This is a genomic window from Afipia dichlorophenoxyacetatis (assembly GCF_055386385.1).
Window position 1 is genome coordinate 1,823,103 of sequence record NZ_AP029250.1, and the last position, 56,283, is coordinate 1,879,385.

Genomic DNA, 56,283 nt, shown 5'->3' on the forward strand with positions numbered 1-56,283 from the left:
GGCGTTGATCGTAAGCATTCGCCTCTCCAACGATACACGCGAGAGTGCAGGTTCGATTGTCGCGCGCACTCGATCCCTGGAGATCCGCTTCCACGCCCCACACGATGTTGCCGGCCTGCCAGTTGTATCCCAGTTGTCCGCCGCCGATCACGCCGGCGCCACCCACGACTGAGGACGGATTGTCAGAGCCAATCGGGACGTTGATCGCAGTGGCACTTGGATTTCGGCTCACGCCGATCCCGGCGTTGGCGCCGATGTAGAAGCCGGTCCAGTCATAGACCTGCGCGGCGACGGGAGCCTTGGTGTAGACCCGTGCCGGGAGATCTGCGGCGGCAGCGATGGTCGTCGAAGCGACGGTGAGGCCAACGGCGGCAACAATCCGTTTCATTTTAAAAAATCCTTTTTGACGCGCAGACTCGCCGCGCAAACACTGCGTCTGGTCACGCTATCAATCGGGGAGACTCAGGGTTTTGTCTTGGACTCTCGCGCCATGCGAGTTGTCGCTTGCGACATGATGTGTCATTTCCGCGCAGGCTGATGCAAAGCCGCAACGGGCGTAATGCGACGAGGAATAGTTCCTAAAACGCCGTGGCTTGGGGCAGGCGGAGCTGCTGGTGCAGTGTTTTGAAGTGATCGAGCCGCGTGATGGTGCGGTTGAGTTCGTCGCCGACCGGCATGTCTTTCAGGCTGTCTTCCATCTCGTCGATCTGCATGCGGAAGCTCGCGATGTCGAACTCGTCGAGCAGTTCGCAGATGTCCGCCAGTACGGTGAGCTGCTCTTGCGTGACTTCCGCGATACCGCCCAGCACGACAAATCTTTCAACGCCCTTGCCGGTCGCGACTGTGATAATGCCGGGGCGCAGCGATGCGATGGTCGGGCTATGTCCAGCAAGAACACCGAAATCGCCCTCGCGTCCGGGCAGATCGACCTGTTCGACAGGGCCGGAAAAGACAAGTTTCTCGGGAGAGGCGAGTTCGAAGTTGAAAGCGGTCATGGAGCGCTCCTGTCACAAGAACGGGACTGTGTCGTCTTTCACTTCATACGACGGGCGAAACCGCCCGCGCGCTCACATCGATGTGCATCGATAGTAGGTCAGCTCCATGCCGGGAATATCGGGAAAGAAGCGGGTGAGGCTGTTGTTGTCGATGAACTTCATGCTGAACTGCACATTGGACAGCATGATATCCGACGAACATGACGCCAAGATGTGCAGCGCTTCCGGCGTCTCGCGCCGTGACTTCACGCTGCAGCGTGCGGCCTTGCCGCGTAAGCTGTCGCTATCCACGATGAAGCCGCTACCGTAGAGGTCTGCCATCTGTGTGAACAAAATCTTCTTCCCGCTCTTCTTGAAGATCTTGTCGCATCGATCGGCATCAGACGCCCACACGCCGGTGAGGTCGTAGGCGTAAGCCGAGGTTGCGAGGAGTACGGCGCCAGAGAGAAGAGCGCCTGCGAAAGTAAAACGACAATGCTTCGACATCATCCTGCTCCTGACATGGTGTCGTTAAGTTGCGCGCGCTTTCAGGGCAGTGGCGCGCCGGCTGCTCCTTTGGGTTTTGGGTGAAAATTTTGTCGCGACGATTTTTCTTCGTTGTCGTGCTGGAGAGGAGAAGCTGCACGCCGATAACCGATGCGTCTCAGAGCGCACATTGAGCCCCTCCGGATATCCCTTCGATAGAAAGCTGCCGCTTTCTGCATTGGAGATTAAAGGGAAACCCAAAATCTGTCCTAGCGATTTTGACTGATCTTGGTTGTCGCGCGGCGCTTCGCACGATTAGGTCAGCACAACTGTCGTTTTCTATTTGTCCCGGATATGCGTCATCCTGAAGCGGGTGTCGCGCTTTCATTCGCATTGGCTTTGTTTCAGATCAAAGCGTCAGATCAAAATCGATAGAATTTACATCGCTTGAAAGAGCAGATGGCGCGCGTAAGATGTTGAACTGGCGCGGTCGGCATTCGTCTGGTGGCGCGGTTCGCAATCAGCACTCCAAGTCCGATCCGTAACGACTCTTTCGTGGATGCACGAGCGAGAGCGCGTGGATGCGTTTCATTCGGTGGAGAGGGCGCGGTCATGAGCAGACATACTGAAGAGATCAAGAATCCCGGCGACCTGGAAAGCATGATTCCAACAGCAAAGGACGTCATGAAGCGTCTTGCGGATATTGAGGGCGAGAAGGCCGCGCGCGCCGCCAGCCTCGGCAAGGATGCTGATGCCGCCAAGAACGAACTCATCGAGCGCCTGCGTAAGCCGTCGGGTCTCACGCGCGAGGAGCGCATTGCTCTGGCGGCGCGTGTGATCGAGCGTGCGGTCAATCGCGGCGTCACCGAAATGGAGGTCTATCGCTTCCCGCACGAGTTGTGCACCGACAATGGACGCGCGATCAATCAGGCTGAGCCCGGGTGGGAAACCACGCTCACCGGAATCCCACAGGAGATTTACGAGCTGTGGCGCGAGCATCTGCAGCCGCGCGGCTACAAGATTCGCTATCAGATCGTCGATTATCCGGGCGGCATGCCCGGAGAAGTCGGCATCACCCTGAGCTGGCACTGACACTGCAACACGGTGGAGGCCGACATGGAGCTCCAAACGCTTGAACGGACGACCGAACGCGCTCGCGGCAACGGCAAGGCCGCCGAGAAGATGAGTCGAAAGGAATATGAGAAGGAGCTGAAGAAGCTGCAGGTGCGTCTCTGCCACCTGCAGGCGTGGATCAAGTACAAGGGTCTGCGCGTCGTCATCGTGTTCGAAGGGCGAGATGCCGCTGGCAAGGGCGGCACCATCAAGGCAATCACGGAGCGGCTCAGTCCGCGTGTCTTCAGGGTGGTTGCGCTACCTGCGCCGACCGAGCGGCAGAAGGCACAGATGTTCATGCAGCGCTATATCGAGCAATTCCCTGCCAAAGGCGAGGTCGTGATCTTCGACCGAAGCTGGTACAACCGTGCTGGCGTGGACCGCGTGATGGGCTTTGCCACCGAGGAGCAGACCGAGCGGTTTCTCGAACTTTGTCCCGAAATCGAGAAATACATTACGGACGGCGGCACCATTCTGATCAAGCTGTGGCTTGAAGTCGGCATGAAGGAGCAGGAGAGGCGGTTCGCGGCGCGCATCGAGGATCCCCTGCGGCAGTGGAAGCTCAGTCCCATGGATGTCGAGTCCTACCGGCGCTGGTACGACTATTCGCGCGCCCGCGATGACATGCTGCGTGCAACCCACAGCAAGAATGCGCCGTGGCATATCGTGCGAACCGACAACAAGCGGCAAGGCCGTCTGAACTGCATCGCTCACATCCTCGACGCCATTCCATTCAAGAAAGCGCCGCAGGAGCGTGTGAAGTTGCCGCGGCGGTCGAAGAGCGGGGCGTATGACGACGCGGACAGCTTCGGCAAAATCCCGTTCGTCGAGCAGAGATATTAGAGTCGTTTGGCTGCCGGGCGGCATTCCCGTAGGAGGTCGCGCCGTGTCGTTCCAATTGCCGATCGTTGAGGGGCTCAAGGGCTACAAGAAGGAGTGGCTTGGCCGCGACATGATGGCAGGCCTCGCCATTGCCGCCGTCGCCATTCCGAGTGCCATCGCTTATCCCGCCATTGCTGGGTTGCCGCCGGAAGTCGGCATCTATTCCAGCATTCTTCCTCTCGTGGGATACGCGCTGTTCGGCCCGTCACGGCTGCTTGTCGTCGGACCCGATGCCGCGACCATGACTGTGCTCGCGGCGGCACTGGCAAGCATGTCGCCTGCCAATCCCGTCGTCGCCGCGTCAGCACTCGCGATGACGGTGGGGGTGATGTGCCTTATCGGCAGCAGGCTGCATCTCGGCGTGATAGCCGCGTTTCTGTCGAAGCCGATCTTGATCGGTTTCATCAGCGGCATTTCGATCTCAATCGCGGTTAGTCAGATCGGGCGTTTTACGGGGTTGAAGATCGAAGCCGATGGCCTGATCCCGCCGTTCGTTGAGCTGATGAAGAAGGCGGGCGGAATTCATTGGCTGTCGGTGGCACTGGGCGTCACGATGTTTGCGATCCTGCGGGTCGCCTCATGGAAACGCTGGCCGATTCCGGGGCCGGTGGTCGTCGTTGTGTTGGCCACCATCGCATCCTGGTTGTTCGATTTCCCCGGGATGGGGATCAAGGTCGTCGGCGCGCTGCCGGAAAGTCTGCCGTCGCTTTCATTGCCGTTTTCCACGGATCTGCCGTTGAAGGAATTACTGCTCGGTGCAGGCGCGGTGTGGCTGGTGAGTTTCGGCTCGGGCATTGTCGCGGCCCGCAGCTTTGCTGCGCGCGAAGGTTTTGAGGTGAACGCCGATCGTGAATTGACCGGCTTTGGCGCCGCGAACGTTGCCTCCGCCCTGTTCAGTGGTTTTCCTGTCACCGTGTCGGACTCCCGCACGGCGGTGAATCTCTCCGTTGGCGGGCGCACCCAAGTGGCAGGCCTCACGGCGGCTCTCGTGCTGACGGTATCGCTGCTTTATCTCGGCGAGGCGCTCAAGCTGTTGCCGGCGCCGGCGCTTGGTGCGATTCTCGTCGCCGCCGCACTCAGCCTGTTCGATCTTCACGGCCTGCGCGAGATCTGGCGCATCAACCGCACGGAGTTCGTGTTCGCGTTGATCGGCATGTGGGGTGCGGTGAGCCTCGGCGTGCTGGCCGGCATCGTCATCGCGGTTGCTGCGACGCTGCTCTATGTGTTGCTGAAGGAGATGATGCCGCGCGACGCAATGCTCGGCCAAATCCCGGGACAGCATGGATTCTACAAGCTGCATCGCTCGAAGGACGCGCGGCCCATTCCCGGTCTCGCGGTCTTCCTCATTCAGGGGAGCCTGCTGTTCTTCAATGTCGATCACGTGAAGGCGCGCATCAAGGCCGTCGCCGAAGGGCTTCCCGCTGACACGCAATGGTTTGTGCTGGATGCCAGCGCCATTGCGCAGATCGATTCAACGGCCGCTGAAATGCTGGAGGAGGCGCGCAAGATCCTGGCGGAGCGCGGTGTGGCGCTCGGCATCGCCGAATTGCATATCGAGCCGAAGGAAATTTTGCAGCGGACCGGGCTGCTGCAGCGGATCGGTGAGGCGATGGTGTTCGAGGATCTCGAAGACGCCGTCACTGCATTTCATAACCGCATGCCTCCCTTCCGTCCGCACCTTGTGAAGGAGCAGGGCGAGGCGCGGTGAAGGCGGCTGTCGCGGGGGCGAAGTGTGTCAGAACCATGTCAAGTCGGCAACTCGTAGCGCGAAACGGCTGTGAATGGCGGCTACCTACAATTTTATCTCAATTGTCGTTGCCATAAGACGGTCCAATTTCTCGATGCATCATCACTCTTCAGTTTGGGACTCTTGCTACGAGAGAAAGGGGAGCGAATGAACGAGATTGTGGAGCGCTGCCTGAACACCTTGGGCATGATGCAGGGCGTATCGAGGCAATATCTCGACGAGCATCGTGATGAACTCACCGGCTATCTTGCGAAATTGCAGGCCGATGGTGAAGCCGATGCCAATCGGCTCGCGGTCAACGGCCTCACATATCTGCGCAGAAATATGAAGCACGAGACCTCGCGGGCTGCCTAAGCAGGTCGTGATGTCCATGTATTTCGCGGCCAGGGTCTGCGCCATCGCGGGCCCTTTGCATTGGTCTGTGCAGATAGATCCAAGCATGTTCAAGCCGTCGGCACAGCGGCGTCTCCGATGGGCTGCATGTGGCTGAATAGGGACAGTAGCCTGAAATCGGAAAAAACATCGTTTTGTCCTATCGGAATCGCCGATTTGCCCAAGCCGCGCCGGAGCGTCGTCATTAGGAATCATCCTATTCGAAACTAGGATTCCGACATGAAAGCCGTGATGCGCGCTGCGCTGCTTCTTCTCTCAGTTTTGCCCATAGAGTCGACCTACGCCGCCGATCTCGGCCAACGTGCTTACACCAAAGCTCCGGTTGTGGACTCTGTATTTGATTGGTCCGGATTCTATCTCGGCGGCCAGATTGGGTACGCGTGGCGCTCGGATGACAACACCGAGAGACGTACAACGAATGGTCTTCCTGATGGCTACCATGCATCAAGCAAGCCAGCCGGGGCCGTTGGCGGTTTGCATGCTGGTTATAATTGGCAGGCTGGACATTACCTTGTCGGTCTTGAGGGCGATATCGAAGGAGCCAACATCAAGGGCAGTGGCAACTATGTCGCCGGCGACGGTACTGTAATTGACGACCGCATCGATACCAAAACGGATTGGCAGGCCTCGCTGCGCGGTCGCCTGGGCTTTACCGCGAACAATTGGCTTGTTTACGCGACGGGCGGTGCGGCGTGGGCCAACATCAGGCATGATTATTTCACTAGCGGTGAACCGATCGAGACATTGTCCTCGACCCGGCTAGGCTGGACAGCCGGCGCAGGCGTTGAATACGGCTTTGCATCGAATTGGTCGGCGCGGCTGGAGTATCGCTATACGGACTATGGGACGCTGACGAACAATTCGACTCTGTTCGGCTTTCAAGACCATAAGATCACCGAGAATACGGTTCGCGGCGGCATCAGCTATCATTTCAACAGCGGTCCGGCTGTTGCCAGATACTGATTGCGAATCTCGCTCCCAACACGCAGCATATCAAGGCTCGCTTTGCCGCGATATGCGCCACGCCGCATCGTTACGCATAACGATCCACGCGTGATGTTGCGCTGGGATCCGACGATGATGTCGGCGCTGCCGCCGATCCGTCCCATGGGACAGCGGCGCCGCGCGGGTCTGCCAGCGTTCCGCCGAGGATCACGGCGTGCGTATCGAACGTGACTTTGTTCTGGTCCTGATCGGAGTGCTGTTCGGATGCGGGCTTGGCCGGCCCGTCGTGCGGATGGGCGGGATTGATAAATTTGTGGGCGTTGTCGACGTCAGTGCAGTTCAAGCAGCTGAAGCCGTTCACGATGACAGGTGATGAATAGTTGCCGCTGATGGTCATGGGCGATCCCCCAAATTGTCTCTTCAGGCAATTTCGTAAGGGGCACGCGACTTGTTACAGCGCAGATCTTTGCGCTGTGAGGATGGTTAAGCGACGGTAAATTTTACCGTGCGATGCGGATGGTGCGTGCGGCAATCGGCACGAGCCATCCGCGCAGCAGGCGTCAGCCGACGCTCTTCGTCACCGACAGAATGATTTCCGCCAGTTTGTCCGGCGCGGAGAGGAACGGCGAGTGATCGCCGTCCAACGTGAACACCTGATCGCAAGGGGTGTTTTTCAACATGGCGTCCTGATACAGCGGCGACACACCGTGATCCTTCGAACCTTTCACATAGAAACGCTTGACCTTGCCGTAGCGCTCCGGCGTCAGCTGCAACTTGTCGCCGTACACCTTCGTGCGTTGCGGGGTGAGTTGCGATTTCGCCCAGTCGGCATCGGCGGGTGTGCAGGTGTTATAAAACACCTCGGCCGCTTTCTCCGGCGGAAAGGTCGCTATCTGGCCGTCCGCAGAGACTTTCATATTCTTCAGCACGAGGTCATCCACGTTCAGCGCCTTGTTCGCGTCCAGGAAACTGCCAAGGCTTTCATCGTTCCGCAGCAGCAGCCCGTTGATGTAAATGGCGGCGGCGAGCCTGTCGGAGCGTTGTTCTGAAACCTGCGACGTGACGATGCCGCCCATGCTGTGGCCCACAAGAATGACCGGGCCCGCGATGCCGTCGATCACGCTTGCCACCCGCGTCGCATAGCTCGCAAGATCTGCATTCTCGATCGGGGCCGGATCGCCGCCGCTGGCCGGTAGATTGGGCGCGAACACTTTGTATCCTTCGCGCTCCAGCAGCGGGATCAGTCTGCTCCAGCACCAATTGCCGTGAAACGAGCCGTGCACGAGAACGAACGTCGCCTTCATTTTATTGTCCTTTTTGTCATCTGCGAATGCGGGGGCAGGAAGGGCGGAGGCGGCGAGCACGGCGGTTGCGAGACCTGCGGCGCTCGATAGAAGCATGCGGCGGCTAAGCGATGGAACTGGAGGAATGGTCATCCGAAAATCTCCGATCATTCGTCGCGCGAAGGTATCGGTCACGCCTCACGCGCCGGATCATGCCGTTAGCGGCGGATGAAAATCTAGATCAATGGTTCTATGATTAGCAAGATAGATAGTTGAATTGATCTGCTGCTTTATGCGGCGCGGCGCGAGGCATTTGCTCACTCAAGCGGCGGCGTTTCCTCGCAACAGTCGCGTGACCGCGACGCAAACGATTTCGCGCCTGCAGCATTCATCGACGCGTAGATCAATCGCAACGCGATACACCAAGCGGAAAGTCGCGCAATTTCAGTTATAGGACCGCGCGCACTGCAGCGCGACGCCACGCCGACCGCCCAAGCCATCGCGCGCTTTGTGCTCCCGCGGCGCGCGAACTCTCCCTCGGGGCGAGCGCGCCGGACATTCATCCATTCTGCGCTGATACGATTTGCTGAACGAGTACACTTCCAGCCGCCGCTCGGTTTGCGGGCTGTGGCGAAATAGAGACTCGGACTTCAAATCGTCGAAAGTATCGTTTTGTCCTAATTTCTCAGCGTCCAGCCCAAGCCACGCGTGCCGGCGAACTGTATCGATTTGAGGAAAGACTCAAGCCGGTGCTTTGCTATGACATTCTTACTGCGAACTTCTTCCGCGCTCACGGCCCTGGCCATCGTGACATCGGCCCACGCCGCTGATCTTGGTGCGCGCGTCTATACCAAGGCGCCTGTCGCGCCGGCTTTTAGCTGGACGGGTTTCTACCTGTCGGGTGGCGCCGGTTACGGCATGTGGACAGCGGATCAACTCTATGTGCTGGGAGCACCGTCCGCGGATGTCCAGCGCAACGGCGGCCGGGGCTATTTCGGCACCGTTGGCGGCGGCTACGACTGGCAGTTCAACAGCTCCTGGGTCGCGGGAATTTTCGCCGATGCGCAATTCGGCGACATGAGCGGGACCATTAATGCCGTTGTTCCAAACACCATGGGCACCACCAAGAACAATCTCAATTATGCGGCCGGCGCGCGCCTTGGCTACCTGATCGCGCCAAACGTTTTGTCCTACGTCAATGCCGGCTATAGCCACGCCGAATTCACCAGCTCAAACCTTGGTAACGTCCTCGGGCATAGCACGTCTTTTACGACTCCCGGATTCAGCCGTGATGGCTGGTTCGTCGGCGGCGGTTTCGAAAACTCGCTGAACATCTTCGGCATCGCGGCTCCAGGGTGGTTCATGAAGAGCGAATACCGCCTCGCTGGGTACGGCAGTATAGACGTTCCGATGTCCGGCGGGCCCGTGACCGTTGGGGATTCGGTTGGCTTCAAGTCCACCGTTCAGACCGTCAGCACCTCGCTGGTTTATCGCTTCAACGCGGACGGCGTTCCGGCCGCTGCGAGCGCGCCGCCTTACACCAAGGCTCCCGCAACGCCGGTCTCCAACTGGACAGGTTTCTATGTCGGTGCTGGTGGCGGCTACGGCATGTCGACCGCGGATAATATCTTGCAGGTCGCTGGGGCTCCGGTTGGGGCTTCGGTGCGGTCCGGCGGCAACGGTGCGTTCGGCACCGTGAGCGGCGGCTACGACCTGCAATTTAACCGTTCGTGGGTCGCAGGCGTTTTTGCCGATGCGCAGTTCGGCAACATCCAGGGAATGATCTCACCGCCGGCTCTTGCTGCGGTTATCGGCACGACCAGGAACGATCTCAACTATGCAGCGGGCCTTCGCGTGGGCTATCTTGTTGCGCCAAATGTGCTGTCTTACGTCAATGGTGGCTACAGCCGTGCAGAGTTTAAAGGCGCGGATCTGGCCATTTCCTACAGCGGAGTGGTTGCGGCGACGACCGCGAAAGCTCATTTCGATGGCTGGTTTCTCGGCGGCGGTGTCGAAAACTCGCTCAACATTTTCGGCGTGACGGCGCCCGGCTGGTTCATGAAAACCGAGTACCGTGTGGCTGAATACAACCGGAAGAATGTCGACGTCTTCGATGTACACGGACTCTCAACCCCGTATGCGGTTGCGTTCAAGCCCTACGTGCAGACCATCAGCAGCTCGCTGGTCTACCGCTTCAACTGAGGTGGACTGCCTCGCGGCGAATAGTCATTCGCCGAGCCTACTCTTTGGAGAGTGAATCGAAGCCCGGCCTCTGCGCCGGGCTTCCTTGAATCAGCACATCGAAATCGAATCTGAAACCTGTCCAGTTTGTAACCGTCTGCTCGTGAACCAATCTATTCGCCGTGTGACGAATCCAGCAGGGAGACAGCCAATGAAACGCATTTCAATGATCTTGTTGCTGATCGGCCTCTCGGTGACGCACGCTCGAGCTGATCACATGGAGTACACATATCGCGACACCATTCGCCCGCACGGCCACAAGCGACCCGACGCTGTAGGCGAGGCGAGTACCCAGTTGTGCAACGAAAGATTAGGCGTTCAATACCTTGAGGCTTCTGCGGCTTACAAGAGATGCATGCGTGAACAGGGGTACCGTTACGTCTCACGCCGCCTCGTCAGAACGCCTGAACCGTTGCAACAATCGCCGGATGATGGTTCTTCGCCGGTGTCGGTGGACGTCGATATTCCATCGTCATCCCCGCCGCCGCCGATCGACATGACGCCGCCGCCGCAGGTCGATCCAGGGCCATCGCCGGACATTCATCCGTTTTGTGCCGATACGATTTGCTGAATCAGTTCGCTTGCAGCCGTCGCGCGATTTGCTGTCTGTGGCTAAATCGACACACTGGCCTCAAATCGTTGAAATCATCGTCCTGTCCTAGTCTATCGTCGTCCAGCCCAAGCCACGCGTGCCAGCGAACTGTATCGATTTGAGGAGAGACTCAAGCCGGTGCTTTGCAATGACATTCTTACTGCGAACTGTTTCCACGCTCACGGCCCTGGCCATCGTGACATCGGCCCACGCCGCTGACCTTGGTGCGCGCGTCTATACCAAAGCGCCTGTCGCGCCGGCTTTTAGCTGGACCGGTTTCTACCTCTCGGGCGGCGCAGGTTACGGCATGTGGGATGGGCGCCAAAAGCTCGTTCTCAACGGCACGCCGGCCGGGCTTGACGAGCACACCGGTGGACGAGGCTACTTCGGGACTGTCGGCGGCGGATACGACTGGCAATTCAACAGCCGTTGGGTCGGCGGTATCTTCGCCGACGCGCAATTCGGCGACATCAGTGGCACCATTGCTGGCCCCGCTATAGGCTTTCTCGGCAACACCAGGAATAACCTCAACTACGCGGCCGGCGCACGCCTTGGATATCTGGTCGCGCCGAATGTCCTGTCCTACGTCAACGCCGGTTACAGCCACGCCGAATTCAGCGGCGCGAACATTATCTCAATTGGGGTGCCAATCCCTCCTGCCACGACGACTCCCAAATTCGGCCGCGACGGCTGGTTTGTCGGTGGCGGTTTTGAGAATTCACTCAACATCTTCGGCATCACGGCTCCGGGATGGTTCATGAAGAGCGAGTACCGTGTCGCTGAATACGACATCAGAGATGTTGCTCTTGTATTCCCTGCTGGCGCGTCCGGGACGGGTGCCATTCGCTTTCAGCCCGTCATTCAAACAGCCAGCACTTCACTAGTCTACCGTTTCAATGCGGACGGCGTTCCGGCTCCTGTCAGTGCGCCGCTCATCACCAAGGCTTCCGCGATGCCGGTCTCCAATTGGACTGGTTTCTACGTCGGTGGAGGTGGCGGCTACGGCATGTCGACAGCAGACAATACGACACTGCTCTTCGGCGATCCGATCGGTGCTTCCGTGCGCACCGGTGGCAGCGGTGTATTCGGCACTGTGAGCGGCGGCTATGATCAGCAGTTCAACAGTTCATGGGTTGCCGGCATTTTCGCCGATGCCCAGTTCGGCGACATCAAGGCAACGATCACACCGGGCGCCCTTGGCAATGCCGCCCCGACAAAGAACGACCTGAATTATGCAGTCGGCCTTCGCCTCGGTTATCTTGTCGCGCCGAACGTGCTCTCTTACCTTAACGGCGGCTATAGCCATGCCGACTTCAAGGGTGCCGATTTGTCGAGACTTGATAACGGCGGGATCGACGCCACGCTCGGAAAGACTCATTTCGACGGCTGGTTTATAGGCGGCGGCGTGGAAAATTCGCTCAATATCCTCGGCGTGACGGCTCCCGGCTGGTTCATGAAAACCGAGTACCGTGTCGCCGAGTACAACCGAAAGAACATCGATATGCCTGAACCAGCCGGGCCAAGCGTCTTCGCAATCGCGTTCAAGCCCTATGTGCAGACCGTCAGCAGCTCGCTGGTCTATCGTTTCAACTGAGGCGGACCGCTTCGCAGCGAATAGTCATACGTCGAAACGTTCTGCAGGAATTGAATCGAAGCCCGGCCTTGTGCCGGGCTTTTTTGCATCAGCACATCAAAATCGAATCCGAAACCTGTCCAGTTTGTAACCGTCTAGTCGTGAACCGATGCGTTCGCCGTGTGACGAATCCAGCAGGGAGAAAGTCAATGAAACGCACTTTAGTCGTCTTGTCGTTGCTCTGCATATCGGCGCCATACGCCCAAGCCGATCACATCGTCTACACCTATCACGACACCATTCGCCCGCACGGTCACAAGCGTCCTGACGCCGTGGGTGAAGCAAACATCCGGTTGTGTGACGAAAGAACTGGAGTCTACCATGGTGCTACTGCTGCCTATAAGAGATGTATGCGGGAACTGGGATACCGTTACGTCTCACGCCGTCTCGTCAGGACACCTGAACCCTTGCAAGAATCGCCTGATGACGATTCACCCACACCGCCGCCCGATATCGATATGCCATCGCCCCCACCGCTGGTAGACGTGACGCCGGCGCCGCCGATTGTTCTTGAGCAGGTGCCATCGCCGGACATTCATCCGTTCAATCCGAATCTATAGAGCCTGCCTCACGTTTCACTCCGGACGAACGCCCATTGGTATGCAGGTCTCGTTCCGTTTTGTCCCAATCCAATTTGTTGAATGGGCTTGCTTCCAGCCACAGCGCGGTTTGCTGTCTGTGGCTAAATCGACACTCCGGCCTCAAATCGTTGAAAACATCGTTCTTTCCTAATCTATTGCCGTACAGCCCAAGCTTTGCGCGGCAGTGAACTGTATCGGTTAACGACGGAATCGAACCGGTATGGTGCCAATGAAATTTGCAGTGCGGCTTTCCCCAATGGTGGCGATCCTCGCCGCCGTCACGACCGCAAACGCCGCTGACCTTGGTGCGCGCGTCTACACCAAAGCGCCTGTCGCGCCGGCTTTTAGCTGGACGGGTTTCTACCTTTCGGGCGGGGGCGGTTACGGCATGTGGGATGCCGACCAGCAGTTTATTGTCCGGGGGGCGCCGATCGGGAGCGGCGAGCACACCGGCGGCCGGGGCTATTTCGGGACCGTCGGCGGCGGCTACGACTGGCAGTTCAACAGCCGCTGGGTTGGCGGCGTGTTCGCCGACGCGCAATTTGGCGACATCAGCGGGTCTATTTCTGTTCCCTTTGCAGATGTTTTCGGCTCGACCAGGAACAATCTCAACTACGCTGCCGGCGCACGGCTCGGGTATCTGGTCGCGCCGAACGTCCTGTCTTATGTCAATGCGGGTTACAGTCACGCTGAATTCAGCGGCGCAAATTTTTACTCACATGAAGGTGACAGCCTTACTTCGGGGACTGCCAAGTTCGGCCGCGACGGCTGGTTTGTCGGCGGTGGTTTTGAAAACTCGCTCAACATTCTCGGCATCACGGCGCCGGGATGGTTCATGAAAAGCGAGTACCGTGTTGCTGACTACGGCGGCAAGGATGTTGCTGTTGTGGGGGCTCCTCCCGGAGCTGACATTCGCTTCAAGCCCATCATTCAGACCGCGAGCACCTCGCTGGTTTATCGTTTCAATGCGGATGGCATTCCGGTCGCCGCTGACACGCCGCTCTATACCAAGGCTCCCGCGATGCCGGCTTCTAACTGGACCGGCTTTTACATCGGCGGCGGTGGTGGGTACGGCATGTCGACCGCGGACAGCACGACGCTGGACGCTAGCGGTCCGCTGGATGTGTCCGTGCGCAGTGGAGGCAGCGGTGCATTCGGCACCGTGAGTGTGGGCTATGACCAGCAGCTCAATGGGTCATGGGTTGCCGGTGTTTTCGCTGATGCGCAATTCGGTAACATCACGCAGACGATGTCATCGCCACGGCTTTTCGACATTACCGGCACGGCCAAGAACGATCTCAATTATGCGGCAGGCCTTCGCGTCGGTTATCTTGTCGCGCCGAACGTGCTGTCCTATGTCAACGGCGGCTATAGCCGTGCTGAATTCAAGGGCGCCTATCTGTCGAATATCGACGATCCCAGCATTGAAGCATATGGCGATCGCACTCATTTCGATGGCTGGTTTATCGGCGGCGGCATCGAAAATTCGCTCAATATCTTTGGTGTGACGGCTCCCGGCTGGTTCTTGAAAACCGAATATCGCCTCGCCGAGTATAACGAAAAGAGTGTCGGTCTCTCAGATCCACCCGGCACGCCCACCGGTTTCGCTCTTGCATTCAAGCCTTACGTGCAGACCATCAGCAGCTCGCTGGTCTACCGCTTCAACTGAGGCGGACCGTCGGTCGCGAAATACTGATTTCCGAAACGCGGTCTTTGGCGAGATTGAATTGAAGCCCGGCCTCGCGCCGGGCTTCGCTTTGTCTGCAGTTCAGCGGATGTTGGTCCAGAACGAGCCGTGAACCAGGCTCTATAAGTTCGGATTGAACGGATGGAGGTCCGGCGGGGGCGGCATGTCCAGAATAATCGGGGGCTCCGGGGTTACGTCCGGTAGTATTGGCGGTGCCGGGGTCTCGGCTTCTACGGGCTCCGACCCCCAATCATCGGGCGGTTGTTGTGGGTGTCGCAGACGCTCAACGTGACTAAGCTTCCAATGATGCCGCGCCATGCATTTTCGATAAGCGGGGGATACTCTGCCCCATAGTTGTACCCCGACCTCTTGGTCGCAAACCTGACCGTCGGCTTGCAGCTCCGCGTCCATCTCTGAATTCAGCCGCCATGGCTTTTGGACATCCTCCCAGGTTTCCCTGTAGTCTTGTGCCTGGGCGACGGCAGTGCCCGCGAGCAATAGTGCAATGACGAAAAAGCGTTTCATGTCTGGTCTCCTCGGACATTGGTCGCTCCGGAGAGAAGGCGGGTTCGTTGCCGCCGATCACGAACAGGGGATTGACGCGAGCTGCCGGTGCAAGCGGAAGGGATCATCCCATCATCGATCAAACGAAAAGGCCCGGCGGATACCGGGCCTTTCGATGTCTGGTATTCGAGGACAGATCAGGACGCTTGCTGCTTCATCACCGCTGCATTGCCTTCCTCGCCCTTGAGTTCTTCAAGACTTCGGTGCCTCGGCTCGATGCCGAGCGCCCAAACGACAATGATCTGCAACGCCAGCAGGCCGATCATCAGGGACATCACGCCGGCAACGCCACGGGCTTCAAAGAGCGTGACAACCAGGAACGGTGTAACGATCGTGGCACCGCGACCCAGTGTGTTGACGATGCCGGATGCCCGGAGCCGCACCTCTGTCGGGAACAGCTCGGGAATGTAAATTCCGAACAGCAGCGCCACCAGGACGTAGATCGGAATGGTCAGCGCAAACCCGACCGCAGGCAGCAGCACCGGGTCCGAAATCATCGGATAGATGATTCCGAGGATCACGGAGATAACGGACGCGCCGATAATGATCGGCTTGCGTCCCCAGCGATCAGCGGTTAGCGCGCCGATGGCAGATCCGACCGGCGCGCCCAGCGCCATCAGCAATGAATAGCCGAACGACGTCGCAACGCTCAGTCCCTGCTTGATGAAGAAAACCGGCAGCCAGGTGACGAAGCCGTAGAGCAGCGTGTTGATCGTGATCAGGCAGACCGAGCCTACGATCATCCGTGACAGCAGGGGTGCAGTAAAAAGCGTCGCCAGATCAGGCGAGGCAGCAACGGTCACCGTCGTGGCTGGTGGTGGAAGCGGCTGTCCCTGGGCTGCTTCACGCTCGATCTCCTGCATTAACTTCTCAGCCTCGTCCTTGCGGCCGACGGCTTCGAGCCAACGTGGGGACTCGGGCAGGTTCTTGCGCAGATACCACACGATGAGCGCACCAATACCGCCGATGATGAACATGGCGCGCCAGCCCAACATCGGCACGACGATGGATGCAATGAGAAGGGAGATCGGAAGGCCTGTGACAACGCAGACGGTCATCAGGCCGAGCCACTTGCCGCGCGAACGTGCCGGCACGAACTCCGTCATGGTCGAATAGCCGACGACGTTCTCAGCGCCGAGCCCGACACCCATGATGAAGCGGCAGATGATCAAGATCGTCATGTTCGGCGCAAACGCTGCGGCCAGCGACGCAAGGCCAAACACCAGCAGGTTGAACTGATAGGAGAAGCGCCGGCCGTACCGGTCACCCACGAAGCCGGTGCCAAACGAGCCGGCCATCATCCCCACAAACGTCGCCGAAATAAAAATGGCATTCTGGGCAAGTGTGGAGAAGCCGGTTTTCAGCGTCACGCCGAGCACCGTGCCGGCGAGATAAATATCGAAACCGTCGAAGAACATTCCGATCCCGATCAGCGTCATGATGCGGTAGTGGAATGGACCAATCGGCAGCCGATCCAGCCGGCCGCCGGCATTCACTGTTGTAGAAGACATACGCGTTACTCCCCGTGTGCATTGTCATTGATGTCGGTTCGGTAGCCAGTCCGTTCTCTGCGGAACGTTTCGTGGCTGCCGGTTATTGATGCGTCAGTTCAGTCGTTTCTGATCCGCCGTGTCGCGATACCAGTCGAACGGCTTGTCCGCCGTAGCGACCATGACGCTCTTGGTGTTGAAGTGATCATCGAAGCTCTCTGTGCCGCATTCACGGCCGATGCCGCTGTCGTCCACGCCGCCCCACGGAGAGGCCGGATCGAGACGGTGGTGATCGTTGATCCAGACAATGCCCGCCTTGACACTCGAGGCCACGCGGTGGGCGCGGCCAATGTCACGGGTGCGAATGGCCGCCGCCAGTCCGAACGGCGAGTCGTTGGCGAGTCGCAGCGCATCCGCTTCATCCTTGAAGGGGGTGACGGATGTGAACGGTCCGAAAACTTCTTCCTGGAAGATCCGCATGTCGGAGCGCACGTCGGCGAAGACGGTCGGCTCGACAAAGAATCCGCCATCGTGGCCCGGCACTTTCGCCGCGATACCGCCCGTCACCAGACGCGCGCCGTCATCGCGGCCGAACTGCGAATAGGACAACACACGGTCGCGCTGGCGCGCCGAGATCACGGGGCCGAGCTGCGTGCTCGGGTCGAACGGATCGCCGATGCGGATTGACCGCGTCTTGGCTTTCAGTTTCTCGACGAATTCGTCATAGATCGAAGCCTGAACGATATGACGTGATGCGCAAACGCAAGTTTGTCCGGCGCCGATGAACGCGCCGAAGGCGGCGTAGTTGACGGCCTGATCGACATCGAAATCGTCGAACACCATCACCGGCGTTTTGCCGCCAAGCTCCATGGTCTGGTGCGCAAAGACCTTCGCCGCGGCGCTGCCGGCGATGCGCCCGGCCTCAGTTCCGCCGGTCAGCACCAGCTTGTTGATGTCCTGATGTTCTGCCAGCATCTTGCCCGCGCTCTGGCCAAGGCCAAGAACGATATTGAAGACGCCAGGCGGCAATCCCGCTTCGGAGAATATCTGTGCGAGCTTCAGCGTGGTCAGCGGAGTATATTCGGAAGGCTTGACCACCGTCGTGCAGCCGGTTGCGAGGACGGTCGCCAGCGACTTGCACAAGATCATCAAGGGGTGATTGAACGGCGTGCAGTTTGCGACAACACCGATCGGCGTGCGCAAGGTGTAGTTCAAATACGAACCTTCGACCGGAATGACCGCGTCGCGCCGCGACAGCGCAAGGCCCGCAGCATAGCGGAAGAAGTCGGGGAGGCGAGCGAGCTGGGCGCGGGTTTCGTTCACCGGGCGTCCGTTGTTCAGCGTCTCGAGGCGGTACAGTGCTTCGAGATTGGCCTCGAAGGCGTCAGCCAGCCGATTGACGAGACGTGCGCGCGCTCGAACGTCCATGCCGCCCCATTCGCGCCCTTCGAAGGCTGCACGTGCGCTCTTCATTGCGCGGTCGATATCAGCTGACGTCGAATTCGGGATGCGTGCGATGACATCGCCGGTCGCCGGATTGCGAACATCCAGCAATTCGCCGTTGCCGGCTTCGATCTCGCGGCCATCGATGAAGTTGCCGTGAACCTGGACCTCAATGGTGGCTGATTTGCTTGGGATATTCATGTGTGTCTTCCTTCGATAATCACTGCGTTGCGCGCCAGGGCCGGCAGCACGCGCTTCTCGGTTTTTTGAATGTGAGCCTTGATGATGCGCGCAGCGCCGCGCGTATCCCGGCGCTGCATCGCGTCGATGAGGTCGACGTGCTCCGCGACAAGTTGCATGTGGTCGCGCCCGCCCTTGACGTTGGCGATGCTGACACGCACCAGCCGGTCTGCCTGTTCGATCAGGTCACGCGCCGCGGCCGCCATGCGGCGGTTTCCGGAAGCCTCCGCGAGCGCGGAATGGAAGGCGCGGTTGTATTCAATGAAGGCCTCTCCAGGCCCATCGAACCGGCGGAATTCATCGAGCGACCGCAACACGCTGTCGGACGCGTGCTCGATGGCTTCAGACACGCATGCGGGTTCGACCGCGAGGCGGAAGCGAAGCAGGTCCCGGGCATCAGAGAGCGAAATCGGATTGACCCGGTAGCCCTGGCGCGGCTGGACGGTGACCAGATGCTCGCGCTCAAGCCTCGCCAGCGCCTCCCGCACGGGTTGCCGGCTAACGGAATAGCGCTCCGCCAACTCGTGTTCGCGGATATCATCACCTGGAGCTATCCTGCACATCAGGATATCAGATCGCAGGCTATCATATACGTTTTCGCGTAGCAGCATCAAAACTGCCTCCAAAATTCCAGCTTATCTTGCACTCGTGATATATCACGTCAACTCAATTTGAGCTTTGAAAAGATCCTCAGGTGATCTATCAATCGGTTGGCAATGCGGCGCTTTGCGACGTTGAGGCGCGGCGCAACCATTTGTTTGAAAGAGAGAAATTCATGGACCGGCGTCTCGCAAAGGGCACTGTCAACGCAGCGGAGTTCGGCAAGGGGCCGTTGCTCTTCCTGTTTCATTCACTGCTTTCTGATCGCGCGAGCTTCGACCGGATCGTTCCGTCCCTTTCAACGTCGTTCCGGGTTGTGGTTCCGGAACTTCCCGGTTTCGGTCTTTCGCAGGCCGTCGATGGCGGACTCAGCGCGGTTGCCGATCGGATGGCTGAAGCGGTGACGGATCGCGCCGCCGGTGAAGACGCTATCGTGCTCGGAAACGGTTACGGCGGCTTCGTCGCACTGCAGATGGCCATTCGCCACCCAGCGCTCGCAAGCAGGCTCGTTCTTGCTGATTGCGGCGCAGCCTTCTCCGAACCGGGCCGGCAGGCTTTCCGCAACATGGCTGGTGCAGCCGTGTCGAAAGGCTTGGCCGCGATCACCGATGTCGCCATGCGGCGACTGTTCGCGCCCGAGTTTCAAGAGAAGAACCCAGAACTGATGCAGGACCGCCGCGAGGCATTCCTTCGCACGGACACCGGCGTCTTCCGCGCGGCCTGTGAATCGCTGGCGGCGCTGGATCTACGGCCACAACTCGAGAAGGTGAGTGCGCCCGTGCTGGTGCTCGTCGGCGAGCACGATGAGGCGACGCCGCCACCGATGTCCCACGAGCTTGCCGCCGGTTTGCCCGATGCGAAACTCGTCATTCTCCCGGGCTGCGCTCACGTTCCGCAATTGCAATCGCCCGAGCTTTTCCTCGATGCCGTTTCCGGATTTCTGTCCGGCGGCAATGTTGCTTCCAAAAGAGAAGCATTGCGCGGATAGGAAGGGATGGCCGCCCAAACCTTCACACCTGCGGCCCCATCAGCCGCTGGGCGCGTTCGGCGCAAAGCACGTGATGGTGAAGGTTTGCGATCCACTGTCGGCCGCAGGTTGTCATGTTCAGGTACTTGATGCCGTCGTCGAGATGGATCGAGACGCTGTCCCAGAAGAACGATGGATACTTCTCGATGATGTCGGCAGGTGAGGAATAGCCGAGCTGCTTGTTGGTGCCGGTTTCCTCGAATTCATAGAACAGCGCGTTGGCCTTGCGCAGATACAGCGGATCGCCAAGCTGGCCGATGAAGTCAGCGGCTTGCACCAGTTTCGGTTCAAGGCCGCACTCCCTCTGCCTGTCTTTTGGCACAGGAAAACGCGTCATTTCGATCGCTTCGGCAATGCGTGCAGCGTCGATGGTCGGATTCTTCTCGAGCCGCTCGAAGGCGAATATTTTCGAGCGGTCTACGTGATACGGCGCCAGCGATGCGTCCGACGCGCCGCGCGGTAGGGTGATCTTGCGACCGGTGGCGTCTGCGACGAATTCGGTTTCGGTGTCGCCGCTGAGCACACCGCGCACATAGCCGATGTCGTGGAGCAGGCAGGCGACGATCAAGTGGCTGTAGTCGGATGGCTCGATGCGCCGCGACACCATCATGCCCTGCAGGATATCGCGCCCCACCATGGTCACCTGCAATGTATGCTCGTAAGTGTGATAGAGCGCGTCACTGCCGGCGAGGCATTCGATGGTGGCGCGGGCGGCGGAGCCGAGACGTTCCGCCTCGTCAGCGTGAGCCGAGCCGAATACCCGGCGGAAATCCTTGGTGAGAAACTTGCCCAGCCTGTGGGCCGCAACGGCCGTGATCGATCTCATTCACGCGCTCCGAGTGATCAAGGATCGTCTGCAATACTCCCTGCAACAGGGCGCACGACACGCGTGGTTCATTCCGCATCTGCGCAGCACGTTAAAGTCAGCGCACCTGTTCGAGGGCAGCCGAGTGTCCCGAAAGCAGCGGTCATATGTTAGATCAACGCGGCGGTGGGTCGATGGTTATTATGCCGCGCGGCATCGCCAACACCGGCGTGTACGTGTTGCTTGCCTGCTTCGCCGGGCATGGGCGAATTTCGTGATCCCTGATGGTGGTTCTCCGGCAAATGCAAAGATTTAAGTGCCGGAACCACCACATTATTTTCGCAAAGTAATGCAACCAAAAGGCCGGGCGGGGCGTCATGTGGCTGACACATGGGGGAGAACGCCTGATGATCAGGGAACTTTTTTTGCGGTGGTTCCACCTCCAGCCTCTCAAAACTGATCGGTCAGAGGTGCCGGAAGGGGACAGATCCTCGCTCGCGCACCTTGTGAAGTTGTTGCGCGAGGACGAAGCACCCAAGGCCTCCAATAAGCCGCGCTAAGTCGTCTTTCCGACCCTAATATCCTCGCCGCATGAGAGCGTTCGTCGGGCTCTTGGAGGTGCGGTGGTAATGGCTACGTGGCCGATTTAATGGTGTATGCTCCATTTTAGGAAATGCGCCGTGCGGCGCGTTCGGGAAACTCTCGTGTCAGTTATGAAGCGCAATAACGTCGAAACCCGCGGAAGCGGGCGGCGCGCCATCGTCTTCGCTCACGGTTTTGGGTGTGATCAGAATATGTGGCGCTTCGTGGCGCCAGCCTTTGAGCAGGATTTTAAAACCGTGCTGTTCGATCATGTCGGGTCCGGCTGCTCCGATCTCTCGGCCTACGACCCAGTCAAATACGCGACGCTTACCGGATACGCTGACGACGTGATCGAGATCGGTCGCGAATTGCAGTTGAAGAATGCGGTCTTCGTCGGCCATTCGGTCAGCGCGATGATCGGTATTCTGGCGTCGCTCAAAGCGCCTGATCTGTTCGGAAGCCTGGTGCTCATCGGACCATCTCCCCGCTATATCGACGACGAGGACTATTTCGGCGGTTTCAATGCCCAGCAGATCGAGGAGCTGCTGTCGTTTCTTGAAGAGAACCACATGGGCTGGTCGAGGCAGATGGCTCCCGTCATCATGGGGAATCCGGATCGCCCCGAACTGGGCGAGGAGTTGACCAATAGCTTCTGCCGCACCGATCCTGAAATCGCCAAGGCGTTCGCGCGCGTTACCTTCACCTCAGACAACCGAGATGATCTGCCAAAAGTTTCAGCGCGTACGCTGATCCTTCAGTGCAGCGAGGATATCATCGCCGGTGAACAGGTCGGCGCGTATGTCCAAAGCCGTATTCCCGGTAGCGAACTGGTTTTGCTGAAGGCGACGGGACATTGTCCGAATTTGAGCGCGCCGGACGAAGTCACCGCGGCGATCCGCTCTTTTGTCTGACGTGAAAGGCGATATCGACCCGATGCCGGTCGAAGATCTGGAAGATCTCTACGAAAACGCGCCTTGCGGCTATATCTCGCTGCAATCCAATGGCCGTATCTTCAAGGCCAACCGAACGTTCGCAACATGGTTGGGTTACGAGGCCGCGGAGCTTGTAGGCAAGCGCCTTAGCGATCTGCTCAATATCGCAGGCCGCATTTTCTTCGAAACGCATGCGGCGCCGCTACTGCGCATGCAGGGATTTTTCAACGAGTTTGCGATCGACATGGTGACCAAGGCAGGCGCTCGCCTACCTGTCATCGCCAATGCCATCGAGCGCCGGGATGAAGCCGGGGGATTGCTGTTCACGCGCCTGACCATCTTCAAGGCCGTGGACCGGCGCAGATATGAGCGTGAGCTGCTTGATGCACGCGATGCGTCGGAGGCTGCGCGGCATCAAAGCGAAACGAAGCACGCCACCACCCAGGCTAGCCTGACCGCGGAGCGCGAGACGGCCGAACTGCGTGAACAGTTCATCGCGGTGCTCGGCCATGACCTGCGAAATCCGCTTGCGTCCCTGTCCTCCGGAGCCCGGCTGATGCTGAAGGCCAAGACACCGGCAGACGCGGTCAAGATCGAAGCGATGATGCAAAACAGCGTCACGCGCATGGCGCGGCTGATCGAGAGCGTCATGGATTTCGCGCGAGGGCGGCTGGGCGGTGGCCTGACGATGCACGCTGCGATCTGCGCAGTGGAGCCGGTGTTGGATCAAGTGGTGGCGGAATTGGCTTCGGCCCATCCGGAGCGCTCGATCGATACGCAGTTTGAGCTTGAGACGCCGGTGTTCTGCGACGCCGAGCGGATCGCGCAATTGTTGTCCAACCTGCTTGGAAATGCGCTCACCCATGGCGCACACGATGCACCCATCCGCGTGCATGCGGTAACCGTAGACGGCGTGTTCGAACTCTCCGTCGCGAATGGCGGTAAGCCAATCTCCGAAGAAGCCATGAAGAATTTGTTCCAGCCATTCTATCGCGGAGCGGTGCGTCCGTCGATGCAGGGGCTGGGCCTAGGTCTTTATATCGCCTCGGAGATTGCCAAGGCGCATGGCGGCACGCTGGAGGTGGCGTCTTCAATGGTTGAAACGCGGTTCACTTTCAGGATGCCGTTGATAGATCCGAGGCTATAGTTTCACGGCCGCGGCGCAGTGACCATCATCACTATTTCGCCTGATCCCGCCAGCTCATTCCACGGTTTTTCCCTACGTGTTGATGTCCAGCTCTCTCGCGGCTGGCTTCTTTGCAAACCGCTGAAACGCCAGCATGAGGATGGATGCCGCGATCACGGCGGCGTTGGCGAGATAGGTCGGCTTGACGCTGATCTTGAGGGGTGGTCCGGCTGAATACATCCACGTCCCCTCGGGATCATGGCCGGTGAGGATCGCCACAAGGATCATGATGCTGGTCAAAGCGATAAGGATGAAAAGGGCGCGCCAACCCTGAACCGCCTCACGGGCGATCAGGTAAGTGACGATCATTAAAACCATGGGTATCCAGTCCATGCCGGGGCGCTCCTCGTCCCCCTTTGTCGCACGGGAGGTGAGTATCGTTCATCGCGCGGCTCCGGCGGACATATTGGCAGGGCAAGCGCCTTTCACTGCATGCAGTGGTCGATCAAGTCGCGGGCTGCGAATTTTGCGGCGCGCTCCCAGGCTTCCGAATTATCGCCGCGATAGGAGAGCAGCCGATCGCAGACCTTGCCGTTCGGGCCGAGATCGACGACCACGACCTTGGCCCAGCCCACCAGCGTGCTCATCTTGTGCAGCCCGCCTGCGACGAGGTAGCGCGCATCGGCCTTCTTCGCCATGTCCGCTAGCGCTTCCATGCCGGGGTCGCCGATGGAGCATTTGTCCGGAGCGCAGGGCAGCGGCGCCACATCGAGCTTCAGCTTATCGGATAATGTCTTGCTCACGATCGACTGGAAGTCCTTCAGCAGGGCGTCGTGCTGCGCTGTGTCCGTCTTGGCTTCACCGGAGGTGTCTTCGAAAGTGAAGCTCGCTACCGCGAGTTTCGCTGACTGCGCGGGCTGGCTGAATACCGCCGGTGCGAAACTGCACACCAGCAGAGCGCACATGGCGGCGATGGACAATCGGCGCAGCCTGGGTTGCATGTTGGTCTCCTGCGATCGGGGCGGGGAGCAAAAGGCAGACATTGGGGATTTCCGTGAGACGACGCCCGTCATTGTGATGCGCGACAGTGCGCATGTCGAGCGGCGCGCAACGGTCCAGAAGCCGCTACGTGCGCCAAACCGGTATCCGCTTGATCTATGAATCAGGATACGTGACGTGAAGTATCAGCGAGGCGGCTCGCTCTCCTTGAGGAGCCGGGCAAGGTCGGCCAGCGAGGAACGATCTTCGCTTTGGTCAGATGGCACGTTGGCTTCAAGCTTCGGCCTGAGCCATTCGCGCAACCGCGTAAAAAGTTCCGTCAGCATACGCAACAAATCCTCAGATGACGCATTCATGACTCTGGAAGGCCTCAATAGGTTGCAGGAACTTGAAAATTTAATTCTCGTTTCAATCGACTGGGCCAAAAGTCCTATTCGGAGCCGGAGCTTTCGGGATTAGACTTCAGAAATCGCTTCATCCCCGGACGCAATGCGGAAGAAGCAGTAGTGCTCGCGGCGCTTTCGAAAAGGCCCGCTGGAGCTTTCCTCAGGTGGCACAAAGTTCCCCTGAGGCAGGGCGTTATGGACGCCATCGCAGACACATTCTTGCAGACGCCCCAGACGCCGCGCGCAGGCAGTGCCGCGAGACAATCAGCACTGAAACAGGGAGGCGCTTCTTGACGTAAAGAGGAGGCCAACATGGCTATTGAAGTCCCCAGGGATTTCCGCCGCGTGATCGTCGCCGCGTCGGTCGGAAACGTCATCGAGTGGTATGACTTCTACATCTTCGGGAGCCTGGCCGCGGTGCTCTCGGTCAAGTTCTTCGAACAATCCCATCCGGTCGCGGCATTGCTCAGCACCATTGCGTTGTTCACCGCAGGATTCCTGATCCGTCCACTGGGCGCGTTTCTGTTTGGATGGATGGGCGACCGGATCGGCCGCAAGTACACCTTCCTCGTCACGCTCAGCGGCATGGGGTTGGGCACAGGCGCCATCGGCTTAATCCCGACCTACGAGTCCATTGGTCTCACCGCCGCTTTCATTCTCTTCGGCTTGCGGATGATCCAGGGCCTGTGCCTCGGCGGCGAGTATGGTGGCGCTATCACCTATGTCGCCGAACATGTGCCGGACGAAAGCCGCGGCTACTACACCGGATGGCTTCAGACCTCCCCAACGCTCGGCATCGTGGTGTCGCTGGCGGTGATCATCGCCACGCGCTCGTATTTCGGAACAGAAGCCTTCAACGCTTGGGCGTGGCGTGTTCCGTTCCTGCTGTCCTTCGCGCTGGTTGCGGTGGCCATCTACATTCGCCTCCAGCTGCAGGAGACGCCGATCTTCCAGGAGATCAAGGCGAGGGGGCAGATGACCCGAAACCCGTGGAAGGAAGCATTCCTCAGCAGCAACATGAAATATGTCGGCATCGCCACTATCGTGCTGATTGGTCAGGGCGTGGTCTGGTACAGCGGCCAGTTCTGGGCGTTGTACTTCCTGCAGCAGGTGTCAAAGGTGGATCCGTTGACGTCGGCCTATATCGTGGGAGCCGCGCTATTGCTTGCAACGCCGAGCCTGATCTTCTTCGGTTGGCTGTCCGACATCATCGGCCGCAAGCCGGTGATCCTGGGCGGCATGCTGCTCGCCGCGTTGACGTACTATCCGCTGTACTTGTGGCTGGGCACCGTGACGCAGCCCGGCAACATCAACTACCCGGTCGCGATCTTCATCATCTTCATTCTCGTTTGCTATGTGGGGATGGTGTATGGCCCGGTGGGCGCGTTCCTCGCGGAATACTTCCCCGGCAGAATTCGCTACACGTCGGTCTCGGTGCCGTATCACATCGGCAACGGCTGGGGCGGCGGGCTGGTGCCGTTCATCACGTCTGCAGCGTTCGCGGCGACGAACAGTGTCGGATATGCGCTGATCTACCCGATCGTTGTTCCAGCCATCTGCTTCGTGCTCGCGCTGTTCCTGATGCCAGAGACGCGCAAAATCAGCATCTGGCAGCCGTTCGAGCCGCGCACCGCGTCGTGACACAGGCTTGCGTGCGGGGCCGCTATTAGGTCCCGCACGTTTCTCTCTTTCTATGTCAGGACTGCTGCCGCATTGGCCAAGGGGTATCTACCCGGTGAAGACACCTCGCTTGCAGCCGCGCTGACACGGGACAGGTTTAGGTTTAAGCCGCTCTCAGTTGGCCGGGTGATGCCAGCGATCGTGCCACCACGTGGTGAAATCACGATCGGTCATCAATTCCCAGACCGCAAACAGGATCACCAGCAGGCCACACACCACGCTGTTGACCGTCGCTGCTCCTGCTTCATAGCCGACCGTCCAGGGGGCAGCCAGCAGAGCCAAGCCAAGGAGAATTTCTCCCCATTCCTCCAGATAGGACGGAATGACGAAACCCTCCACGGCAAACAGAACGACGCAGATTCCAAGCACGATGGTGATCCACGTTGCCGCTCCGGCGAAACCGAGAAAGAACGGCGATACCACCAGCCACACGCCCACCAACAGGCTGGCAATGTCTTGCCAATGTTGAATGCGCATGATGCTCACCTCCCTCCTTGCCATCATCATACTGCAGAGAGGGTGTTTTCGAGCATGCGCCGATCGTCGCGAGAAGTTGTGTCGCATGGTGCGGTGCGATTGACGCTTCTGGGAGCGAACTTCGCGAAAAGCGTTTTGGCATAAATCAAAGTGCTCCTACAATGGCGCGGCTACCCCCTGAAGGCTGTTACTAGTGTCCCGGTTCTAACGTTCGCACGGCTTTGTCGCACTCTCGTTTGCGAACGTTAGAACCAGAAGGGACACTAGCAAATCTGTGAAGCTAGTGCGCTTTACGGATTTGACGTTCGCACCGAGGACTCGCTGCAATGCTGGTACGAACGTCAAATCCAGCGCACTAGTCTCGGCAATTTCGTCCGTCAAATATGGGAGGAAAGCTCATGATCAAATTGATTGCTATTGCGGCCTTTGTCCTGGGTGTTGCCTTGGGCATTGCAACGTCAGCAAGGGCTATGCCGGTTGCGCCGGTTCATGCGCCGGAGGGCATCGTCACGGATGTCGCCTATGGCTGTGGCCCGGGCAGGACACGCGTTGGTGGTATCTGCGTCGCCAGGACCACCATCCGCCAGACGCGTCGAGCCGTGCGAAGGTGTGCGTATTGGCGCGGGGGCGTTTGCCGCCGGTGGGTTTACTGAAACGCGAATGAAAGAGCCGGGAGGTTTTGATCTCCCGGCAGCTTGTGAGCGAACACGATCTGATGCGCGGGAAATCCTGCTGCCGGCCCGCAAGCGGATGAGTGCGTGCGATGAAAGATCGCCGCAACCGCAATGTCCGGACAGCCGAACGGTGGAGGGATGTCTCATGTATGCCGCCATTCGTCAGGGTAAGGCCAAGACGGGCATGGCCGAAGAGCTGGCCGTCCGGATCAAGGAAGGCGCTATTCCGATCATCAGCGATGTCGAAGGCTTCATGGCCTATTACGTGGTCTATGAGCCGGACGACACTGTGACGGCGATCAGCATCTTCAATAATTATGCAAGCGCGGAGGAATCGAACCGGCGCGGGCTCGCGTGGATCGAACAGAACTTGTCGCCCTTGCTCACCGGACCGATTACGGCGGTCGCCGGGCCTGTCATCGTTCACACGCTGGCGTAGGGGATACCAACCTTGTTGAGATTGTCGTCAACAGGGGCGCATTGGCGTGGCTGAAGAGGTTGAAATCAAAATTGATCAGCCCAAGGTAATCGAGGCCTGCAGTACGCTCACTCCGACAGTTTGGACGTGGTAGATTTGTTGAAGCCCATAACAGCTATCGGACGTGACCAAGGTCTCGGCGGATGCTTCTAGCATCTCCCGAGAGACCTTCGCGCTCCAATCGATTTCGCCGATGAGACGCGAAGTCGCGGCAACGTTCCTGCCGCATCTGGAATGCATTCAGTGAATAGCCCGGTAGCTCGAAGCGCGACGCCGCAGGCGTATCACGCATGGGCCAGTCGTAAGCATGAGCCTGAACCACTGCTTGATCCAGGGAGGAACCGATGAAGCCCATCAGCCTCAGCACAATCGCGGCGCCTGCCGTCGCAATCACACTCGTCAAAACGGCGATTTTCGCCGGAGTACTCACGGCCTTGACGCCAATGGCTGTCTCAGGAGAGCCGATTGAGAAGAAAGGGACCACACCTTACGTGACCCACTTCATTTTTCGCCCGTTGATGGACCTAGATATCGCCGATCTTGGTAAGGCCACCGCGCTGGAGGCGGTCGGGACAACCGAAAACATGAAGGGCGAGAAGATGCTCGACAAGATGTCGGCACGTTGCACGGCGCTGAGTGTCGCGTCCGGCGAGAAGAAGTACATCGATGGCGCCTGCGTGTTGGCTGACAGCGATGGCGACAAGATTTTCTCGACCTTTGATACGCGTGACCTCGATAAGTCGCAGCCGAAAATGGATTGCGGCACCCATATCATCACCGGCGGGACCGGAAAGTACAAAGGCATCACCGGGAGTGAGCCGTTTGCTTGCATAAACATGCCAGCGCTGGTTGGCCCCGGCGGCTATTTTGCGATGGATATCCCGCATAATACGAGCTGGGAAATCAAGTAGAATTGGGAAATCAAGTAAGAGGATCGCTTCTGCGATACCTCGGTCATGCCTGACGATCCTGATGAGAGACGGACCAATCGTGCCGGCGCTCTCATGCCGCAACGCAATCGTCAGTCTTCGCGCTGCACATGCGATCCCGCCGGCGATTCAGCGTGACACCGTTTCTCGCTCGCCTCCTTGGCGCAAAGTGCTAACATTTTCGGACGTCCTGCAGATCGAATGAAGCGGCGCAAGTCCATCGCTTCCGCCGCGTCCAGTGGCGCGTTTCAACGCGCCGCAGAAAAATAGAGCGAACGCTCGCTTCGGCGGCCCCAGGGAGGACTTCAGAATGCTCGATACCACGCTCGACAAGGCTCCAAACAAAACCGTGTCTGACTTGCTCGACAACTTCGGCAAGGCGCTGTCCGCTGGCGACGTGGACCGCGCCGTCGATTTGTTCCAGGCCGACTGTTACTGGCGCGATCTCGTCACCTTCACCTGGAACGTAAAAACCATGGAGGGCAAGGATCAGGTCCGCGACATGCTGAAGGCGCGCCTTGCCGACACCAAGCCGACGAACTGGACAATTGCGGAGGGTGAAGACGCGACCGACACCGATGGATTGATCGAGAGCTGGATTCAGTTCGAGACTGATGTCGCGCGCGGCTTCGGCCACATGCGCCTGAAGGATGGCAAGATCTGGACGCTGCTCACCACTATGGCGGAACTGAAAGGCCACGAGGAAGCGCAAGGCTTCGACCGGCCCATGGGCGTGAAGCACGGCGCCGATCGCAACCGCGTCACGTGGAAAGAGGGGCGGGAGAAGGAAGCCGCTGAACTCGGCATCACGCGCCAGCCTTATTGCGTCATCATCGGTGGCGGACAGGGTGGCATCGCGCTGGGTGCGCGGTTGCGTCAGCTCAACGTGCCGACCATCATTATCGAGAAGAACGAGCGGCCGGGCGATAGCTGGCGCAAGCGCTACAAGTCGCTCTGCCTGCACGATCCGGTCTGGTACGACCATCTGCCGTATCTGCCGTTCCCTAAAAATTGGCCGGTGTTCTCGCCGAAGGACAAGATCGGTGATTGGCTGGAGATGTACACCAAGGTGATGGAGCTCAATTACTGGAGCTCGACCACCTGCAAGAAAGCCAGCTACGACGAGAAGGCGAAGGAATGGACGGTTGTCGTCGAGCGCGACGGCAAGGAGATCGTGCTCAAGCCGAAGCAACTCGTGCTTGCCACCGGCATGTCCGCCAAGCCCAACATGCCAAAATTCGAAGGCATGGATGTGTTCAAGGGCGATCAACACCATTCGTCGCAGCATCCAGGGCCGGACAAATATAAAGGCAAGAAGGCCGTGGTGATCGGCTCGAACAACTCCGCGCACGATATCTGCGCGGCGCTGTGGGAGGCGGGCGCGGATGTCACTATGGTGCAGCGCTCGACCACGCACATCGTGAAATCGGATTCGCTCATGGAGATCGGGCTTGCGCCACTCTATTCGGAGCAGGCGGTGGCGAACGGCGTAACCACCGCAAAGGCCGACCTGATCTTTGCGTCGCTGCCGTACAAGATCCTGCATGAATTCCAGATCCCGGTTTACAACGCGATCAGGGAGAAGGACGCGGAGTTCTACAAGCGCCTCGAGAAGGCAGGCTTTATGCTCGACTACGGCGACGACGAGTCCGGTCTGTTCATGAAATATCTGCGGCGCGGCTCGGGCTATTACATCGATGTCGGCGCATCGGAGTTGATCGCCAACGGCAGCGTCAAGTTGAAGAGCGGTGTCGATGTGAAGAAGCTCACGGAGAACTCCGTGATCCTGAGCGACGGTACCGAACTGCCCGCGGATCTCGTGGTCTATGCCACCGGCTACGGCTCGATGAACGGCTGGGCCGCGGACCTCATTTCAAAAGAGGTGGCGGACAAGGTCGGCAAGGTCTGGGGGCTTGGCTCGAACACGACAAAAGACCCCGGCCCGTGGGAAGGCGAGCAGCGCAACATGTGGAAGCCGACGCAGCAGGAGGCGCTGTGGTTTCATGGCGGCAACCTGCACCAGTCGCGGCACTACTCGCAGTTTCTCTCGCTGCAGCTGAAGGCGCGCATGGAGGGACTTCCTACACCGGTCTACGGCTTGCAGGAGGTGCATCACCGCGGGTGATTGGCGGGACGTTCAAAAGAGAGCAGGGCGGTCTCTCCGGAGGCCGCCCTGTTTTTATCCGATCCCGATCTTTCAGGTCGAAAGATCAGTGCATGACAGATCCGCCGTCGACCACCATCGTCTGCCCGGTGACAAAGTTGCTGTCGTCGGATGACAGAAACAACAGTGCGCCGATCAAATCCTCTGGTGTTGAGTCCCTCTTGATCGCGCGGCTTGCGACGATCGAATTCGCAACGTCCGCCCATCCTGGGTGCGACTGAACATTGGGGCTCATCACCAGCCCGGGCGCGATTGCATTGACGCAGATATTATCGGCGGCAAGCTCGCGCGAGATCGAGCGTGTCAGTCCGACGATTGCGGCCTTGGACGTCACATAGTGAAGCAGGAACGGGCTTCCCTTAAACACAGTTCCGGATGAGATATTGATGATCTTGCCTCCGCCACCTGCGCGCATGGCGGGAGTCGCGGCACAAATCGTCTGCCACGTTCCGCGAACATTGACCGCCATCACGCGATCCCATTCTTCAACCGGAATATCGGAAAAACTCTGCATGCCGAGTTTTCCGAACAAGGCGGCATTGTTGACGAGAATATTCAGGCCGCCAAACGCCGATACCGTTTCGGCGACCATTCGATCGAGAGACGTCGAATCCGTGACATTGGCGACGGCCGCAATCGCCTGACCTCCCGTGGCTTTGATTTCATCCAGCGTCTCGCTCGGAAGGGTCGTGTCGGAGATACAAACCTTGGCCCCCGCGGATGAAAGGGCCAAGGCATATGTTCGTCCTATGCCCTGCGCTGCGCCGGTGACAATCGCGACTTTCCCGTGGAGCCGGTCTGACTTTTGCATTTCTTGTTTCCATTCTTCATTGCGTTACACAGCGCATCGACAGAGAAGAGGGCCTTCTCTGTCGATGGGTGACCGATCGGGGTTAGGTCTGCTTATTTCACCAGGGGGCATCCGCCTGCGTTAAGCGGCCGGAATGCTTCTTGCGGAGGAATGGTCTGCACGAGCTTGTAGAGGTCGTATTTGTTCTTTGACTCGCTCGGCGTTTTGGCCTGAAACACGTACATGTTGTGAACGGCCCGGCCGTCCACGCGGATATCTGTCGGACCGAACAAGTCATCGTCGATCGTATGCTTGCGCATTTCGGCGACAACCTTGTCTCCTTCGATCGTGTTGGCCGCTTTTGCAGCGCGTAAATAGGCCAGAACGGATGAGTAAACGCCGGCGTGATCGGTGGTGGGCATTTGCCCGTTCATCCGGGCGCCAAAGCGTTTTGCGAAGTCACGCGTTTTGTCGTTCAGGTCCCAGTAAAACGGCTCTGCAAGCAGCGTTCCTTGCGCAAGTTCCGGCCCGATCGCCTGGACATCGGTCAGCAGAAGAAAGAGAGCCGCCAGCTTCGTCTTCCCTTTAAAGACGCCAAATTCGGCCATCTGCTTGATCGCGTCGACGGCGTCCGCGCCGGTGTCACCCAGAGCGATCACCTCCGCGCCGGACGATTGGGCCTGAAGAATGTACGACGAAAAATCCATGGTCCCGAGCGGATGTTTCACCCCGCCCAAAACCTTCCCGCCGAGCGCCGCAACCGCTTCGCTTGTATCCCGCTCAAGCGCCTTGCCGAGAGCATAGTCGAACGAGATGAAATACCAGCTCTTGCCGCCAGATCCGGTGACTGCGCGCGCCATCGCGTTACCGAGCGCCCATGTATCCCAATCCCACTGCACTGTGGTGGCTTTGCAATCTTTCCCGGTCATATCCGATGTTGCAGCGGTCGAGGCCAATGTGACGCGGTTCTTTTCGTTCAGCAGATTGCTGATCGCCAACGCGACACCTGAATTCGGCAGGTCGACGATCGCAGTCACGCCGTCGCGGTCGAGCCAGCTCCGCGCCAGCGAAGACCCGACATCCACCTTGTTTTGGTGATCGGCGGAGAGAATCTCGACTTTAAGGTCGCCCGCTTCCTCGCGGAATTTCTCGGCAGCCATTTGAGCCGCAACGACAGAGCCGGCGCCGGCCTGTTGCGAGAAGGGGCCCGACATGTCGGACAACACTCCGACCTTGAGCGTATTGTTCGGAATTTGCGCAAAGGCCGGAATTGCAAGGCTAAGGGCCATCACGGCACCAAGGGCCGTCGAACGGAGGAGGTTTTTGTCAGTCACGGCGTTTTCCCTGTTTGTTTCGTTTTTTTGTGATTTGTATTAGCTATCCGCCCCTCGCTGCGCGTCGACACCCGCAACCATGGATTGTTTTTTAAATGACTTTCGCGCGATAGCGGCGGATGCCAAAGCTATCTGGCGGCGGGATGAGCGAACAGGGACCGATCTTGATCACAGGATGAGAAATCGTGAACAAACGCCCGCAGCTTGAGCTTCGCTTGCTCCGTACATTCATGGTCGTTGCGGAGGAATTGCATTACCGGCGCGCTGCGGATCGGCTGAATGCCACCCAATCGGCAGTCAGCTTGCAGATCCAGGAATTGGAACGGCGTCTCGGCGTCATGCTCTTCGCGAGGGACCGAAGAAAAGTCACCCTGACCGCGGCCGGAGAACTTGTGTATGCGGAAGGCGAACAACTTCTTTCGAAGGCAGATCTGCTCGCCCGTAACGCGTCTGCAGCGCAGGAGGGACGCTTCGGATTGGTGACCGTCGGCACGATCGGAGCTGTAACGCTCGAGGTGCTCCCCCGCTTTATTGAAAAGGCACGAAACATCGAGCCTGCTCTCGAATTCCGTTTCCGCGAAATGGGAGGTCGCGAACAACTGGAAGCGCTCAAACGTGGCGATATCGATTTCGGATTTGTGAGATCGGAAGCTCGCGTGACGGGATTGGCTTTCAAAACGGTGCATGTTGAACCGGTTGTTTGCCTCGTCCCGTCGAACCACCGTTTGGCGCAGAGATCGGAGGTTTCGATTTCTGAACTGGAGGGGGAGCCGGTTGTTAACCTGGCACGCGATCACGATCCGGCCGGACATGATCTCTACATATCCATGTATCGCTCAGCAGGCTTCGAACCGAGAGTCGTGCAGGAGGCGAGCCAGTTGCCGACGATATTGTTCGCTGTCGCTATGCTTGGATGTGTGAGCATTGGACCAGCGAGTTGGCGTGTCCTTCGCCGCGACGGCGTGAAGCTCCTGCCGATAGCTCACCCGGCACCAACGATCTCGACCCGTCTGGTGTGGAATCCGAGCCATAACAAGTCGACTGTCAATGCGGTCTTGGCTGCCTGGGAAAATGACTGATTAGCGCGCAGCCGATTAAGTGATGTCGTTCTTTCCGGGGTCGTCGTGAAAGTTTTTCGCGGCCCGCCTCACCAGACTGAGGAAATTACGAACCACCGCCGAGGAGTCGCCGCGGCGCGAGGCCAGTGTCAGAACGGCCTTCGGTTGAGCGGCACCCTTGAGCCGACGGTAAGCGACGCCGTCCATCGCCATGCGTTGCATGGATGCCGGCACCACGGCAATGCCGAGCCCGGCTGCGACGAGACTCAGCGCCGATGTGATACGGGGAGCTTCCTGGCCGAGGCGAGGGTTGAAGCCTGCCTTGAGGCAGGCCGCCATCGTCCCTTCATAAAACGCAGGCCCAAGTTGGCGCGCGTAAACAATGAATGTCTCGCTAGCCAGGCTCTTCAACGCGAGCGCCCCGTCGCTGCCTTTGTCGCGTCGCGCCAATGCGTGCTCGCGCGGCAGCGCCACCACCATGTCCTCCACAAGTAATGGATGGATGACCAGGTCCTGCGGTTCGGTGGGGGACGCCCGAAAGAAAGCGACGTCCATCTGTTCATTTTGCAGACGCCCAATAGCTTCTGCTCTGAGACACTCATCCAGTGTCAGCGACACCTCGGGGAAGGCTGCTCGAAACGAGCGGATGACAAACGGCACGAACGGATGAAACGGAGTGGTTGGCATGACACCCACGCAGATGCTGCCTTGTTCGCCGCGTGCGGCGCGCCGTGTTGCCTCGAATGCGCGGTCGTACTGTGCGAGCATGGAGCGCGCATGATCGAGGAAGACACGCCCGGCATCGGTCAGTTCAACGCCGCGCGCCCTGCGGAGAAAGAGCTGAACATCGAGTTCGCGTTCGATGGCTTTAATTCGCTGGCTGAGCGGCGGCTGCTGCATGCCGAGCCGCTCAGCGGCACGCGTGATATGCTCTTCTTCCGCGACTGCGATGAAAGACCTGAAATCTCGCAGCTCCATTCCCATATCCCATTCAATATGAGTTTTGCTGTTTTCATATGATAGCTCATCTTTCTCGATAATGGTAATCCGGTCTCTGTTTTGGGAGCGCTGACGCCGAGGCTGTTTTGTAGAGCCTGCCTTGTAGGAGCAGCCTTGTACCGCCGTCCCCGTAAGCCGGGAGATTTCGCCATGAAGCTTCTGCGCCGGACATTTCTGCAGCTCACAGCAGGCGCGGCCTTCGCGCCTGCGTTCTCAAGGATCGCGTCGGCGGAGTCATATCCGATGCGGCCGGTGCGTGTGATCGTTCCTTACGCAGCTGCAGGTCCGGCTGACATATTGGCACGCCTCACCGCACAAAAATTATCCGAACATTTCGGCAAACAGTTCTTCGTCGAGAACATCGGCGGCGCCGGTGGCAATATCGGCATGGGTCAGGGAGCGAGAGCAGCAGCCGACGGCTACACCGTCCTGGTGGTTCCGCCGAATATCGTCGTCAACCCGGCCATGTATGACACGGTGCCGTACGATCCCTACAAGAACTTCGACCCTGTTACGATCGCGGTCACTTCGCCCACTGTGCTCACGGTCCATCCGTCACTGGCAGTCGAGAGCGTCAAGGATCTCGTGACACTGATCAAATCCAGTCCCGGAAAATATAGCTTTGCTTCTCCCGGGATCGGGACGCCACCGCATCTCATCGGCGAGCACTTCCGCCTGTTGCTCGGCCTCGACCTTGTCCATGTGCCCTTCAACAGCGCGGGCCTGGCGATCGGCTCAACGCTCGCCGGGCATACGCCCATTGCCTTCACCTCGTTGCCGCCGGCCGTGCCGCAAATCAAGGACGGGAAACTGCGCGCGCTGGCTGTGACGAGCAAGACGCGGTCGCAGGCGCTCCCGGATGCACCCAGCATGGCGGAAGCCGGCTACCCGGACGTCGTGGGCGAAGGATGGTTCGCGTTCATCGTTCCTGCCGGAACTCCGAAGGAGATTACCGCGCTGCTCCAGCGTGAGATCGTCAACATCATCGCGCTGCCTGACATCAGGGAAAAGATGGCGACGCTTGGTTTTGAGGCGGTCGGCAATACGCCTGACGAGGCCGCGACTTTGTTCAAGAGCGAAAGTGCCAAATGGGCAAAGGTCATTCGGGAGGCGGGCATCAAGGCCAATTGATGCCGCGTTTTTGCTGCGCCGAAAATCAGGAGGAGCAATATATGCTGAACTGCGGCATGCCCACCGTTGGTGTCATGGCGGCCGGCACTATGGGTCCCGTCGAAAGCTTCAAAGCAGGACTGAGTGAGCGTGGCTTCGTGGAAAGGCAGAACATTCGATTCAAGCTCCGCGCAGCCGATGGCGATTTGGACAGGCTTCCTGCCATGGCGACAGAGCTGGTTCAAAGCAATGTTGATCTGATCGCAGTCATCGGCGCGGTAACTGCGCGCGCTGCTCAAGCGGCGACAACCGACATTCCGATCGTTTATGCCGTTGTGGTCGATCCAGTCAGCGAGGGCCTTGCCACATGTTCTGGAAATCCCTTGTACCACATGACTGGTGTGACGACCTTCGATCCGAACCAGGCGCGAACGCATGTGCAGTTGTTGCAATCAGTGATGCCAGGGCTCGCCCGGATCGCAGTTCTTGGCGACCGGGGCGTCTCCGATTGCCTGTCAGTCGCTAATGCGCGAGCCATTGCAGACCTTGGGTTGCGCCCGCAGGTTCTCCGCATCGACGGGCCTCGGCCTGATTTTGAGGGTGCGTTCGCGGCCATGGGACGCGAGCAGGCCGAAGCACTCATCGTTCTCGAACAACCCATCAACGGAGTGCAGCGCGCAAGGCTTATGGAGCTCGCGATGACGCATCGCTTGCCCTCCATCTTTCCGATGGGGCAGGCCGAAACGGGAGGCCTTTTCTGTTATGGCACGGGTCTTCAACGTGCCGCACATCGGATGGCGCGCACCGTCAAGAAGATCCTGGACGGGGGCAGGCCATGCGACCTGCCGATAGAGACGTTGTCTCGGCACGAACTGGTGGTGAATTTATCGGTCGCGCGAAAGCTTGGCCTGACGGTGCCACCGAACATATCAGCTCGGGCATCGCAAGTGATCGACGTCGATAGCCGATTGGTTGCTCACACCGCGGGCTGGGGGAATTCCTGAACCCCCGATCGGGAAAAAGTCCCGGCGCGAATTGGCATTCTCATTGAATGTGCTTCGGTTACATTCATTGCAGTTCCCTTGCGCATCAGGGGTTCAGCTATGACTTCCGGCCCGATCGCATTGCTCAGCGCGATCGGGTTTTTTTTGAGTGCTATCTTCACCGCGAAGCCGGAAGTCAATTGCGGTTCCTCGGCTGGAACGTGCTTGATATGCAACAGTCATTAAATCGTCATTCCCACGACATTCGTTTTGTGCGAATCGCACTATTCAGGAGCGACAGTTGCTGCCAACTTCATCGCTCGCGATGAGCGGGGGACACATCGTGACGAGCCTCGATTCAAACACTGACATGACGCGCGTGATGGCGCTGGCTTTCGATCACGCATGGGATCGATTTGTTGCCCGAGGCGTGCCGATTGAAGCCGACAGGCTGCGCCCGATCCTGGCACAACATATCGTCGAGTTGGTTCGGCGCGGTGAGCGCGATCTCGATCGCATATCCAGAGGTGGATTGGTTCGCTTGCGCGAGGCCGCGTTCGGTACGCAAGCACCTTCGCGCGTATCCAATCGTCAGCTCAGACGCGAGTTGCGTCGCTGAGCAGGGACGCCGAGAACAGCTTCTGCCAAAGCCCGACGATCAACCTTCCCGAGCGGGTTGCGTGGCACAGCGTCAACGGCCAGCAGCAGCTCCGGCACTTTCTCATCCGCCAGTTGTTCGCTGATGGCGGCCCGAATGATGTCGATTGCCGCGTCGTCGTCATCGCCTTCCAGTTGCACAACGGCGGCCACACGCTGACCTAACTCAGGATCCGGCGCGCCAAAGACCGCAGCGTCGCGCACGAGCGGATGGCTCAGCAGCACACTTTCGATTTCCTCCGGGAAAATAAATGCCCCGCCGCGAATGATGACGTCGTCGTTGTTACCAGTGTGATCGATTGAAGTCTTCGGCGTCATCGCGTGTCCTCAAGTCAATCTCTGCCGGCTTCGATGATGGCATGCGCAAGCCGTGCCGGGTTCGAGAAGCACAGTTCGTGACTGCCGGGTATCTGGACGAGCCGGAACAGTCCGAGCTTTTCCGACAGCCTCGGGTGAAAGGGGGAGCTATGGGGAAGTGCCATGTCTTCCGTGCAGTTGATGAAAGACTTCGGCAGCGTCATCTCGGCCGGATTCGTACGCAGCGCAACTTTGTCGGTGAATGTCTTGAAGGGCTGCGGATTGAGCTTGTCGTATGCGCGTTGCGCGGTCTCAAGATCTGCGTCGTTGATGTAGGCTTCGCGCCAGATTGGAAACGGCAACACAACCGAACCGTCGTCGCGTTTGGTGAGAAGGCCAGGATAGTATGACGGCACCAGATCAGTGACGCCTTCTCCGTTATTGGCGACAAACGCATTCAAATAGACCAAACGGCGAATGCGGGAGGCCGCACGGTCAGCGACGCCGGTGATGACAATCCCACCGGAGCTGTGACCAAGTAGGATGAGGTCGTTCAGATTGTTCTCCGACAGGAAATCAACGATCGACTGAATTTGCTCTTCAAGCCCTATCGTCTTCGCATCTCCCGGCCGATTTCCCTTGAGGGTCGGGGTGAACACCTGATGACCGGCTGCTCTTATCAAAGCTGCAACGGGCTCCAATTCGGCGCCGGTGTGCCAGGCCGCGTGAACGAGGACGTAGGTCGACATGTTGCGAACTCCTTGTGAATCTCTTGATGAATGCCTTGGGTGCTTCTTGGGGATGGGACGTCAAATCTCGGCCAGCGCGTCAGTCCTGCGCTCCAGCCGTGCGCGCCACGCAATCACCGTATGTGCGATCTCCGCGAACAGAAAAGCGATCGCAAGCGCCCCCGCTCCGATGAAGCTGAGGAAGTGCTGGTCGATCACCAGCAGCACGACGCCGCCGAGCAATCCGGAGCACGCCAGGCCGCCATAGGTCGCCGTGTTGTTCAAGGCCAGCAGCAGCGGTGCGACGTGAGGCGCAGTCTTCACCAGACGATGTTGCTGCGGAATCATCAGGCCCCATCCGGCAGCGCCCCAAACTGCAAGAGCGATGGCAGCGGTCACTGGATGAGCAGAGCTCCAGGGGAGCAGGCAAAAATTCACAATCAGGATGACGAGCGATGCGTTGATGATCTTCCGGCTCTCGAACCTGTCGACGAGGCGGCCCGCGAGCGCGTTGCCGATGGTTGAGGCGACACCCCAGAACAGCAGCAGTCCTGCGAGCGCCCGCTCATCTCCGTGTGTGACACGGTCGAACACGAGGCCGGCGTAGGTGTAGACCATCAGCAGGCCGCCATACGCGAACAATGTCGTCATCAGGGTCAGGGCGATGCGGCTATCGTGCAGCGGCGCAAGGCGTTGGCGAAGCGGGATGCGCGGAGGCTGCGGCACTGATTTCAGAAGCAACCCTAGCCCGAGCATCGCGAGCGCACCGAGGGCTGCGACAAACCAGAGCGTGATGCGCCAGCTGCCATAGCCGCTGATAAATGTTCCTAGAGGCGCGCCGAGGGCTGTGGCGCCGGCAAGACCTGCCGACACGGTGGACAACGCGCGGCCTCTGCGCTCTTGCCCGACAAGAGAGGCTGCAACGCCGAGAGCGGTCGGCGCGAACATCGCCGCGCCAAGTCCCGCCAGCGCCCGGCTTGCCAGCACCGTGTTGAGGTCCGTGGCAATGGCGGTGATCGCGTTGCCGATCACAAAAATGCTCAGCGCTGATACGAGCAGCGCTTTGCGTTGCCATCCTCCTGTCAGAGCTGCCATCACCGGCGCCAGAATGGCGAAGGACAGCGCGTAGGCGGTGACCATCTGGCCTGCAAGGCTGATGGATGTGTTGAGAGTTGCTGCAACGCTCGGCAGGATACCGGCGACGACGAAGTTGTCCGTCCCCATGGCGAACATGCCAATGGCGAGCATGAATAATCGGCGATCCACTGTGTTTCTCGATCTAATGTTGACTTGAAGCTGCGGCTGCCACTGTCGCTAAGACGTGGTCACGGAGACCTGGCCGCTGAGATATCGGCCCTGAGCAAACCTCTGGGTGCTCGTGATCTTAGTGATCGTGCTCCCAGTGGGAGCCCCGGATGACGCTGCAGATGTTCACACGCTGAAAGTTCGGGTCTTTGTCCGCGAGGAAATCATCGTTGAAGGTACCGAATGTGCTCGCAGGACGATGCTTCATTCCCTGATAGAATGCATCGATGACTTTGTTTCCGAAGTCCTTGCCGCGCGGGTAGGCAGCCACGACAGCTTGACGCTGTTCATCGGTGAAAGTCTCATAACCACGTCCGGCGATATCCATTCCGGCACCCACCTGCAGCAGAGCGATCTCGGGGCCCATGAATTCGGGAATTCCCGGAGTTGTATGCAGTGCGATGGCTGTCCAGACCGTTCCGATATCTTTCTCGGAGATTCCATGGCTGCGCAAAAACTCGAGTGCGGTATTCGCGCCATCCACTTCGAACCGAAGCTGGCTTTTCTGGAAGCCCTTCGTCAGGCCGATGTCGTGAAACATGGCTGCGACATAGAGCAGTTCAGGGTCGAACTTCAGGCCCGTCTGCTGTCCTCGCAAGCCACCCCAGAAATAAACCCGAGTGGAGTGGGAGAACAGCAAATCGCTTTCCGTATCCCGGATAAACTGCGTTGCGTCGCGCGCCAACGGGCTATCAGGAATCATCACACCTGAAACGCCGTCGCTCGCCATTTTTCCGTTGCTGGTCAATGGATTTCTCCTTCGTTGAGAAATCGAAATATGGTCCGGCCTGGTCAGAAAACAGTACCGAGATCGGCTAATCTCGCTGTACCATCGAGCGATGGCTTCTTTCTCCATCTCAATTGACCGCTCCAAGAAAATACCGCTCTCGGATCAGATTTATCGGAGCATCCGGGAGGCAATCGAGGCCGGACGATTTGCGTCCGGCGCGAGGTTGCCGTCCTGGCGGGATCTCGCGGCTCAACTCGGCGTCTCCCGCGGCACTGTGCGCGTCGCCTATGAGCGACTGGTCGCCGAGCAATTCGCGATCGGCTTAGGCGCAGCAGGCACCCACGTCGCAGAGCGTCGTGTCGGCGAGCGTCCCTCGCCATCGGCCGGCCTGGTATTGTCACCGGAGACGAAGCCGCTTCCGAATTTCTTTTATTACGACTTCGGGACCAAGCCGCTTCCGTTTCAAATGGGCGTGCCTGCGCAGGACGGATTTCCGTTTAAGCTGTGGTCGCGCGTTTTGACGCGTGAAATGCGGCAGACGGTGATGGCGCCGGTCAGTTATCCCGATCCTCGCGGTGATCTCTCGTTGCGAAAGGAATTGACCGCTTACCTCGCCATCGCGCGCGGCATTCGTTGCGATCCGTCTCAGGTGTTCATTACGGGGGGATTTTCCGGTGCGCTCGGCTTGGTGATGCAGGGCCTTCAACTGGGAAAGGCGACAGCCTGGATCGAGGAGCCGGGGTTTCCGCTGACACGTACGGCACTCGACCTGGCCGGGATCACCGTGAAAGCGATTCCGGTGGACGCAGAGGGGCTGGACGTTGCTGCCGGCGAACGGGTCGCGCGTGAGGCGGCATTGGCGATTGTGACGCCGGGGCAGCAAGCACCGCTCGGGATGACGCTTTCGCTTGCGCGACGGCTTGCGTTGATGGAATGGGCCAAGCGGAATGGCGCGTGGATTGTCGAGGACGATTACCTCAGCGAGTTGCAGCTCACCGGCCGCGCGGCTCCGGCTCTTGCGTCGCTTGATCATGGCGGACGCGTGATCCACATCGGAAGTTTCAGCAAGACGCTGAGCCCGACACTTCGCCTCGGCTTTATGGTGGTGCCGCCGGAATTGGTTCGCCGCTTTGGCGACGTCGCCGCGTGCCTCGCGCCGGCACCTGCCGCCGGCGTGCAGCGGGCGGTCGCGGAATTGATGCGCGAGGGGTGTTACCTGCGCCATCTGCGTCACATGAAGCGCCTCTATGCGGCGCGAAAGGACACCATTCTTCGCGCGCTTGATAAGGTCGGACGAGAGACTGTGAAGGTGAAAGCGACCGCCGGACTCGCGGTCGTCATCGAACTTCCACAATCCGTCTCAGATGCAGACATCGCCTTGCGTGCGCTGCCGTTGGGTCTTGCGCCTTCCGCTCTTTCGCGTTGGTACACACAGTCTTCCAAACAGCAGGGATTTCTGCTCGGTGTCACCAATATCAACGAAGATCGCGTGCTGGCTGATTGCAAACAGCTGATAGGGCTGGTGCGTTAGGGCTCTTTCAGATTCGGATAGCCTCATCGATGCAGGCAACTTGGCGAAGCGGCTTCCCCGGTGATAACACTCGGATATTCATAATGCGCCCGCGGAAGCGGGAGCAGATTGCGATTTAAGAAGGGGGCTAGGTTGTCAAAATCTGGGGTGATCCATTTTTTTATTGGGCTTGCTGTGTCGTTGAGCGCAATGGGGGTGGCAAGGGCGGCCGACGAACCCTTTCTGAACCTGACATGCAAGATGGGGGCGTGCACTTGGTACCGCATCGAAAACCGCATGGACATCAAACAGAGCGAAACCGGCCGGCTTGTCGGAGCAACGCTTGCTCAGTGCGAAACGCATTCCAAGGACGGCGCGGATTATCCGACATCCTATCAGTGCAAGCCGCAGGAGATTCGGCCACTGGATTATGTTGCGAATTGCAGCGTGGTTGCCCCTAGCGTCGCATTCAAGGATAACAACAATAAATGGCAGAGAACAAAGCTGTCTCTCTCGGAGGATGCAGAGTTCGGATACAACAGATCGGCCATCGATCTGTATCTGCGGATTTGCCACGACTACGTCAGAGGGCGAGAAAGTCTCGATATGATCGGAGCCAAGTTTGGCTACAGCAGTCGAGCTAAGAAAATCGAGAGCGCAGATCAAGACACGGTGGACACGATTGCGGATCTGGCGACAGAACGGCGCGTCGCGCAATCCGCGCCGCAACCGGATCGCAGCAATGCGCCAGCGCCGGTGGAAGGCTTTCAGACGCCGTCACGGAATATCTTCTGTCAGGTGTTCCGGTTCGATCGGCCGTATGCCCTGCGATGTGACGTAATGAATCTGGAAGGCCCCGTTCCGCCGAAGCCGCGCGATTGTCGCGATACGGATTGGGGGCAGGCGTTTGCCGTCGCCGAGAACGGAGCGGTTGGTCATCGTATCTGTTACACGGACACCGTCGCTTCCGAGACCCTTGAGACGTTGCCATACGGCACCACGTTCCGGACGAAGGAGTTCACATGCAAGTCGGAAACAAACGGCGTCACTTGCAGCAACGCAGGTGGGCACGGATTCTTTGTTTCAAGGAAAACGCAAAGCACGTTTTGATCTGCGGCGAATGAGGACTCACATCTTCATTCGCGAGCTGGACCTACGATATCCATTGAACTGGACTGCGTGGAAACCAATCAATTCAGCTCAATATTTAAGCTTGCCGATTGCGTTGCTCGAACGATACAGCCAACTTTCAATTGGGATGACCTGCAATGTTGAGTAACAACAACACATCACGGAGCGGATGACGAATGCCATTGGCGAGGCGGCAGGGTTGTGAACTTTACTGGGACAAACAAGGTGAGGGGCCCCCGCTTATCGTTGGCGCCGGTCTGGGTGGCGTAGGAGCCTACTGGACGCCGAATCTGCCCGCTTTGACGAAACACTTTACGGTCTATCGCTTTGATCAGCGAGGCACGGGTCAATCCGGTCGGACGGTGGTCGATTCCATCGAGCAAATGTCGGCCGACCTTGTGGCCGTCATGGACGACGCCGGCCTTGATCGTGCGATGTATCTCGGCCACTCGACGGGTGGTGCGATCGGCGTCGCGACGGCTCTGGATTACCCCGAGCGCATTTCCGCGATGATGGTCTATGCGAGTACGACGTGCGGTGACGATTATCGCCGCAAGATCCTTGGCCTTCGTACAAAGATATTCGAAAGCCTGGGTGTGGCGGAATATGCCAAGTACACGACGCTCCTGCTTTATCCGCCGTATTGGATCAACGCTCATCCCGACGACGTCGCAAAGATCGAGGCGGCTGCTGCAGGGCAGCTCGCCAATCCTGAGATCCAGGAGAGCCGGTTCGAAGCGATCCTGAACTTCGATCGCCGTTCTGAACTTTCGCGTATCGCTATTCCGACGATGATTGTGTGTGCCCAGGACGACATTCTGACTCCGAAATATTTCTCCGAGGAATATGCCCGTCTTATCCCCGGAGCGCGTCACCACTGGGAGCCGCGCGGCGGTCACGCCTTGTCGCGCACGGAGCCAGAGATATTCGACCGGATTGCGATCGAGTTTTTTAAAGGGAAAGAGTCATGAGGATTGTTCATCTTGCGATCGCGTTGATGGTGTTGCTGTCGGCTGGTGCACGCGCCGACGATTGGCCGACGCATAATTTGCGCATCGTTGTTCCGTTCCCTGCGGGTGGCAGCGCGGACACCCAGGCCCGTGTGATCGCTGAGGAGCTGCAAAAGAAGCTTGGGAAGCCCGTGATCATAGAGAACAAGCCGGGCGCGGGTGGCAACATCGGAGCGGTGGAAGCCGCGCGGTCCGCACCCGACGGCTATACGCTGTTCATGGCCACCACCGGTACGCACGCTGCAAACGTCAATCTCTATGACAAGCTGCCCTACGATCCGGTGAAGGATTTCCAGCCGCTGACACTGGTGACGATCTATCCGCAGGTCATCACCCCGAGCGAGCGCTTCAAAAACCTCGATCTGCCGAGCCTCATTGCGGCGCTCAAGAAGGAGGGCGACAAGCTCAACTTCGGATCGTCGGGTGTCGGCTCGCCAACCCATCTTGGTGGCGAATTGTTCAATCGGGAAACAGGAACGCATCTCATGCATGTTCCTTATCGCGGCCAAGGCCCCGCGATCACCGACATGGTCGGCGGACGGCTCGATATGATGTTCCCCTCGATCCCGGATGCGCTTTCAATGCTGCAGTCCGGCCAGTTGCGGGCAGTTGCGATCATGGCGGAGACACGATCGAAGGTGCTTCCCGACCTCCCAACCACGAAAGAGCTTGGTTACCCGACGCTGCAAAGCGCAATCTGGGGCGCTCTCTACACCACGGCCGGGACGCCGAAGCCAATTGTCGATCGCCTTGCCAAGGAAACTGCCGAGATCGTGGGGTCTCCGGCGTTCAAGGATAAATTCGAAGCCATGGGCTTCGAGGTGAAGCCATCCACGCCCGATGAACTCGCAGCATTCGGCGCCGCCGAGACAAAGCGTTGGGGCGAATTGATCAAGTCCGCAAACATCAAGGTCGAATAATAGGGAGCCAACCAACATGCCGATTGAAATTCTCACTCCACCGAATCCGCCACCGCCACTCGCGCCTTACAGCTCTGGCACGAAAGCCGCCGGCTTTATCTATACGTCCGGCATGCTGGCCATCGGACCCAATGGCGAGACAATAGGTGTCGGCGACGTCCGCGCGCAGACACGCGCTGTGATTGAAGCTGTCAAGGCGACTATCGAGGCCGGCGGCGGCACGCTGAAGAATGTCATGTTCAACCACATATTCCTGAAGGACATGTCGGACTATGCGGCGATGAATGAAGTGTACAAGCAGTACTTCAACGATCATCTGCCGGCGCGCTACTGCATCCAGACGCCGCTGGTGCGCCCCGAGTTTCTCGTGGAGATCGCGTCAACGGCGTATGTCGGCGCGTGAAGATCGAAGCTATTGCTGAATTGTGCCCGGCTAGCCTTCACATGGGCTGGCCGGGATTTTTACGAGTGCGCGTTGGCAACTACGAGGTCGTGCCAGCCTCGGACTTTATTTTGTGAATGCAGCGGTGCTAGCGCACAAAGAGCGCCAGAGCGAGGAGCGCCACAGGGAGTAGCCCTCCGACCACCACTGATATGCGAAACACTCGGTCATCGCCCATGCAAGGTACGATAGCGGCTTCGGCGTCAAAGTGCGTCCCCCAATCGGGGGATGACAGTTAAAATTGGCTACAGGTAACCGGCTAGCGAAGAGCATCACAAACGCGGTTTACCACTTGATCCGGAAGCCGGCTGTGCCGCCGACGCTGTAATTGTCGTCGAACGAGGTCTTCACCAGCGCTTCGCCATAGACCGCGTATTTGTTGTTGTCCCAGGTGTAGGTGCCGCCGAAGCCGAAGCCGCCGGCAGTGCGCTCAAGGTTACCGGCAAGATTTGTACCTGCGACGTTGACGCCCGTAATGCCGAGGAATTCGTAATAGACATTGGCGATGCCGTAGACATTGGCACTGGTCAGCTTGCCTGCGTCGTCGCGCCAGACGCGCTGATGCTCCAGCGCGAGGCCGAGGCGGCCGGTGAGCCGGTCGTTGTTGTTCAGCGAAACGTTGGTGCCGAACGTGTCGGTGAAATCGCTCTGCACGGCGGAATAGATCAACTGCGCCTGTGGTGTCAGCGACCACGGTCCGTTGAGGCCGAAGCGTTTGCCGGTCTCGATGCTGAAGGCATAGCCGAGCGCGCCGTTGTCGCGCGCCATGTTCTGCCCAAGCAGATTGGATTTCAGGGTGCTGTCGAAGATGGTGACCTGCGCCTGGCTGTCCACATAGAAGCCGGTCGCGCCATACCATGTGGCGGTGGCGCCAAATCCTTGCGCAGTCGTGTTGATGCGGCCGTCGCCATAGAGCGAGCGGATGTCGGCTGTGGCGAGACCATAATGCGCGGTGAGGCCGCCGAGCAGCATGCCATCGCCGTTCTGATACAGCAGGCCATCGAAGCCGGTGCGCATCGACCATTGTCCGATGTCGGCGCTGGAATACGTCGCGCCGCTGTTCGTCGTGCGGGTGTAGTTGCCTTCGGTGCGCGCCCAGAACGCGCCTTGTTGTTGAGACCCATCACTCGGCGCGGGGAGGGCGACATCGCCGCCCCAGTAACGGTTGCCGACGCGCTGTTGCAATGTCGGCAGGGTGTTCATCGCAAGCAGCACCTGCGGCAGCGCTTCGTAGAGCGGCACGCCGGGTTGATAGAGCGGCGCACCGGCCGGCATTGCGGCTGGCGGATTGACCAGGCTCGAGCGCAGATACCAGTCGCCATCGGTCGGCGTCGCGATGCCGTTCTTCTGCAACGTGTAGGCGTAGGCGCCGCCGATTACCGCCTGCTGGCCCTGGAATACATAATTCCCAAGCAGCGAGAACGTGCCGTTCGATGCGCCCTGCACATCGACGACCTTGATGCCGTTGACGGTCTGCGCGCCGGTGCCGCCGAGGTTGATCACTTTGACGTTTGTGGAGCCGGACGTGTTGCCGGTGACGACGAGCTTATCGCTGGGCGATGCATCGCCGCCGAGCGTAGATTCGATTTCCAGCGTGCCGCCATTGCCGGTGTAGTTGCCCACCGTCAGCGTGCCGATCGAGTTGCCGGGCGCGATGGTGGCACCTGCGGCGAGCGTGGTGTCGCCGACAATGCCGATGCCTTGCAGGCGGCCGCCGTTCACATTCATAAGCCCGCCGAGGCTGCCGTTCACCGCCAGCGTGCCGCCTTGCACATTGGTGAAGCCGGCGAAGCCCGAATTGTCGCCGGTCAATATTGTCTCGCCGGTTCCGACCTGACGCAGCTCGCCCGCACCTGAGATCAGGCCGCCATAGGTCATGCTGTTGGAACGGTTGAAGATCAGTGTACCGCTGTTCGACACATCGCTGACGATACTGCCGCCGGTACCACCATTGCCGAGTTGCAGCGTGCTGCCGCTGGCAATGCTGGCGAGGCCAGTGAAAGTATTGGCTCCGCTCATTGTCTGCGTGCCGCTGTTGATGGTCAGACCGCCGGTGCCCTGAATCACGCCTGAAAAGGTGTCATGTGCGTTGGTCAGCGTCAGCGACTTCGTGGTCATGTTGACGGTGCCGCTGCCCGCGAGACTCTGGATCGGGACGTTGGTGAAGCCGCTATTTGCAAGATCGAAGGTGCCGTTGGCGGTGACGCCGCTGGATGCCGCAAGATTACCATTGGTCCGCAGCGCAAGCGTGCTGCCGCTGTCGATCACGGTCTGGCCGGTAAAGCCTTGAGTTCCTCCGACATTGAGGATGCCGCCGCCGGTCACGGTCAATCCGCCGACGCCGGTAAATCCAAGAGTGCCGACTGTGAAACCATTGGTATCGAACGTCAGTCCGCCCGTGGCAATATTGAGCTGCGAACTCGTAAATCCGGTGAAGAAGTTGGCGGTGTTCTGAAGGGCGCGCAGGGTGGCGTTATCGAAATTGACCTGAACCACTCCGGTGCCGGTCCCCTTGGCCAGGCTCGTCGTCTCCAGGACGCCGCCGCCGGTGATGTTGAGCGTCCCTGAGCCAGCGCCTGAGGCCGCGAGTGTGACCCCCTGTTGGGCGGTGACCTGCCCTCCATCTTGAATGTTGAGCACACCCGTTCCGGCGCCGCCGACCCTTATTGCTGTGCCGGATGCTGTCCACAGTGATCCGGCTCCGGTGACTGTCATTGTGCCGAAGCCTCCGGCAGCATTACCCATGGCAATGATCGCACTGCTGTTGGCGTTGCTGGTGAGCGTGCTGCCGTTCTCGATGGTGAGACCGCCCGAAATGGCAAGAGGGCCCGTCACACCGTTGGCCGGGCCATTGACGCCCAGCACAGGGCTTTTGTTCGCACCGATAACAACCCCCGTACCGCCCGTCGGAACGTTTCCGGCGTTCCAGTTCGCTGGGTTTGTCCAGTCGTTGCTGGTGCTTCCGTTCCAGATCTGTGCCGATGCTGATCCCGCCGATAGCGCTAGCGCCGCCACCGAGGCGCTCATCAGCAAAAGCCGGCGCGCCCATCTGTTGCGTGCGGTCTTGGTTCCAGGTGCGTGATGCTTTGATGTTGGTGCTGTTGCAGCGATCGCGCGTTCAGTCGCGCGCTTGATTATTTTGGCATTGTCCCGCCCATTACCAGTCTGCGTCAGCACTCGCCGCAGCATGTTCAGCTTAAGTCGCTGACAATGGAGTCTTCAACCGAGGTTATGCAGTTTGTGACTCACTGTTGTGAAATCCACACGCATCAACAGGATTTTCTTCGAATGGTCATGAACTTGGTGAAGCATCGCTAAACACGCATGCCTGCCATCGCGCATTCCTGACATTTTTAACGATGCGTTGACCACTATCCATCGCATCGCGATATTCGCCCGCGGGAGAAACTGAACAACGACAGTGCATCGCGTTTTCGTCAAATGCGATGGAACAGCATCACGAGCTTTCAATTCGTAACTGCCAACATAAGGACCGTTGTTTCTCCAGTCTTCCTCGGTCCTTGAGTTGGTTTTGAGGGCTCACTGTTCCCGGTCAGTTTTTATATGAACTGGCCGGGATTTTTTTGTCGTGTTGTTTGAGGTTCAACTCGCCGGGTTCAGATGAACGGCAAGTGAACGGCGCGTCACTCAAATGAAAATGCCCGACGCCATGAAGCGCCGGGCTTGTGCCTGAAACATCGCATAAGCTCGTTTTAAGCTTTGCGGATCGCGAACGAGCCGTCGCGTCGCTCTTCAAATGAACATCCGTGTTTTTTGACCAGGGCCTCGATCGCTGCCCTCGCAACAGCGCGATCGGCAAACCCCTGCAGCCGTTCAGGATGGACAATCAGCGTCGTTTCTCGGAATCCAACGATCCTTGTCGGGCTTTTATCGCTCGCTCCCCAGGCTTCCTGTCGCGGTAACGCTTCAAGCGCGTCATCATACGACCTCAAAAGCTCTTCTAGTTCGTTCATCCATCATCCTTCTCCCCCGCAAAATCGTTATAGCTCAAGTTCTGATTGAGCGCCAATCACGTATCAACCCCCGATGTGGCGCCGGTGTGGCGCGCGTATCATTTGATACGACCGACGCCGTGCTTCGAGCCTAAGCTCAAGCCAGTAGCGATCTGAACGAACTCAGGATGACGACGGCAATGCACGTCACGAACCGAACTTGGACGGCTCAAGACCTCGAGCGGCTTAAGCAGATGGTGGAAAGCGGTGTATCAGCGCAACGAGCTTCGGTCGCATTTCGCCGAAGCATCGTCGCGGTGAAAGCTCAGGCGAAGAAGTGCGGGTTTCCTTTCCCGGATGACCGGGTGCTGAAGCGGAAGCGGCAGGGGAAAGACATTCAGCAGGGCGATCGGAGAGGGGCCTTCGACGAGCGATCACGTGACGTTTAAAAAGACGCGTTACGCATCGTTAATGGCGTATTGAATCAATCGCTCGCAAAGTGCCTTCGATGAAGGAGGCAGGAGCTTCGTCGAGCGCCAGCCCTTTGCGAACTCCGTCGCGACACTGACCTCCAGGAAATAGCGAAAGTCTTGGGCTTCGAGTTCCGGCGGGACAGGATTCTCGTCCGGATCCGGCAACGTCGCCACGGCTTCCGATGAAGGCTGCCAGGGTTTCTTTGCATAGATGGTGAGATCAGGGTCGAGGTTGGCCAGGTTCTTGATCAGATCGAGCAATGTCATTTGCGACGCAGGACCTTCATTAAGACTATCTTCGTAAAGACACTCATTGAACTGTGTCAGGACAGCTACGCGGATTCGATATCCGTGTGATGTGCTCATCACGAGCCTTTCCGCAGGTGAATGGAACTAGACCATTCTGTGTCAGCAGGAACCAATCCGGCCACCATGGTTTGTCGCCGGTAGGCCAATCACCGGAGACTGCCATGACAACCGCAAAAATCATTCTGGCTGGGACTGCGGCCCTCGCCGTCGTCAGCTCGGCGGCTTTGGCTCAAGAGAACCAGACAGGAATGATTACCAAAATCGACCGCATTCACGGCACCGTTTCGATTCAGGGAGAGGACAAGGAAAAGCAAAGCGGCACCGTCGGCGCGAACACGGGGCCCGCTGGCGAGGAGTTCAAAATCCAGGGGGGCTTGTCGCTCGAAGACGTCCATGCGGGCGATAAGATCACCTACACGACGTCGGGAACAAGCGGGACCAGGACAGTGACGAAGATTCAGAAGCAGAAGGAGTAGATGTCAGGCGGTGGCGGTGATGACATGCGCCCTGATACGGCCTTCGATCGGCCCGTTGCCAAAGCGCCGGGCGAGGGCGTCCGCGGCTGCTTGCGTCGCGTCCCCGAGGCGCAACGCATCACGGGCTTCGATCTCGTTTCGGACCGGCGTTCCTTGACAATAGGCGACGGCGGCGTCGCGCGGCGATGCGGCTCTACTGATGTGATCGACTGTCTCAAATGCGATGTTGGTGAAGCGCGCAGCGCTCAGATCCTCGCGTATCTTTTCGGCATCGTGATAGCCATGCGGGGTGCGTGCCAGGAACAGCGGCGGATCGTGTGGAAAGAGGGCGGTGAGCTCCCGGGTGATGACATCGGAAAATTCATTGTCCGATATCCGGTCCCACACGTTGAACATGAAGTGACCGCGCGGCTTGAGAACGCGCCGGGCCTCGCTGAAGCCTTTCACCTTATCGGGAAAGAACATGACGCCGAACTGGCACGCGACGGCGTCGAATGTTCGATCCTCGAACGGCAGCGCCAGGGCATCGGCCTGTTGCCACGTGACGCGATCCGGGGGCAATCGCGTGGCGGCATGATCAATCATGGGTTGGTTGAGATCGGTCGCCACGATCCGCGTGGATGGAGGAAGTTTGGAAACGATGGCGCGCGTCAGAACGCCCGTGCCTGCAGCGATTTCCAGAAGATCGCGTGGTTTGGCGCGACAGATACGTTCAGCGAGGTCCTGAGCATAGGGCTCGAAGATGAGCGGGACCAGGAGACGGTCATAAATCTGGGGAATCGAGCCCGAAAAATGCGCGTCTGTGGCAGCCATTGCCCTTCTCCGCAAAGAGAGACAGCCGTCCAGCGCCGACACTATACCTAGTCATTTGTCACATGCACAAAAAGGTCTATCGGTTCGCGATCTTTGTGCGCGAAGGCGAGACACGAGAAGGTGAATGAGGTCAGCCGATTGCAGGGAACCAATTTTAGTTTAGATTGCCGGCCGCGGGCGCGACTTTCAGCCCCTTGCTAATTTTGCATGCCGTGATGGAGGATGATGATCGTGCGACCGTTTCAAAGCGTGACAATGAGCATTGCATTTTCGGTGTTGATGGCGGCAGGCGCGACCTGCGCCAGCGCGGAAGACAAGCCGGTCAGCGTTCAGTTGGTCGATCAGATGAACGCGCTCTATGGCGTGCATCCGCATACCCGCGCGAACCACGCCAAGGGCGCCGTATTTGAAGGCACGTTCACACCGGCCCAGGGCGCCGATGCACTCAGTTCGGCGGCCTTTCTTAAGGGGGCGCCCACGCCGCTGACGATTCGTTTTTCCAATTCGGGCGGCTTGCCGACCGCGCCCGACACCGATCCATCGACCGGTGGTGTTCGCGGCATGGCGACCAAGTTTCGTCTCGCTGATGGAAGCGAAGTGGACCTGGTCTGCATATCGATGAATGGATTTCCGGTCGCGAGCGGCGAAGACTTTCTGGCGCTGTTGAAGGCGGTCGGTGCAAGTGGCCCCACGGCGCCCAAGCCGACGCCGGTCGAACAATTCCTGTCGACCCATCCGGCTGCACTCGCTTTCGTCCAGACGCCACGGCCTGTGGCGGTCAGCTACGGAACCGAGCCTTACTTCGGCGTCAACGCGTTCAAGTTCACCAATGCGCAAGGGGTGAGCAAGTTCGGCCGTTACCGCATCGTCCCCGAGAGCGGTCCTGCTTTTGTAAGCGATGAGGAGGCTGCAAAGCGTGCTCCAAACGCGCTTGCCGATAATCTGCGGGCATCTGTCGAAAAGGGCCCGGTCAAGTTTCGCCTGATGGTTCAGGTTGCTGACGCGAATGATCCGACCAACGATGCCACTAAGATCTGGCCGGACAGCCGGCCAATGGTGGAGCTTGGTGAAATCGCCGTCACCAAGGCGCTGGATACGCAGAAAGTCGAGAACGACTTGCTGTTCCTGCCGACCAACGTGACGACCGGAATCGAGCCTTCCGACGATCCGCTCATCAACACGCGCACCGAAGCCTACGCGGAATCGTTCGGCCGCCGTCAGCAGTAGATCGTTTGTCGATGTATCCCGAATCCATGGGGGCGGGGCTGCGGCTTGCCCGAATGCGACTTCGGACGCCGGTGTGATGCAGATTGTCGTTGTTTGTTACAAGGCTGTCACGACGGCTCTTGCGACGCGCGCATAGGTTGCCGAATCAAATCAATTGATATTGCCTTGATATCGTCCGCTGGCGTATGCGTGCGGTCGCATTGTCGTGGCGTCAGTTTGTACCCAGCCGATATCTAACCGCATTTCAAACGCATGGAGCGTCCATCCTTGGTTTTCTGTGGGATTGATCTCGGAACGACAAACTCACTCATCGCAATCATCGAGGACGGCAAGCCGAAGCTCATTCCGAACGCGCTCGGTCAGGTTCTGACACCCTCCGTCGTTGGGGTCGACGACACGGACGCGGCTCTCGTGGGGCAGGCCGCGAAAGAGCGCCTGATCACCAATCCGCAGATGACGGCCGCTTCCTTCAAACGTCTCATGGGCTCCAAGCAACTGACCTCCCTTGGCAAGATGTCCTATCGCGCGGAGGAACTGTCCCAGTTCGTGCTTCGCTCACTCAAGGAGGACGCGGAAGCTTATCTCAAAGAGCCCGTATCCGATGTGGTCATCTCTGTTCCGGCATATTTCAACGATCACCAACGCAAGGCCACGATCGACGCCGGTCGGCTTGCGGGCCTCAAGGTCCAGCGGCTGGTGAACGAACCAACCGCCGCGGCCCTGGCATATGGTCTCGGCGAAGCGGCCGAAGGCAAATATCTCATCTTCGACTTGGGCGGCGGCACCTTCGACGTCTCCATCCTCGACAAATATGAAGGCATCATGGAGATCCGCGCCACCACTGGCGACAGCGGCCTCGGCGGCGACGACTTTACCGGGATCGTCGAGCGGATGATCGCGGCTCGGGGAAAGCTGGATCTGAAACAACTCGATCTCGTCGATCAGGCGCGGATTCGCCGCGCTGCCGAGCAACTGAAGATCAATCTGTCGAGCTCGCACGAGGCGCCGTTCGCGCTCGGCATCGGCGAGACGAAATATGAGGGGTCGATCACCCGCGAGGCTTTCGAAGCGGAATGCTCCGATCTGCTGCGGCGGCTTCGGGCACCGACCGAGCGCGCGGTGGTCGATGCCAAGTTGAGACCAGACAGCTTCGATGCGATCGTGCTCGTCGGCGGTGCGACGCGGCTGCCGATGGTTCGCGCTCTTGTCGCCCGCATGTTCGGCCGTCTACCTCTGGTGTCCATTGATCCGGATACGACAGTGGCGCTCGGCGCAGCCGTGCAAGCCGCTCTCGTAAATCGCGATGGCGCGTTGAAGGACGTGGTCATGACCGACGTCTGTCCGTTCACGCTGGGTGTGGTTGCGACGGACGCGTCGAACCCAAAGCAGGCGACCAATTTCGTGAAGGCCATCATCGAGCGCAATGCGATGGTCCCGATTTCGCGCAGGATACGGCTGTGTACGCTGGACGATAACCAGACGAGTTTGCCGGTCATGGTTTTTCAGGGCGAGAACCTGCGCCCGGAAGCCAATATTCACCTCGGTACCATGCCGCTGACGGTCGCGCCGAAACCCAAAGGCCAAGAGTGCGTCGATATCCAGTTCACCTATGACATCAACGGCGCGCTCGAAGTCGAGGTCGAGGTGGTTTCAACTGGTGTCAAAGATCGCAAGATTTTCCGGAACGCATCCGGACTTTCCGAGGAAGAACTCGATGCGCGCTTCAAGGCGCTGGCCGCGATCAAACTGCACCCACGCGAGCACATCGAGAGCAAGACACTGCTCGCTCGCGCCGAAAGGCTTTACGCGGAACAGACGCCGCAGAATCGTGAGTTGATCCGGCACTGGATCAATCAATTCGAAATGGCGATTTCCGATCAACAATTGCGTGACCCGTCATCGGTGCGCAAGGCGTTTAGCGAACAGCTCGACGCTATGGAGAACTCTCCGTTCCGCGATTTCGAGGGCTAAGGGGTGGCGGGGTATCCGTGGTCCGAACTCGGCTTGGATGGTCCGGCTGACGAGCGCTCCATCCGCCGCGCGTATGCCACGCGCTTGAAAATCGTGCGGCCAGATGTCGATGCAGCCGGTTTTCAACGGCTGGTGCAGGCGCGTGATGTCGCGCTGCGCATGATCGAAAACACCGCTCTCCAGTCACCGCAACGTTCGGCCGTGCCAAAGCGCGAAGAGACAGCGACGCCAGGCGATGCGCCCTTGCCGAACAGGTCGGCGAGCCCGCCTGAGGTGAAGACACAGGCACCGCGCGTCGTCGTCGACCAAGGCGAGCCGGAAAAGTCGGGTCAGGAGGAAACGCGGAAGAACACGCCGCCGGCCGAAACATCGGCGCCGGTCGAGATCGAAATCGCGGCCGGATCACGGTCGCCGCCCGCTGAGCCACAGCAGCCTCCCGCCCAACAGCCTCCAGTCCAACAGCAGCGGCCGGTCACGGTCGATGTCGATCCACCCAAACCACCGCCAACCTGGACCGAGCCCGAGGCGCCGCCGGCGAGACCGGTGGCTGACCCGGTGTCAGTGGCCACCGGTCCGGATGTGGTCGTGAAGCTGTTGTCCGCATTCGTTGACGCCTGGACAGGAAATCTGGCGCTTCCGCCCGTCGCACCGATCTTGAAGCTGTTGGGCGAGCAGTCGATCGTGGAGCGTCAGAAACTCGAAGTCGAAGCCCTGCGCGCCGTCGCGACGGTGCTCAGCCAGGGTCTGTTCGACGCAAACACACCTGAAGCGAGGCAGAAAGCAGCGCAGTCGCTGGTTCTCGGCCTCGACGACGATTACGCATGGACCAGCAACGATCGCCGCTTGCACGCGATGATGCCGCAAGAGATGGCGGATCAAATCGCGCTGCGATTGCGCGCCGTGC

Annotated in this window: 54 protein-coding genes (2 of these 54 running past the window's edge); 31 read left to right on the top strand and 23 right to left on the bottom strand. The window is 59.0% G+C overall.

Features of this window, described 5'->3' with window-relative positions:
- The 3 genes from ACZ5C3_RS08375 to ACZ5C3_RS08385 form a co-directional block, all read right to left on the bottom strand.
- Nucleotides 1–388: the beginning of an outer membrane protein gene (locus ACZ5C3_RS08375; RefSeq protein ID WP_464036804.1), read on the bottom strand. The gene continues 1,043 nt to the left of window position 1, outside the view; only the first 388 of its 1,431 coding nucleotides appear in the window; its start codon is at nt 386–388; its stop codon lies beyond the left edge, outside the window.
- 190 nt (nt 389–578) lie between these two features.
- Nucleotides 579–995, bottom strand: coding sequence for a F0F1 ATP synthase subunit epsilon (locus ACZ5C3_RS08380; RefSeq protein WP_464036806.1), 417 nt, complete (start codon nt 993–995; stop codon nt 579–581).
- 72 nt (nt 996–1,067) lie between these two features.
- On the bottom strand, nt 1,068–1,481 hold the full coding sequence (locus ACZ5C3_RS08385; RefSeq protein ID WP_464036808.1) for a hypothetical protein: 414 nt from the start codon (nt 1,479–1,481) through the stop codon (nt 1,068–1,070).
- Between the two features lie 591 nt (nt 1,482–2,072).
- On the opposite strand from ACZ5C3_RS08385, the gene ACZ5C3_RS08390 reads away from it, so the two are divergent.
- From ACZ5C3_RS08390 to ACZ5C3_RS08410, 5 genes are all read left to right on the top strand, one after another.
- Nucleotides 2,073–2,552 carry a hypothetical protein gene (locus ACZ5C3_RS08390; protein WP_464036810.1) on the top strand — a complete coding sequence of 160 codons (480 nt, stop codon included), beginning with the start codon at nt 2,073–2,075 and terminating at the stop codon, nt 2,550–2,552.
- Between the two features lie 24 nt (nt 2,553–2,576).
- Nucleotides 2,577–3,416 carry a polyphosphate kinase 2 gene (gene ppk2 / locus ACZ5C3_RS08395; RefSeq protein ID WP_464036812.1) on the top strand — a complete coding sequence of 280 codons (840 nt, stop codon included), beginning with the start codon at nt 2,577–2,579 and terminating at the stop codon, nt 3,414–3,416.
- A 43-nt stretch (nt 3,417–3,459) separates the two neighbouring features.
- Entirely contained in the window at nt 3,460–5,163 is a 1,704-nt protein-coding gene (locus ACZ5C3_RS08400; RefSeq protein ID WP_464036814.1) for a SulP family inorganic anion transporter, read from the top strand.
- A gap of 186 nt (nt 5,164–5,349) precedes the next feature.
- Nucleotides 5,350–5,556, top strand: coding sequence for a hypothetical protein (locus ACZ5C3_RS08405; RefSeq protein ID WP_464036815.1), 207 nt, complete (start codon nt 5,350–5,352; stop codon nt 5,554–5,556).
- A 258-nt stretch (nt 5,557–5,814) separates the two neighbouring features.
- Nucleotides 5,815–6,558 carry an outer membrane protein gene (locus ACZ5C3_RS08410; RefSeq protein WP_464036817.1) on the top strand — a complete coding sequence of 248 codons (744 nt, stop codon included), beginning with the start codon at nt 5,815–5,817 and terminating at the stop codon, nt 6,556–6,558.
- A gap of 70 nt (nt 6,559–6,628) precedes the next feature.
- Here ACZ5C3_RS08410 and ACZ5C3_RS08415 read toward each other — a convergent pair whose 3' ends face one another.
- Together ACZ5C3_RS08415 and ACZ5C3_RS08420 are read right to left on the bottom strand one after the other, a co-directional pair.
- Entirely contained in the window at nt 6,629–6,937 is a 309-nt protein-coding gene (locus tag ACZ5C3_RS08415) for a hypothetical protein (RefSeq protein WP_464036819.1), read from the bottom strand.
- Nucleotides 6,938–7,100: 163 nt separating this feature from the next.
- Nucleotides 7,101–7,976, bottom strand: a complete 876-nt coding sequence (locus tag ACZ5C3_RS08420; protein ID WP_464036821.1) for an alpha/beta fold hydrolase — start codon at nt 7,974–7,976, stop codon at nt 7,101–7,103.
- 606 nt (nt 7,977–8,582) lie between these two features.
- Here ACZ5C3_RS08420 and ACZ5C3_RS08425 point away from each other — a divergent pair.
- The 5 genes from ACZ5C3_RS08425 (at nt 8,583) to ACZ5C3_RS08445 (ending at nt 14,539) form a co-directional block, all read left to right on the top strand.
- Nucleotides 8,583–10,025 carry an outer membrane protein gene (locus ACZ5C3_RS08425; protein WP_464036823.1) on the top strand — a complete coding sequence of 481 codons (1,443 nt, stop codon included), beginning with the start codon at nt 8,583–8,585 and terminating at the stop codon, nt 10,023–10,025.
- A 190-nt stretch (nt 10,026–10,215) separates the two neighbouring features.
- The gene (locus ACZ5C3_RS08430) at nt 10,216–10,635 is read left to right on the top strand and encodes a hypothetical protein (RefSeq protein ID WP_464036825.1); all 420 of its coding nucleotides are present in this window, start codon (nt 10,216–10,218) and stop codon (nt 10,633–10,635) included.
- 169 nt (nt 10,636–10,804) lie between these two features.
- Complete coding sequence (locus tag ACZ5C3_RS08435) at nt 10,805–12,250, top strand: outer membrane protein (RefSeq protein WP_464036827.1); 1,446 nt, start codon at nt 10,805–10,807, stop codon at nt 12,248–12,250.
- Between the two features lie 188 nt (nt 12,251–12,438).
- Nucleotides 12,439–12,849, top strand: coding sequence for a hypothetical protein (locus ACZ5C3_RS08440; RefSeq protein ID WP_464036829.1), 411 nt, complete (start codon nt 12,439–12,441; stop codon nt 12,847–12,849).
- A gap of 250 nt (nt 12,850–13,099) precedes the next feature.
- Nucleotides 13,100–14,539, top strand: coding sequence for an outer membrane protein (locus ACZ5C3_RS08445; protein WP_464036831.1), 1,440 nt, complete (start codon nt 13,100–13,102; stop codon nt 14,537–14,539).
- A gap of 719 nt (nt 14,540–15,258) precedes the next feature.
- On the opposite strand, the gene ACZ5C3_RS08450 is transcribed toward ACZ5C3_RS08445, so the two are convergent.
- The 3 genes from ACZ5C3_RS08450 to ACZ5C3_RS08460 form a co-directional block, all read right to left on the bottom strand.
- Complete coding sequence (locus ACZ5C3_RS08450) at nt 15,259–16,632, bottom strand: MFS transporter (RefSeq protein WP_464036833.1); 1,374 nt, start codon at nt 16,630–16,632, stop codon at nt 15,259–15,261.
- 93 nt (nt 16,633–16,725) lie between these two features.
- The gene (locus ACZ5C3_RS08455) at nt 16,726–18,255 is read right to left on the bottom strand and encodes an aldehyde dehydrogenase (protein WP_464036835.1); all 1,530 of its coding nucleotides are present in this window, start codon (nt 18,253–18,255) and stop codon (nt 16,726–16,728) included.
- On the bottom strand, nt 18,252–18,905 hold the full coding sequence (locus tag ACZ5C3_RS08460; RefSeq protein ID WP_464036837.1) for a GntR family transcriptional regulator: 654 nt from the start codon (nt 18,903–18,905) through the stop codon (nt 18,252–18,254). The genes ACZ5C3_RS08455 and ACZ5C3_RS08460 overlap by 4 nt, the downstream gene beginning before the upstream one ends.
- Before the next feature lie 164 nt (nt 18,906–19,069).
- Between ACZ5C3_RS08460 and ACZ5C3_RS08465 the strand changes: the two genes are divergently transcribed.
- The gene (locus ACZ5C3_RS08465) at nt 19,070–19,882 is read left to right on the top strand and encodes an alpha/beta fold hydrolase (protein WP_464036839.1); all 813 of its coding nucleotides are present in this window, start codon (nt 19,070–19,072) and stop codon (nt 19,880–19,882) included.
- A gap of 22 nt (nt 19,883–19,904) precedes the next feature.
- Here ACZ5C3_RS08465 and ACZ5C3_RS08470 read toward each other — a convergent pair whose 3' ends face one another.
- Nucleotides 19,905–20,747: an HD domain-containing protein gene (locus ACZ5C3_RS08470; protein ID WP_464036841.1), complete on the bottom strand. Its 843-nt coding sequence runs from the start codon at nt 20,745–20,747 to the stop codon at nt 19,905–19,907.
- Between the two features lie 683 nt (nt 20,748–21,430).
- Between ACZ5C3_RS08470 and ACZ5C3_RS08475 the strand changes: the two genes are divergently transcribed.
- Nucleotides 21,431–22,219: an alpha/beta fold hydrolase gene (locus tag ACZ5C3_RS08475; protein ID WP_464036843.1), complete on the top strand. Its 789-nt coding sequence runs from the start codon at nt 21,431–21,433 to the stop codon at nt 22,217–22,219.
- A 22-nt stretch (nt 22,220–22,241) separates the two neighbouring features.
- Nucleotides 22,242–23,387: a PAS domain-containing sensor histidine kinase gene (locus ACZ5C3_RS08480; protein WP_464038293.1), complete on the top strand. Its 1,146-nt coding sequence runs from the start codon at nt 22,242–22,244 to the stop codon at nt 23,385–23,387.
- A gap of 72 nt (nt 23,388–23,459) precedes the next feature.
- On the opposite strand, the gene ACZ5C3_RS08485 is transcribed toward ACZ5C3_RS08480, so the two are convergent.
- The 3 genes from ACZ5C3_RS08485 to ACZ5C3_RS08495 form a co-directional block, all read right to left on the bottom strand.
- On the bottom strand, nt 23,460–23,759 hold the full coding sequence (locus ACZ5C3_RS08485) for a hypothetical protein (protein WP_464036844.1): 300 nt from the start codon (nt 23,757–23,759) through the stop codon (nt 23,460–23,462).
- A gap of 92 nt (nt 23,760–23,851) precedes the next feature.
- Nucleotides 23,852–24,367 (bottom strand): DUF2380 domain-containing protein, encoded by a 516-nt coding sequence (locus ACZ5C3_RS08490; protein ID WP_464036845.1) that lies wholly within the window; start codon nt 24,365–24,367, stop codon nt 23,852–23,854.
- Nucleotides 24,368–24,550: 183 nt separating this feature from the next.
- On the bottom strand, nt 24,551–24,691 hold the full coding sequence (locus ACZ5C3_RS08495) for a hypothetical protein (RefSeq protein ID WP_464036847.1): 141 nt from the start codon (nt 24,689–24,691) through the stop codon (nt 24,551–24,553).
- Nucleotides 24,692–25,063: 372 nt separating this feature from the next.
- Here ACZ5C3_RS08495 and ACZ5C3_RS08500 point away from each other — a divergent pair, with 372 nt between their 5' ends.
- Entirely contained in the window at nt 25,064–26,392 is a 1,329-nt protein-coding gene (locus ACZ5C3_RS08500) for an MFS transporter (RefSeq protein ID WP_464036848.1), read from the top strand.
- 153 nt (nt 26,393–26,545) lie between these two features.
- Here ACZ5C3_RS08500 and ACZ5C3_RS08505 read toward each other — a convergent pair whose 3' ends face one another.
- On the bottom strand, nt 26,546–26,908 hold the full coding sequence (locus ACZ5C3_RS08505) for an SPW repeat domain-containing protein (protein ID WP_464036850.1): 363 nt from the start codon (nt 26,906–26,908) through the stop codon (nt 26,546–26,548).
- Between the two features lie 398 nt (nt 26,909–27,306).
- On the opposite strand from ACZ5C3_RS08505, the gene ACZ5C3_RS08510 reads away from it, so the two are divergent.
- From ACZ5C3_RS08510 to ACZ5C3_RS08525, 4 genes are all read left to right on the top strand, one after another.
- Nucleotides 27,307–27,561 (top strand): hypothetical protein, encoded by a 255-nt coding sequence (locus ACZ5C3_RS08510; protein ID WP_464036852.1) that lies wholly within the window; start codon nt 27,307–27,309, stop codon nt 27,559–27,561.
- Between the two features lie 166 nt (nt 27,562–27,727).
- Nucleotides 27,728–28,021: an antibiotic biosynthesis monooxygenase gene (locus ACZ5C3_RS08515; protein WP_464036853.1), complete on the top strand. Its 294-nt coding sequence runs from the start codon at nt 27,728–27,730 to the stop codon at nt 28,019–28,021.
- 383 nt (nt 28,022–28,404) lie between these two features.
- On the top strand, nt 28,405–28,971 hold the full coding sequence (locus ACZ5C3_RS08520; protein ID WP_464036855.1) for a hypothetical protein: 567 nt from the start codon (nt 28,405–28,407) through the stop codon (nt 28,969–28,971).
- Nucleotides 28,972–29,299: 328 nt separating this feature from the next.
- Nucleotides 29,300–31,114, top strand: a complete 1,815-nt coding sequence (locus ACZ5C3_RS08525) for an NAD(P)-binding domain-containing protein (RefSeq protein ID WP_464044644.1) — start codon at nt 29,300–29,302, stop codon at nt 31,112–31,114.
- 85 nt (nt 31,115–31,199) lie between these two features.
- On the opposite strand, the gene ACZ5C3_RS08530 is transcribed toward ACZ5C3_RS08525, so the two are convergent.
- Both ACZ5C3_RS08530 and ACZ5C3_RS08535 read right to left on the bottom strand, forming a co-directional pair.
- Complete coding sequence (locus ACZ5C3_RS08530) at nt 31,200–31,964, bottom strand: SDR family NAD(P)-dependent oxidoreductase (protein ID WP_464036858.1); 765 nt, start codon at nt 31,962–31,964, stop codon at nt 31,200–31,202.
- Nucleotides 31,965–32,056: 92 nt separating this feature from the next.
- Nucleotides 32,057–33,277: an ABC transporter substrate-binding protein gene (locus ACZ5C3_RS08535; RefSeq protein ID WP_464036859.1), complete on the bottom strand. Its 1,221-nt coding sequence runs from the start codon at nt 33,275–33,277 to the stop codon at nt 32,057–32,059.
- Nucleotides 33,278–33,462: 185 nt separating this feature from the next.
- Here ACZ5C3_RS08535 and ACZ5C3_RS08540 point away from each other — a divergent pair, with 185 nt between their 5' ends.
- The gene (locus ACZ5C3_RS08540; RefSeq protein WP_464036861.1) at nt 33,463–34,356 is read left to right on the top strand and encodes a LysR family transcriptional regulator; all 894 of its coding nucleotides are present in this window, start codon (nt 33,463–33,465) and stop codon (nt 34,354–34,356) included.
- 15 nt (nt 34,357–34,371) lie between these two features.
- On the opposite strand, the gene ACZ5C3_RS08545 is transcribed toward ACZ5C3_RS08540, so the two are convergent.
- Complete coding sequence (locus ACZ5C3_RS08545) at nt 34,372–35,313, bottom strand: LysR family transcriptional regulator (protein ID WP_464044645.1); 942 nt, start codon at nt 35,311–35,313, stop codon at nt 34,372–34,374.
- A 171-nt stretch (nt 35,314–35,484) separates the two neighbouring features.
- On the opposite strand from ACZ5C3_RS08545, the gene ACZ5C3_RS08550 reads away from it, so the two are divergent.
- The 3 genes from ACZ5C3_RS08550 (at nt 35,485) to ACZ5C3_RS08560 (ending at nt 38,046) form a co-directional block, all read left to right on the top strand.
- A complete protein-coding gene (locus ACZ5C3_RS08550; protein ID WP_464036863.1) occupies nt 35,485–36,465 on the top strand; it encodes a Bug family tripartite tricarboxylate transporter substrate binding protein in 981 nt (326 codons plus the stop codon).
- 41 nt (nt 36,466–36,506) lie between these two features.
- Nucleotides 36,507–37,448: an ABC transporter substrate-binding protein gene (locus ACZ5C3_RS08555; RefSeq protein WP_464036864.1), complete on the top strand. Its 942-nt coding sequence runs from the start codon at nt 36,507–36,509 to the stop codon at nt 37,446–37,448.
- A 280-nt stretch (nt 37,449–37,728) separates the two neighbouring features.
- Nucleotides 37,729–38,046 carry a hypothetical protein gene (locus ACZ5C3_RS08560; RefSeq protein WP_464044646.1) on the top strand — a complete coding sequence of 106 codons (318 nt, stop codon included), beginning with the start codon at nt 37,729–37,731 and terminating at the stop codon, nt 38,044–38,046.
- Here the strand turns inward: ACZ5C3_RS08560 and ACZ5C3_RS08565 are convergent.
- The 4 genes from ACZ5C3_RS08565 to ACZ5C3_RS08580 form a co-directional block, all read right to left on the bottom strand.
- Nucleotides 38,019–38,402, bottom strand: coding sequence for an AMP-binding enzyme (locus ACZ5C3_RS08565; protein ID WP_464036868.1), 384 nt, complete (start codon nt 38,400–38,402; stop codon nt 38,019–38,021). The genes ACZ5C3_RS08560 and ACZ5C3_RS08565 overlap by 28 nt on opposite strands.
- Before the next feature lie 14 nt (nt 38,403–38,416).
- Nucleotides 38,417–39,130, bottom strand: coding sequence for an alpha/beta fold hydrolase (locus ACZ5C3_RS08570; protein ID WP_464036870.1), 714 nt, complete (start codon nt 39,128–39,130; stop codon nt 38,417–38,419).
- A gap of 60 nt (nt 39,131–39,190) precedes the next feature.
- The gene (locus ACZ5C3_RS08575; RefSeq protein ID WP_464036871.1) at nt 39,191–40,375 is read right to left on the bottom strand and encodes an MFS transporter; all 1,185 of its coding nucleotides are present in this window, start codon (nt 40,373–40,375) and stop codon (nt 39,191–39,193) included.
- Between the two features lie 118 nt (nt 40,376–40,493).
- Nucleotides 40,494–41,144, bottom strand: coding sequence for an HD domain-containing protein (locus ACZ5C3_RS08580; RefSeq protein ID WP_464038295.1), 651 nt, complete (start codon nt 41,142–41,144; stop codon nt 40,494–40,496).
- Between the two features lie 109 nt (nt 41,145–41,253).
- Here ACZ5C3_RS08580 and pdxR point away from each other — a divergent pair, with 109 nt between their 5' ends.
- The 5 genes from pdxR (at nt 41,254) to ACZ5C3_RS08605 (ending at nt 46,118) form a co-directional block, all read left to right on the top strand.
- Nucleotides 41,254–42,675: a MocR-like pyridoxine biosynthesis transcription factor PdxR gene (gene pdxR / locus ACZ5C3_RS08585; RefSeq protein ID WP_464036873.1), complete on the top strand. Its 1,422-nt coding sequence runs from the start codon at nt 41,254–41,256 to the stop codon at nt 42,673–42,675.
- A 276-nt stretch (nt 42,676–42,951) separates the two neighbouring features.
- Nucleotides 42,952–43,764, top strand: a complete 813-nt coding sequence (locus ACZ5C3_RS08590) for a DUF6636 domain-containing protein (protein ID WP_464036874.1) — start codon at nt 42,952–42,954, stop codon at nt 43,762–43,764.
- Between the two features lie 197 nt (nt 43,765–43,961).
- Nucleotides 43,962–44,756: an alpha/beta fold hydrolase gene (locus tag ACZ5C3_RS08595; protein WP_464036876.1), complete on the top strand. Its 795-nt coding sequence runs from the start codon at nt 43,962–43,964 to the stop codon at nt 44,754–44,756.
- On the top strand, nt 44,753–45,715 hold the full coding sequence (locus ACZ5C3_RS08600) for a Bug family tripartite tricarboxylate transporter substrate binding protein (protein WP_464036878.1): 963 nt from the start codon (nt 44,753–44,755) through the stop codon (nt 45,713–45,715). The genes ACZ5C3_RS08595 and ACZ5C3_RS08600 overlap by 4 nt, the downstream gene beginning before the upstream one ends.
- Nucleotides 45,716–45,731: 16 nt before the next feature.
- Complete coding sequence (locus tag ACZ5C3_RS08605) at nt 45,732–46,118, top strand: Rid family hydrolase (protein WP_464036880.1); 387 nt, start codon at nt 45,732–45,734, stop codon at nt 46,116–46,118.
- A gap of 324 nt (nt 46,119–46,442) precedes the next feature.
- Here the strand turns inward: ACZ5C3_RS08605 and ACZ5C3_RS08610 are convergent, their stop codons facing one another.
- Together ACZ5C3_RS08610 and ACZ5C3_RS08615 are read right to left on the bottom strand one after the other, a co-directional pair.
- Nucleotides 46,443–49,184, bottom strand: coding sequence for an autotransporter family protein (locus ACZ5C3_RS08610; protein ID WP_464036881.1), 2,742 nt, complete (start codon nt 49,182–49,184; stop codon nt 46,443–46,445).
- 1,384 nt (nt 49,185–50,568) lie between these two features.
- Nucleotides 50,569–50,949, bottom strand: a complete 381-nt coding sequence (locus ACZ5C3_RS08615) for a hypothetical protein (protein WP_464036882.1) — start codon at nt 50,947–50,949, stop codon at nt 50,569–50,571.
- Nucleotides 50,950–51,053: 104 nt separating this feature from the next.
- Between ACZ5C3_RS08615 and ACZ5C3_RS08620 the strand changes: the two genes are divergently transcribed.
- Complete coding sequence (locus ACZ5C3_RS08620; RefSeq protein WP_464036883.1) at nt 51,054–51,368, top strand: copper-binding protein; 315 nt, start codon at nt 51,054–51,056, stop codon at nt 51,366–51,368.
- A gap of 3 nt (nt 51,369–51,371) precedes the next feature.
- On the opposite strand, the gene ACZ5C3_RS08625 is transcribed toward ACZ5C3_RS08620, so the two are convergent.
- The gene (locus tag ACZ5C3_RS08625; RefSeq protein WP_464036885.1) at nt 51,372–52,181 is read right to left on the bottom strand and encodes a class I SAM-dependent methyltransferase; all 810 of its coding nucleotides are present in this window, start codon (nt 52,179–52,181) and stop codon (nt 51,372–51,374) included.
- Between the two features lie 255 nt (nt 52,182–52,436).
- On the opposite strand from ACZ5C3_RS08625, the gene ACZ5C3_RS08630 reads away from it, so the two are divergent.
- From ACZ5C3_RS08630 to ACZ5C3_RS08640, 3 genes are all read left to right on the top strand, one after another.
- Nucleotides 52,437–53,408 carry a catalase family peroxidase gene (locus ACZ5C3_RS08630; RefSeq protein WP_464044647.1) on the top strand — a complete coding sequence of 324 codons (972 nt, stop codon included), beginning with the start codon at nt 52,437–52,439 and terminating at the stop codon, nt 53,406–53,408.
- Between the two features lie 252 nt (nt 53,409–53,660).
- Entirely contained in the window at nt 53,661–55,379 is a 1,719-nt protein-coding gene (locus ACZ5C3_RS08635; protein WP_464044648.1) for an Hsp70 family protein, read from the top strand.
- 3 nt (nt 55,380–55,382) lie between these two features.
- Nucleotides 55,383–56,283, top strand: partial view of a J domain-containing protein gene (locus ACZ5C3_RS08640; protein ID WP_464036893.1) — the 5' portion only. Its footprint extends 743 nt past the window's final position; 901 of the gene's 1,644 nt are visible here — the first part of the coding sequence; it begins with the start codon at nt 55,383–55,385; the stop codon falls past the right edge of the window.

Excerpts from the sequence above, each read along its gene's own strand:
- ACZ5C3_RS08380 (WP_464036806.1), bottom strand. The coding sequence starts at position 995 with ATGACCGCTTTCAACTTCGAACTCGCCTCTCCCGAGAAACTTGTCTTT.
- ACZ5C3_RS08385 (WP_464036808.1), bottom strand. The coding sequence starts at position 1,481 with ATGTCGAAGCATTGTCGTTTTACTTTCGCAGGCGCTCTTCTCTCTGGC.
- ACZ5C3_RS08390 (WP_464036810.1), top strand. The coding sequence starts at position 2,073 with ATGAGCAGACATACTGAAGAGATCAAGAATCCCGGCGACCTGGAAAGC.
- ppk2 (WP_464036812.1), top strand. The coding sequence starts at position 2,577 with ATGGAGCTCCAAACGCTTGAACGGACGACCGAACGCGCTCGCGGCAAC.
- ACZ5C3_RS08405 (WP_464036815.1), top strand. The coding sequence starts at position 5,350 with ATGAACGAGATTGTGGAGCGCTGCCTGAACACCTTGGGCATGATGCAG.
- ACZ5C3_RS08410 (WP_464036817.1), top strand. The coding sequence starts at position 5,815 with ATGAAAGCCGTGATGCGCGCTGCGCTGCTTCTTCTCTCAGTTTTGCCC.
- ACZ5C3_RS08415 (WP_464036819.1), bottom strand. The coding sequence starts at position 6,937 with ATGACCATCAGCGGCAACTATTCATCACCTGTCATCGTGAACGGCTTC.
- ACZ5C3_RS08420 (WP_464036821.1), bottom strand. The coding sequence starts at position 7,976 with ATGACCATTCCTCCAGTTCCATCGCTTAGCCGCCGCATGCTTCTATCG.
- ACZ5C3_RS08425 (WP_464036823.1), top strand. The coding sequence starts at position 8,583 with ATGACATTCTTACTGCGAACTTCTTCCGCGCTCACGGCCCTGGCCATC.
- ACZ5C3_RS08430 (WP_464036825.1), top strand. The coding sequence starts at position 10,216 with ATGAAACGCATTTCAATGATCTTGTTGCTGATCGGCCTCTCGGTGACG.
- ACZ5C3_RS08435 (WP_464036827.1), top strand. The coding sequence starts at position 10,805 with ATGACATTCTTACTGCGAACTGTTTCCACGCTCACGGCCCTGGCCATC.
- ACZ5C3_RS08440 (WP_464036829.1), top strand. The coding sequence starts at position 12,439 with ATGAAACGCACTTTAGTCGTCTTGTCGTTGCTCTGCATATCGGCGCCA.
- ACZ5C3_RS08445 (WP_464036831.1), top strand. The coding sequence starts at position 13,100 with ATGAAATTTGCAGTGCGGCTTTCCCCAATGGTGGCGATCCTCGCCGCC.
- ACZ5C3_RS08450 (WP_464036833.1), bottom strand. The coding sequence starts at position 16,632 with ATGTCTTCTACAACAGTGAATGCCGGCGGCCGGCTGGATCGGCTGCCG.
- ACZ5C3_RS08455 (WP_464036835.1), bottom strand. The coding sequence starts at position 18,255 with ATGAATATCCCAAGCAAATCAGCCACCATTGAGGTCCAGGTTCACGGC.
- ACZ5C3_RS08460 (WP_464036837.1), bottom strand. The coding sequence starts at position 18,905 with ATGCTGCTACGCGAAAACGTATATGATAGCCTGCGATCTGATATCCTG.
- ACZ5C3_RS08465 (WP_464036839.1), top strand. The coding sequence starts at position 19,070 with ATGGACCGGCGTCTCGCAAAGGGCACTGTCAACGCAGCGGAGTTCGGC.
- ACZ5C3_RS08470 (WP_464036841.1), bottom strand. The coding sequence starts at position 20,747 with ATGAGATCGATCACGGCCGTTGCGGCCCACAGGCTGGGCAAGTTTCTC.
- ACZ5C3_RS08480 (WP_464038293.1), top strand. The coding sequence starts at position 22,242 with ATGCCGGTCGAAGATCTGGAAGATCTCTACGAAAACGCGCCTTGCGGC.
- ACZ5C3_RS08485 (WP_464036844.1), bottom strand. The coding sequence starts at position 23,759 with ATGGACTGGATACCCATGGTTTTAATGATCGTCACTTACCTGATCGCC.
- ACZ5C3_RS08490 (WP_464036845.1), bottom strand. The coding sequence starts at position 24,367 with ATGCAACCCAGGCTGCGCCGATTGTCCATCGCCGCCATGTGCGCTCTG.
- ACZ5C3_RS08495 (WP_464036847.1), bottom strand. The coding sequence starts at position 24,691 with ATGCTGACGGAACTTTTTACGCGGTTGCGCGAATGGCTCAGGCCGAAG.
- ACZ5C3_RS08500 (WP_464036848.1), top strand. The coding sequence starts at position 25,064 with ATGGCTATTGAAGTCCCCAGGGATTTCCGCCGCGTGATCGTCGCCGCG.
- ACZ5C3_RS08505 (WP_464036850.1), bottom strand. The coding sequence starts at position 26,908 with ATGCGCATTCAACATTGGCAAGACATTGCCAGCCTGTTGGTGGGCGTG.
- ACZ5C3_RS08510 (WP_464036852.1), top strand. The coding sequence starts at position 27,307 with ATGATCAAATTGATTGCTATTGCGGCCTTTGTCCTGGGTGTTGCCTTG.
- ACZ5C3_RS08515 (WP_464036853.1), top strand. The coding sequence starts at position 27,728 with ATGTATGCCGCCATTCGTCAGGGTAAGGCCAAGACGGGCATGGCCGAA.
- ACZ5C3_RS08520 (WP_464036855.1), top strand. The coding sequence starts at position 28,405 with ATGAAGCCCATCAGCCTCAGCACAATCGCGGCGCCTGCCGTCGCAATC.
- ACZ5C3_RS08525 (WP_464044644.1), top strand. The coding sequence starts at position 29,300 with ATGCTCGATACCACGCTCGACAAGGCTCCAAACAAAACCGTGTCTGAC.
- ACZ5C3_RS08530 (WP_464036858.1), bottom strand. The coding sequence starts at position 31,964 with ATGCAAAAGTCAGACCGGCTCCACGGGAAAGTCGCGATTGTCACCGGC.
- ACZ5C3_RS08545 (WP_464044645.1), bottom strand. The coding sequence starts at position 35,313 with ATGGAGCTGCGAGATTTCAGGTCTTTCATCGCAGTCGCGGAAGAAGAG.
- ACZ5C3_RS08550 (WP_464036863.1), top strand. The coding sequence starts at position 35,485 with ATGAAGCTTCTGCGCCGGACATTTCTGCAGCTCACAGCAGGCGCGGCC.
- ACZ5C3_RS08555 (WP_464036864.1), top strand. The coding sequence starts at position 36,507 with ATGCTGAACTGCGGCATGCCCACCGTTGGTGTCATGGCGGCCGGCACT.
- ACZ5C3_RS08565 (WP_464036868.1), bottom strand. The coding sequence starts at position 38,402 with ATGACGCCGAAGACTTCAATCGATCACACTGGTAACAACGACGACGTC.
- ACZ5C3_RS08570 (WP_464036870.1), bottom strand. The coding sequence starts at position 39,130 with ATGTCGACCTACGTCCTCGTTCACGCGGCCTGGCACACCGGCGCCGAA.
- ACZ5C3_RS08580 (WP_464038295.1), bottom strand. The coding sequence starts at position 41,144 with ATGGCGAGCGACGGCGTTTCAGGTGTGATGATTCCTGATAGCCCGTTG.
- pdxR (WP_464036873.1), top strand. The coding sequence starts at position 41,254 with ATGGCTTCTTTCTCCATCTCAATTGACCGCTCCAAGAAAATACCGCTC.
- ACZ5C3_RS08590 (WP_464036874.1), top strand. The coding sequence starts at position 42,952 with ATGGACATCAAACAGAGCGAAACCGGCCGGCTTGTCGGAGCAACGCTT.
- ACZ5C3_RS08595 (WP_464036876.1), top strand. The coding sequence starts at position 43,962 with ATGCCATTGGCGAGGCGGCAGGGTTGTGAACTTTACTGGGACAAACAA.
- ACZ5C3_RS08600 (WP_464036878.1), top strand. The coding sequence starts at position 44,753 with ATGAGGATTGTTCATCTTGCGATCGCGTTGATGGTGTTGCTGTCGGCT.
- ACZ5C3_RS08605 (WP_464036880.1), top strand. The coding sequence starts at position 45,732 with ATGCCGATTGAAATTCTCACTCCACCGAATCCGCCACCGCCACTCGCG.
- ACZ5C3_RS08610 (WP_464036881.1), bottom strand. The coding sequence starts at position 49,184 with ATGAGCGCCTCGGTGGCGGCGCTAGCGCTATCGGCGGGATCAGCATCG.
- ACZ5C3_RS08615 (WP_464036882.1), bottom strand. The coding sequence starts at position 50,949 with ATGAGCACATCACACGGATATCGAATCCGCGTAGCTGTCCTGACACAG.
- ACZ5C3_RS08620 (WP_464036883.1), top strand. The coding sequence starts at position 51,054 with ATGACAACCGCAAAAATCATTCTGGCTGGGACTGCGGCCCTCGCCGTC.
- ACZ5C3_RS08625 (WP_464036885.1), bottom strand. The coding sequence starts at position 52,181 with ATGGCTGCCACAGACGCGCATTTTTCGGGCTCGATTCCCCAGATTTAT.
- ACZ5C3_RS08630 (WP_464044647.1), top strand. The coding sequence starts at position 52,437 with ATGAGCATTGCATTTTCGGTGTTGATGGCGGCAGGCGCGACCTGCGCC.
- ACZ5C3_RS08635 (WP_464044648.1), top strand. The coding sequence starts at position 53,661 with ATGGAGCGTCCATCCTTGGTTTTCTGTGGGATTGATCTCGGAACGACA.